This is a genomic window from Gammaproteobacteria bacterium, assembly GCA_028817225.1.
Classification (GTDB): domain Bacteria; phylum Pseudomonadota; class Gammaproteobacteria; order Poriferisulfidales; family Oxydemutatoraceae; genus Oxydemutator.
In genome coordinates this window covers 1-57671 of sequence record JAPPQC010000026.1, presented here as the reverse complement: position 1 = coordinate 57671, position 57671 = coordinate 1, and the positions used below count along the sequence as shown (strand labels likewise).

The window sequence follows — 57671 nt, the reverse complement described above, 5'->3', positions numbered from 1 at the left end:
AACGCCTGTCAGAACGCAGAGAAGCGCGGCAGCGGCGGCGGCGGTTTTGCAACCGTGCCCGCCGTGGTGCAATGCTTGCATGTCGGGACTCCTTGAGGTTTTCGGGGTGTAAAAATGTGCCGAATGCCACCCCCGTCAAAGTCAATATTCGGGAAAGAGCGGCGTGGAAATGCGCTATATTACCCTCTCCTATACCAAAATCAATACTGGGAGAAAACATGAAAAACACACTTTGCACAAAATCGCCCTTTTCCGGAATCGCAACCGGCATCGCACTGGCCGCGGCCTTGTGCCTTGCGGCGCCGTCCGCGCAGGCCGGCGGAAAACTCAGCGTCGAGAAACAGACGACGGTCAATGCATCGCCGGAAACGGCCTGGAAGATGATCGGCCACTTCAACCATCTTGATGTCTGGCACCCCGTCGTCGTCATGAGCACCCTCAAGAAGGGGCAACACAACAAGGAAGGCGCGGTGCGCGTGCTGACGCTGGCCGACGGCGCCGAAGTGACTGAGGTGCTGGTCAAACACAGCGACTACGACAAGAGTTACACCTACCGGATTACCGGCGGGCCGCTGCCGGTGAAAAACTACGAGTCGGTCGTTGCCGTCAAAGGCGCGCCGGGCGGCAAGGCCACGGTGACCTGGTCGGGCACTTTCGACGCCAAGGACGCGCCGGACGAAAAAGCCGTCGAGACGATGGCCGGCGTCTATGAGGCGGGCCTCGGCAGCCTCGCGCGCCACTTCAACTGAGCGGGGCGCCGGCGCCGGCGACAAAAAAAGGCGCCGCCCGTGCGGGGCGGCGCCTTTGACATGTACAAAACCGGCAGGCATTGCCGGGGTGCGGCGCCGGTGTCAGGCGGCGCGCTGAATCACAACGAATCGCCGCTCCCCGGCCAGCCAGGGCGGTTCTTCAGTTCCCTGCAAAAGCCGTGGAAATATAGGCCGCCAGTTCGTCAATCTCGGCGTCGGTCAGGTTGACCGCGTGCGGCATCATCAGGGGGGTATTGGGGCCGACCATTTCTCCGGCGCGGTATCGCCTGAGCCGGTCGGCGAGATACGCCTTCTCCTTGTCCGAAAGCCGCGGGAAACTCGCCATTCCCCGCGCGGTCGGGCCGTGACACTTGGAGCACACCTCCGCATAAACCTTCGCCACGGTGTCGGCGCCCGTCTCCTGCGCTGACGCCGCAACGGGCATCAGCACAAGAACGGCGGCGGAAAATGCCAACGCTTTCATTGATGATTGAACAGGCGCAAGACCCTGCCGCACCGCCGGGCGGCGCGGCAGAGCCGGGTTGATTAACTCCTGGGCGTCAGTTTGAAGATTGCGCCTTCATCCACGGCTGCGTAGAGGCTGCCGTCCGGCCCCTGCACCACCGACCGGAAGCGGCCCGATGCCATCGGCAGCGACATCGGGATGACTTCGCCCGCGGACATGCCGTCTTTGGAGAGTTCAATCACATCAATGCGGTGGCCGACCGGCGTCCCGCCGAAACCGATTCCGAGGATTCCGACGGCGAGACGGCCATTCCAGTCGCCCCACTGCTTGCCGGTCAGAAACGCGGCGCTGGAGGTGCCCTGCGACAGCCCTTTGTTGACCCAGGCCGGGCGCATGGCGTCCGGGTAGGTCTTGAGATCCGTCATCGGCATGTATTTTGCCCGTTCCATCGGATTCACGCCTTCCATCTGGTTCGGCATGTAGCCGCAGTAGCCGTTCGGGCAGTCGCCGCGACCGGCCACATTGGGGCGCGGATCCCAGCCGGCGTTGCCGCCGTTCTTCAGCACGGTGATTTCATCGGAGTGCCAGGGGCCGTGCTCGGCCACCACCGGCGTGCCGTCACCCGGGCGGAAGGCGATGCCCTGCACATTGCGGTGCCCGTAGGTGTAGATGCGCTTGTCGTAGCCTTTCGGCGGCTTGTTGCCGGACGCCGCCTTGCCGTCGCGGTCAACGCGCAGCACTTTGCCGCCGAGCAGCGTCGGGCTTTGCGGAACCTTGCCGTTGTGCGTGTCGCCGGTGGTCAGGTAGATATACCCGTCCGGCCCGAAACGAACACGGCCTCCGTTGTGCGCGCCAGGCCCGCCGAACGGGTGATTGGTCGCCTTCGGCTTGTACGGGACATCGTCAATGATGTCGGTCCTGCCGGACACGCCGCTGAAACCGCTGTTGACCTTCATCCGCATCAGGCGGTTGCTGCCGGATGCGCTCTTGTCGGATGTGGAATAGACATAAATCTGCCGGTTTTTGGAAAAATCGGGGTCAACGGCCACGCCCTGCATGCCGGCCTGGCCCTCGCAGAAGAGATCACGCGCGGTCGAGGCGTAACCCTTGCTGTCTTTCATGCCGAGCAATTTGTTGACTTTGCCCGAAGGCAGCCGCACCGAAAGGCCGTGACATTTCTCGGTGAAGAACATTGTTCCGTCCGGCAGAAACGCCATGTCCCATGGATTGTCGAGATTGGACAACACCGTCTCGTGAGCGACCTTCGGAGCGGCGACAACGGATGAGAAACAAGCCATGACGGCGGAAAAACAAACCATTGCGTAACCAAGCCCCGAAGATGCCCGTTTGAATCCACGAGCGAAATTTTTGGTTAATATCATCATTCTCCTCCAGATGAGTTATGGGTGGAATGCGCCATGCTACCCCCCTCTATGCCAAAGTCAATAGCGGAGAACACACACAGGCCGCGCTTTTCGCAAAACCGCCCTTCCCCGGCGCCGCGCCGCCGCCGGCAAAACACGCAAAAACGCACAAAAAAAGGCGCCGCCCGCGCGGGCGGCGCCTTTGACATGAACAAAGCCGGGAATCACATTGAATCACATTGCAACAGGCACGAAAGTGCTTGAGTGTTATATGGTCAAGCCTCACGGGCAATTAGTACCGGTCAGCTTCACGCGTTACCGCGCTTCCACATCCGGCCTATCAACCTCGTCGTCTTCGAGGGCCCTACAGGGGGATCAAGTCCCCGGTGAGACCTTATCTTGGGAAAAGCTTCCCGCTTAGATGCTTTCAGCGGTTATCTCGTCCGCACATAGCTACCCGGCGGTGCCACTGGCGTGACAACCGGAACACCAGAGGTGCGTCCACTCCGGTCCTCTCGTACTAGGAGTAGCATCCCTCAAGTCTCAAACGCCCACGGTAGATAGGGACCGAACTGTCTCACGACGTTCTAAACCCAGCTCGCGTACCACTTTAAATGGCGAACAGCCATACCCTTGGGACCTGCTTCAGCCCCAGGATGTGATGAGCCGACATCGAGGTGCCAAACACTGCCGTCGATATGAACTCTTGGGCAGTATTAGCCTGTTATCCCCGGAGTACCTTTTATTCGTTGAGCGATGGCCCTTCCATACAGAACCACCGGATCACTAAGACCTGGTTTCCCACCTGCTCGACTTGTCTGTCTCGCAGTCAAGCGCCCTTGTGCCTTTGCACAAACCGCACGATTTCCGACCGTGCTTAGAGCACCTTCGCGCTCCTCCGTTACTCTTTGGGAGGAGACCGCCCCAGTCAAACTACCCACCACACACTGTTCCGGATCCGGATGACGGACCACAGTTAGGGCCCCGAAGATATCAGGGTGGTATTTCAAGATTGGCTCCACCGGAACTGGCGTTCCGGGTTCACAGCCTCCCACCTATCCTACACAGACATATTCAAAGTCCAGTGTGAAGTTGTAGTAAAGGTTCACGGGGTCTTTCCGTCTTGGTGCGGGTACACTGCATCTTCACAGCAATTTCAATTTCGCTGAGTCCCGGGTGGAGACAGTGTGGCCATCGTTACGCCATTCGTGCAGGTCGGAACTTACCCGACAAGGAATTTCGCTACCTTAGGACCGTTATAGTTACGGCCGCCGTTCACCGGGGCTTCGATCAAGAGCTTCGCCCGAGGGCTGACCCCATCACTTAACCTTCCGGCACCGGGCAGGCGTCACACCCTATACGTCCTCTTGCGAGTTTGCAGAGTGCTGTGTTTTTAATAAACAGTCGCAGCCACCTGGTTGTTGCAACCGGCCCAGGCTCCGGGGGCAAGCCCCTTCACCCGAACCGGCACACCTTCTCCCGAAGTTACGGTGCTATTTTGCCTAGTTCCTTCACCCGGGTTCTCTCAAGCGCCTTGGGATTCTCTCCCCGCCCACCTGTGTCGGTTTGGGGTACGGTTTCGTGTTGTCTGAAGCTTAGAGGCTTTTCCTGGAAGCATGGCATCAATCACTTCGCTCCAAAAGGAGCTCGGCATCGTGTCTCGGAATTGCGCCCCCGGATTTTCCAGAGGGCGCTCCCTACGCACTTGCACCGGGACAACCAACGCCCGGATGATTCAGCCTTCTCCGTCCCCCCATCGCAACAACACGAAGTACAGGAATTTTAACCTGTTTTCCATCGACTACGCCTTTCGGCCTCGCCTTAGGAGCCGACTCACCCTGCGCCGATTAACGTTGCGCAGGAAACCTTGGGCTTACGGCGTGCGGGTTTTTCACCCGCATTATCGTTACTCATGTCAGCATTCTCACTTCTGATGCCTCCAGCACACCTCCCGGTCCGCCTTCAACGGCCTACAGAACGCTCCTCTACCATGCCTTTCGGCATCCGCAGCTTCGGTACATGACTTAGCCCCGTTAAATCTTCCGCGCGGGCCGACTCGACTAGTGAGCTATTACGCTTTCTTTAAAGGGTGGCTGCTTCTAAGCCAACCTCCTAGCTGTCTGTGCCTTCCCACATCGTTTCCCACTGAGCCATGATTTGGGGACCTTAGCTGACGGTCTGGGCTGTTTCCCTTTCCACGACGGACCTTAGCACCCGCCGTGTGTCTCCCGTGATTACACTTCCAGGTATTCGGAGTTTGCAATGGTTTGGTAAGTCGGGATGACCCCCTAGCCATAACAGTGCTCTACCCCCTGGAGTAAGACACGAGGCTCTACCTAAATAGATTTCGAGGAGAACCAGCTATCTCCGGGCTTGGTTAGCCTTTCACTCCTAGCCACAGCTCATCCCCCCATTTTTCAACATAGGTGGGTTCGGACCTCCGGCGAGTGTTACCTCGCTTTCATCCTGGCCATGGCTAGATCGCCCGGTTTCGGGTCTACTTCCAGCGACTGTGCGCCCATTTAAGACTCGGTTTCCCTGCGCCTCCCCTAATACGGTTAAGCTTGCCACTGAAAGTAAGTCGCTGACCCATTATACAAAAGGTACGCGGTCACCCCCGAAGGGGCTCCCACTGCTTGTATGCGAACGGTTTCAGGTACTATTTCACTCCCCTCCCGGGGTTCTTTTCACCTTTCCCTCACGGTACTGGTTCACTATCGGTCGGCAAAGAGTATTTAGCCTTCGAGGATGGTCCCCCGATGTTCAGACAGAATTTCACGTGTTCCGTCCTACTCGATTTCACCCGAACGAGGCTTTTGTGTACAAGACTGTCACTTTCTATGGTGTGCCTTTCCAGACACTTCCACTGGCCTCGCCCGGGCTTAAGGGCTGGTCCCCGTTCGCTCGCCGCTACTGGGGGAATCTCGGTTGATTTCTTTTCCTCCGGGTACTTAGATGTTTCAGTTCTCCGGGTTTGCTTCGGGCGCCCTATGTATTCAGACGCCGATGCCCGCCGTAGCGGGCGGGTTTCCCCATTCGGAAATCCCCGGGTCAAATGCTTGTTTGTCAGCTGACCGGGGCTTATCGCAGACTACCACGTCCTTCATCGCCTTTTGCCGCCAAGGCATCCACCGTACGCACTTTTTCACTTGACCATATAACCTCAAGCAGTCTCCGCCGAGGTTACTGGTGTTGGATACAATGTTATTCACGGAAACGGGATGTTTCCGCGAATCCTGGCTTTGCTAATTGTCAAAAAACCCTTCGCTTGCAGCGAAGCCCAATGCGGCTTGCAAATAAAACGGCATTGGGTTTCGCCGCCCCGCTGGTGGAGCCGAGGAGGATCGAACTCCTGACCTCCTGCTTGCAAAGCAGGCGCTCTCCCGGCTGAGCTACGGCCCCGCGCATCGCGGTGCATCGTGGTGGGTCTGGGTGGACTTGAACCACCGACCTCACCCTTATCAGGGGTGTGCTCTAACCAGCTGAGCTACAGACCCGGTTGTCTTCACGGCAACGGGCGTCAACACCCGGATTGCATGCCCCCGGTCCACACGGACTGCGTCAAAAAAACGGCCATGCCGCAACGGCATGACCGGGGCATTATAATACGCGCCTGCGCGCGTTGCAAGCGCCCCGAACCCCCACCGACAAATGCTGACCGGAATGACACCGCTGTGGCTCGGCCTCGCCGCCGGCATCGGGCTGCTGATGTGGTCCGCCGACCGCATGATGCGCGGCGCGGTCGTCGTCGCCCGCCTGCTGGGCATTTCGGCGGTCGGCATCGGCATCGTCATCGGCTTCGGCACCTCGGCGCCGGAACTGCTGGTGTCGGCGCTGGCGGCGCTCGGCGGCACGCCGCAAATCGCCGTCGGCAACGCCATCGGCTCCAACATCGCCAACATCGGCCTGGTGCTGGGCGCCGTCTCCATCACCCACGCCATCACCGTCAAGGCGCCGGTGATGACGGTCAAGTTCACGATACTGGCCGCCGCCACCGTCACGCTGGGACTGGTGCTGGCCGATTCCGAACTCGGCGTGGACGACGGCGTCATCCTGGTGTCGGCGCTGTTCCTGATTCTCTACCTGCTGGTCAGGACGCTGCCCGCCGCAGCCGAGGAAGCGGTGGAGGAGGATGTGCGGCATCCGGGCGCGGCGCGCGCGTGGGCGTGGTTTGCCGGCGGGCTTGCGGTGCTGCTGCTGGCGTCGCACCTGATCGTCCGCTCCGCCACCGGCATCGCGCACCATTTCGGCGTCAGCGAACTGCTGATTGGCCTGACCATCGTCGCCGTCGGAACCAGCCTGCCGGAACTGGCCGCGACCGTCGCCAGCACCTGGAGAAAACACCACGACATCACCGTCGGCAACATTCTCGGCTCCAACCTTTTCAACAGCCTCGGCGTCGTCGGCATCGCCGCGCTGCTAAGCCCGACGACGCTGCCCGGCAAGGTCTTGCAGCGCGATTTCTTCGCCAGTGTTACACTGACGGTCGCGCTGTTGCTGCTGCTGACGCTGGTTCCGCGGCGCCTGCAACTGGACAGGCTGAAGGGGGCGCTGCTGCTCGGCGGTTTCTGCCTGTATCAGTGGCTGCTCTACCGGCAGGAGGTCGCCGCGCTGCCATGAAATTTGAATTCGAGGAAGTCCGAAAACTCGCCATCGCGGTGCTCGACACCGAGGCCGAGGCCATCCGCGCGCTGCGCGGGCGGATTGACGAGAACTTCCACCGCGCGTGCCGCCTGCTGAACGAATGCGCCGGGCGCATCGTGCTGATGGGCATCGGCAAATCCGGCCACATCGCCAACAAGATCACCTCGACGCTGGCGAGCACCGGCAGCACCGCCTTCTACATTCACCCGGCGGAGGCCGGCCACGGCGACCTCGGCATGATCAGCGGCGACGATGTGATTGTCGTGCTGTCGCACTCCGGCGAGACCGCCGAAATCAACTCGCTGCTGCCGTCGCTGAAAAGGCTGCGCACGCCGCTGATTGTGCTGACCGGCAACTGCGACTCGACCCTCGGCAGGGCCGCCGATGTGTGCCTCGACACCGCCGTCGAGCAGGAGGCCTGCCCGCTGGGGCTGGCGCCGACGGCGAGCACCGCGGCGGCGCTGGCGATGGGCGACGCCCTCGCCATCGCGCTGCTCAGCAACCGCGACTTCACCGCCGAGGACTTCGCGCGCTCGCACCCCGGCGGCCATCTCGGCAAGCGCCTGATTCTGAAAGTCGCCGACCTGATGCGCACCGGCGACGCCATCCCGAGGGTGCCGCCGGGCGCGCAACTGACCGACGCGCTCTACGAAATGTCGCGCAAGGGGCTGGGCATGACGCTGGTCGTGGACGACGCCGGCACCGTGCACGGCCTGTTCACCGACGGCGACCTGCGGCGCGCGCTCGACAACGACACCGACATCATGGGGGCGACGATTGACACGATGATGACGCGCGCCTTCCACTCCGTCGGGCGCGACGACCTCGCCGTCGAGGCGCTGAACCTGATGGAGGCGAAAAAAATCAGTTCAATGCCGGTCTTTGACGACCGCAAGACGCTGGTCGGCGCGCTCAACATGCACGACCTGCTGGGCGCCGGCCTGTGACGGCGCGGCGTCGAAACCGTCAAAGCGGACACCGGTGCCGCCCAGCCCGCAATAGCCGCGCGGATTCTTCGCCAGATACTGCTGGTGGACATCCTCGGCGTAGAAGAACGCCGGCGCCGGCGCGATTTCCGTCGTGATGGCGCCGCGGCCTGCGGCGCTCAGCGCCGCCTGGTAGTGTTCGCGCGAACGCCGCGCCGACTCCAGTTGCTCGCCGCTGCCGCAGAAAATCGCCGAACGGTACTGGCTGCCGATGTCGTTGCCCTGGCGCATCCCCTGCGTCGGGTCGTGCGCCTCCCAGAACACCTTCAGCAATTCCGGCCACGCCGCGCGCGTGCCGCGATAGACGACAAGCACCGCCTCGGCGTGGCCGGTGGCGCCGCCGCAAACCTGCTCGTAGGTCGGATGGTCGGTGTGCCCGCCGGCGTAGCCGACCGCCGTCACATAGACGCCGGGCAAGGTCCAGAAACAGCGCTCGGCGCCCCAGAAACAGCCGAGCGCGAACAGCGCCTGTTCGGCGCCTTCGGGAAACGGCGGCGCCAGCGGCCTGCCGCTGACCCGGTGCAAGGAAGCCGTGTTCATCTTCGTCATGCAGTCTATCACACGGACTTCGCCGTGCGCGGTGCATTGCGCCGCCGCCTGGACTATAATCAGCGGTTATGCAAAAACCCGACCTGACACCGGCGAAAACCGTGCCGGCGGTTTTGGCGCTGCTGCTGTTCCCGGCGGCCTTCGGCAGTTTATTCTACGCCACCGGCGCCGCGGTCATCTACGGCATCGCCGCCGGCGTCGCCGCCGGGGCGCTGCCGCTGGCGGCGCTGGCGCTGCAAAACCGCCTGGCCATCTACAAGACGCTGGAATGGACGACGCTGCTGTCGCTGATACTGATCAGCGCCGTCGTCGCCTACCAGATTTTCATTCCGCTGATCGGCAAGCACAGCGCGCTGCTGGAACGCTCGCTGCCGCTGCTGGCGGTGACGATGGCGCTCTATGTGTTCTATATCCTGATGAGCCGCCTGTCCGCCGACGAGCACACGCAAAGCGTCACCGGCAAACTGGAGGCGGCGCTGTCCGGGCCGCCGCTGCTGCTGACGCTGTCCGCCGCGGTGGTGCTGTCCACCGGCATTCTGGTCGCGGTGCACAACCTCGCGGCGGCGCGCCCCGACCTGGCGTTTTTCACCGGCAAGTTTCTCGACCGCGGCCCGATTCCGCCGCTGACCATCCTGCTGTTCAGCTGGGGCCTGGTGATGCTGCTCGGCAAGGGCTATGTGCTGTGGCGCGAACAGCGCCTGCTGTCGAAGCCGGCGCGCTCGCTGCTGATACGCGCCTACCGCCAGACCATGTACGAAAACGCCAACACGACGCCGGAGATCTACCTCGACCTGATTTGGAAGAAATCGGGCGACTTCTACATCCTGCCGCGCTACCTCAACTGGGCCATCCCGATACTCGGCTTCATCGGCACCGTGTTCGGCATCTCGCTCGCCTCCGACGGCATCCAGCAGATCATCAGCAACCAGCACGGCCTCGCGCAGTTGTCGAACGAACTCGGCAAGGCCATCTCGCCGCTCGGCATCGCCTTTGACACGACGCTGATCGCGCTGTCGCTCAGCATCGTCCTGACGCTGCTCCAGACCATGCTGCAACGCTGGGAAAACAACCTGCTGACGATTTACGAGAACCGCATCCTCAACCTGAACGACTGACGCCGATGCGACAACGAGGCCACCGCGACAGCCTGCGCGACCAGGAAAAGAACAACGCGCCCTCGGTCGAGATTTTCGGCGGCGTGTTCGCGCTGCTGCTGGTGCTGTTCCTGCTGATCAACACCTTCTCGCAGGCGTCGCTGCAGGAGCGCCTGTCGGACATCAACGAAGGCGGCGCCTACAAGGTGGACTGGGGCACGCGCGGCTCCGGCCATGTCGTCATCGCCTTTCCCGGCGAACTGCGAATCGCCGAGACCTCCGAGACCGTGCGCAAGGGCGCCATCTGCGCCGGGAACAGCCCGTTCACGCGCTACGCGCGCCGCATCTACCAGGCGCGCGACCGCCAAATCGTCTTCACCATCCTTGAAAACAGCGTCGCGACGATGGCCGAGGCGCGCAACTGCATGATGCAGATCATGCCCGGCAAAAACCTGACCATCGGCTGGATCATCGCCGACAGGGAACTGCTGAAATCGGTCTCGCTCGACGACATCCCCCCCTACATTGACGAGGTCGTCCGCGAGCGGGCGCAATGAGCAGCCGCGCACAGCCGCGTCTTTTCCCGGGTTTCGCCGGCATCGCGCTGGCCGACATCCTCGCCAACAGCGTCGCCATCATCATCATCCTGATTGTGATCACGATTGCGACCAAGCACGCGCAGGAGCAGGAGCGCCTGGCCGAGGTCGAGGACATCTCGGTGCTGCTCAGCCGCGACCTGGCGACATCGGTGGTCATGAACGGCCTGCCGACCTCGGCGCCGGCGCGGCTGCACGACTACCACAACTCGCCGCTTGACCGCGTGCTCGACTTCCGGGTCATGCCGATCATTGAACTCCACACCGACTTCGTGCGCGACTATTACAGCAAGCGCGTGTTCCGGCGCGACGAACTGCTGAAACAGAACAACGCCTTCGACCATTTCCTCGCGGCGATGACGCCGCAGCAGAAGGCGCGGATTCGCGTGGACATCTACGATGTGCGGATGTTCTACATCACGATGTCCATCCTGCGCCAGCACCACGGGCGGCTGCCCGGGCACTGGCACTTCATCGGCTACGAAGACGGCGCGCCGGTGCCCGGCGCCGATTGGGCCGCGGCGGGCGGCGAACCGGCGGACGGGGCCGATGAGGAGAAGCCGCCCGCCGAACCCGGCGAGGGCCGGGCCGACGACGGCCCGCGCCACGGCGGCAAGGCGTGGCAGGCGTTTCCGCAGGACACCGACCTGTCCGGCGACGCCGCGAGCGAGCCGTACCCGTTCGACGACCTCGCGTGGGATGCCGAAACGCCGCCGTCCGACCTGCCCGGCGACGGGCGCGCCGAGCAAAGCGAACTGTCGCGCCGCAGCGACGCGATGTTCAACGCGCTGTCGCAACTGATGGGACAGGCCATGAACCCGGGCGCGCAGCAGGGGCAGGCGCCGTCGGTCATCCGCTTCCGCACGGCGGTGCCGTCGGCGAGCAAGTCGGCGGACAGGAAAAACAGCGAAATCGTCGAGACCTCGCGCGGCGGCGGCGAAAACCGGATTGACTACACCCGGCTGCTGGCCGCGCTGTTCGGTTTCATGGAAAAGGCGCAAAACGACGCCGACAGCGGCCGCTACCTGACGCTGGAACGGTTTGACTTCCGCCGCGATGTGCTGACCCCGGCGGCGGCGACGCAACTGCCGCGCGACCCGGCGCAACTGGCGCTGCTGAAACAACTCGGCGAGCAGGTGCAAACCGTCTCCGCGGGCCGGCCTTTGCGCGTGTCGCAGCAAACGGCGCCCGGCCTCGCCGACAACCAACTGGCGCTGGAACGCAACCGCCCGCTGAAAAAGGCGGAACTCGCCGGCAACGAACGCCAGGAAGCCCTCGCCTTCCTGCCCGGCGAGGCCGAGGTCACCAGCCGCCTCGGACTGTACCCGGCGATTTACCGCGGCCTGCAAACGCCGCTGAAACAGGGAACCCTGGTGCTGATGCCGCCGGCGCAGCGCGAGCCGCGCGCCTGGCGCTGGCGCGTCGCGACCTTCGTCAGCCCGGAAAGGGACGACTACCTGATCGCGTTCGTCTATGCGGCGCTTGACGGCGACGGGCGCCTGCGGCTGGCGACCGACGAAAACGGCATTCGCGTCAACGAAGTGTCGTGGATGACCTACCGCCCGCCGGTGCGCCACCGCAAGGAGCGCGAGATGTTCCTCGCCAGCGGCATCGCCGCGCTGCTGCTGGTGCTGGGGCTTTTACGCAGATTCGGACGGCTGCCGTTCACGCAATGAAGCGCGTTTTTTCGGCGTTGCTGAACACCGCGCTGGCGCTTTTCGTGCTCGCGATCGCCGTCGCCAGTTACTACAAACTGCGCGTCACCTTCCACGACTTCGACACCGTCGCCGTGCGCGGCGGCGACGGCAATGCCGGCGGCGGCGACACGCAGGGCCGGCGACTCGACCGCATTCTGCTGTCCAACCTCCGCGCCTTCGAGTACATCCGCTCGTTCGACCACCTGCTGGCCGGGAAGCCGTTCACGCACAACCAGAGCACCCTCTGGGCCGACCGCTGCGAGGTGCGCCAGGAGAATTTCTACAAGTTCTCAAAATGGCAGGCGCTGCACCGCCCGCCGGGCATCGCCGCGCCCGGCCAGCCCGGCGGCTGGAGCTACGACAGCGCCAGCCGCGACCACAAGATCAGCGGGCGTCTCGCGGCGCCGGCCAACGGCGTCAGTTATTACGACGCCCACGCCTACTGCCGCGCCGCCGGAGGCCGCCTGCCGACGCGCCGCGAATGGATGGCGCTCGCCGGCGGCGTCGAGGCGCGGCTCTACCCGTGGGGCGGCGCCTTCAACGCCTCCGGCTGGCCGCACCTCGACGCGCGCCTCAACGCGGCGCAGCGGTGCGGCGTGCACCCCGGCCTCGACACGCCGCAGGGGCTGCACGACCTCGGCGGCAATGTGTCCGAATGGGCGCAGGGAACGCGCGACGACCCGCGCCCGAGCCTGCACGGCGGCAATGCCTTCAACCGCCCGTATGAAATCTACAGCCTGAACGCGCTCTACCGCCACGCGCCGCCGGCCTACCGCTCGCCCTATGTCGGTTTTCGCTGCGTCTATGAGCGGGCGCCGCAAAGACCGCCGTGGTCGCAGCAAGACACGCCAATCGCGCGGATTGCGCCGGGCGCCTACCCGCTCGGCCTGCCGCAGGACGCGAGAATTCCGGGGCTGCTGGCGGCGCTGTCGCGCCGGCATCTTGAAGTCATCGAGAAACTGTTCGACCGCGACCGCCGGCAACAGACCTTCCGCATTCTGCGCCACGAGGTGACGCGCGCCCAGTACCGCCGTTTTCTGCAAGACCCGATCGCGCAACTCGGCTTCTACGCCAACGAGAACGAACCGAAAGACCACGACTACCGCCCGCCGCCGTGGCCGGAGACGGACGACGACCGCCTGCCCGCGACCGGCATTGACTGGTGGTCGGCCTATGCGTTCGCAAGATGGGCCGGCGGGCGCCTGCCGAGCGCCGCCGAATGGACCGCGGCGGCGTCGTCCAACGGGCGCTACGCCTATCCGTGGGGCGCCTTTTACGAGAAAGGCCGCGCCGCCACCGCCGAGAACCCGGCGACCGCGCCGCTGCCGGCGCTGGAAAACCGCGGCGATGTCACGCCGCACGGCGCCATCCTGAACATGGGCGGCAATGTCTCCGAGTGGACCCGCAGCATCGGCGTCTCCGGCAACGGCTACGCGGTCGTCGTCAAGGGCGGCAACTTCTCGCTGCCGGGCAAAGAAACCGCGCGCATCGACTTCGAGAACCGCGTGCCGGCATCGTTCCACTCGCCGCGCATCGGCTTTCGCATCGTCCTCGACGGCGAATCGTAGGCGCCGGTCAGCGGTTCGCCTGGCCGAGATACTCCAGCCAGCGCGTCGCGTCGGTGCGCGTTGTTTTAAAGCCCAGGCAGTACGAGAATTCGGCCTCGGCCTCGGCGGTGCGGTCAAGTTTCGCCAGCACGATGCCGTTCAGCAGGCGCGCGCCGGGTTCGTCGGCGAGACCGCCGCGCCGGAGAGCGGCGGCCAGCGAGCGGTGCGCGCGCGGCCAGTCCTCGTCTTCCACGCGCAGCCGCGCCAGCCGCAAAAACAATTCGCCGGTGTCGGACAATTGCGCCGCCTTTTGCAGCGGCGCCACCGCGCGCGCGTGTTCGCGGGCGTTGCTCCACGCCGACGCGAGCAATGCCCAATGCGCCGCCTTGCCGGCGACGACGCCGTCGTCAAGGCCGCGCTGCAACAGGTGCGCGGCCTTGTGCGGGAAGTCGTGGTAGAGATACAGCCGCGCCAGTTGCAGCACATCGCGGCCTTGCGCCAGCACGCCGCGGCTGTGGCCGAGTTCGCCGACGACCAGCGCCTGCTTGTCGTCGCCCAGTTCCATCCACACCGCCGTCAGTTGGCGCCAGTACACCGCCTTGTCCGGGAAACGCCGGATCATTTCCTGCAGCAGTTCGCGCGCGCGGCGCCAGCGTTCCAGCCGCAGGTTCAGCCCGGAAACCAGCGCATAATGCCCCTCCGCAGGCGACGGATGGCCGCGCAGGCCCTGCTCGGCCCATTCCAGCGCCTCGGCGTCGCGTTCAAGATAGTGCAGCGCCGAGGCCATCGAGAAGTAACTTTCCGGCGGCGGCTCGGCGTCGCCGTCAAACAGCGGTTTCAGCAACGCAAGCGCGTCGCCGGCGCGGTCCAGCGCAAGGTAAATCTGCGCGGTGTTGTAGCGCAACTGGCCGGCGAACGCTTCCGGCAGGCCGTCGGCGGCGAGCGCCGTCTCGAAATGCGACGCCGCTTTGGGGTAATCACCGCGCGCCGACGCGAAGGCGCCGAGTTGCTGCTCGACCGCCGCGCGTTCGTAGGGGTTCAGCGAACCGCGCGCCGCCAGCCGCTCCAGTGCCGCGCGGGCGGCGTCGTGCTGGCCGTCTTCGGCCTGCGCGGCGGCGGCGGCGACGGCGTCGTACACCTTCTGCGACAGCAGCCAGGCGGCCTGCGCCGGCGCCGCGCACAAGGCGGCGGCGAGCAGCGCGGCGGGACAGCGGCGCGCAAACGGCCTCATCGTTCCAGTTGAAACTCGATGACGACGCGAACCCCGTCGCGGCGCACCGGGCGCCCGTCCTGCACCGGCGGGCGGTAGCGCCACCGCGAAACCGCGCGCAGCGCGGCGCGGTCGAACACCGCCGGCGGCTCCGACTCGACGACGCGCGGCGCGACGACGCCTCCGTCGGCGGCGATCGTGAATTCAATCTCGACCCAGCCCTCGATGCCGCGGCTCGACGCCCGCAGCGGATACACCGGGCTGACCCGCACCAGCGGCGTGCCGCCGTCGCCGACGGCGAAACCCGACAGGTCGGTGCGGATGTCGAGCGCACGCGCGAGGCTCGCGTCCAGGCCGGGCAGCGCGGCGGCGGGCTTGTTGACGGTGAACTTGCGTATCGTCGGCGGCAGCGGCTCGGTCTTGTCAGGCTCCGGCGGCGGCGGGCGGCGGTCGGGCACCGTCTGTTCGTCGCGCTCGACGCGGATGAAGTCCACCAGCAGCGGCGGCGGCGTCTCCAGTTCGCTCAGCGCGTCGGTGCCAACCAGCCGCGACATCAGCAGAAACAACCCGTAGGTGACCGCCGCCGCCGCCAGCAGACTGCCCAGCAGGCGCGCGGCGGCGGCGTCATTCATCGTTGCGCGCGGCGATGGCGATTTTCTCGACGCCGGCCAGCCGCACCTGGTCGAGCACCTCGACCAGCACGCCGTTGTTCGACATGCGGTCGGCGAGGATGACGACCGAACCCTGCGGGTTTTGCAGGTGCAGTCTCTCAATGTTGGCGCGCACCGCGCGGATATCCACAGTGCGCTTGTCTATCCAGACGCCGCCGCCGGCGTCTATCGCGACCAGGATCGAGGCGTGTTCCTGGCGCACGGCGGACTCCGCGGTCGGGCGCGACACCTCGACGCCGGCCTCCTTGACGAACGACGCGGTCACGATGAAGAAAATCAGCAGGATGAAAACGACATCCAGCATCGGCGTCAGGTTGATGTCCGCCTCCTCCTCGCCGGGCCGCCGCGACAGGGATCGCTGTCTCATGCGCGGCCCCTCATGCGGCGGCGCCCCGGTGAAAGTGTTCCTCGAGCCGCCCGAGCATGCGCTTTTCGCGGTGGCGCAGATGCACCGAAAAATAAAAGCCGGACAGCGCCGCGACCATGCCGGCCATCGTCGGAATCGTCGCCCTGGAAACGCCCGACGCGATGGTGCGGGCGTCGCTTGAGCCGGTCGAGGCGAGCGCGTCGAAGACCTCGATCATGCCGACCACCGTGCCCAGCAGGCCGAGCAGCAAACTCAGCCGCACCAGCGCGCGAATCAGCGCCAGGCGCCTTTCGTTCTCGACGCGGTACTCGGACAGCCAGCAGCGGCGAACGGCGCGCCGCCGCCACGCCGGCGCATCCACAAGTTGGCGCCACATCGCCGCGTAGCGCCGCATCGCGCGCGGCGACCAGGTCGCGAAATACCAGTAGCGCTCGGCAATCAGAAACCACATCACGAAAGTGACGAGCATGACGGCGAACAGCACGGGGCCGCCCAGCGCCAGAAAATCCTGCACCGGCCAGACCAGCGTGTGCAGCGCCGGCATCACGCCCCCCCGGCGGCGCCGCGGCGCGCGTGCAGCGCGACGATGCCGGCGCTTTGCTCCTCGAGAATCTGACGGATTTCACGGCTGCGCGCGGCGGCGAAGGTGTGCAGCAGCAGCAGCGGCACCGCGACCATCAGCCCCAGCGCCGTCGTCACCAGCGCCTGGCTGATGCCGCCGGCCATCGTGCGCGGGTCGCCGGTGCCGAACAGCGTGATTGCCTGGAAAGTCTCGATCATGCCGACGACGGTGCCGAGCAGCCCCAGCAGCGGCGCAATCGCGGCCAGCACCTTGAGGGCGCCGAGGCCGCGTTCAAGCGGCGGCATTTCGCGGATGACGGCGTCGTGCAGGCTCAGTTCAAGGCTTTCCACATCGGCGCCGTCGTGCTCGCGCGAAACCCCGAGCACGCGGCCCAGCGGATTGGCCGGCGACGGTTCGGGCGCGTCCTTCTGCCGGCGCACGCCGCCGACCGCGCGCGTCAGCGACACGATGCGCTCCGCCGCCAGCAGCAGGCCGGCGAGGCCGAGCGCCAGAATCAGGTAGGCGATCCAGCCGCCCTGGCCGATGCGCTCAACCAGCGTCGGCGCCTGGACCAGCGTCGCCAGAATGGCGCCGCGCGACGGGTCCACCGGCGCCGCGACAAAGCCCGAATCGGCGCCGGCTTGCGAGACGGTCTCGGCGGCGGCCAGATAACGCGACGCCGGCTGGCGGGCGAGGTCGGCGAGGCCGCGGCTGTCGGGCAGGTATTTCAGGAAGCGCCCCTGCGAGATCGCGGTGAACGGGCCGATGCCCGTCACCTCGCGGCGCTCGCGGCGCCCGTCGGACAGGATGACATCGGCCTCAAAGCGGTGGCTGCCGCCCTGCAGCGTCATGATTTCGGTCATCAGATACCACAGGTCTTCAAGGCCGGCGAGGTCGGGCAGGCCGTCCTGGCGCATCAGGCGCGCGAGTTGGTCGTCGGCGCCGGGCAGCAGCAGCGTCATGAACGATTCCGCCAAAGTCGCGCGGATGTCGGCGACGCTGCGCACGACCACCGCCGACAGTTCCTCCAGATCGCCGGCGCGCTGGCGGTGCAACTGCCGCAGTTCAAGCAGTTTCTCCTCGTTGTCGTTGAAGCGCGCCTCCAGCGCCGCGCTTTCCTTCATCAATTGGTCAAGACGCCGCTGCGCCGCGGCCAGCGCCTGCGCCTGCTGGTCCCTGTCGCCGGCGAAGCGGCTCTCGCGTTGGCGGCGCTGTGCAAGGTCTTCGCGGTAATCGCCGCGGATTTTCTCCAGCAGTTGCTTGAACGACGACGCCGGCGGCGGTGTTTGCTGCGCGGGTTGCTGCGCGGGTTGCTGTGCAGAAACCGGCGCGCACAACATCCACGCCAGCATCAGCGCCGCGAGGTATTGCTTCATTGCGCCGCCTCTCCGTCGCGCACGGCCTCATCGCGTGCGCCCTCATCGCGCGCGTCTGCGGCCCGCACCGGCAGCACCAGCAGGCCGGGCGACACCGTCTCGCGCGCCATGCGCAGGCCGCGGCGGACCGCCGGGCGGTATTCGTCGCCGAGCGGACGCCACGACTTTGCGGCGGAATCCCAGACACCGAGCCGCCCGCCGTCCAGCGTCTGATAGACAAGGATATTCCTGCCGACGCGAAGGAAATCCACGACTTGGCCGCCGCCGCCTTCCGGCGCGCCCAGTTCGCCGCGCCGCGCCTCGATGGTGCGCCCGTAATCGGCCTCAATGCCGTAGGCTTCCAGAATGCGGCGGAATTTCTCCGACGCCGACAGGCCGGACTTCGGCAGCATCGCCTTCAGCCGCTCCACGCGCGCGCCGCGCTCGCCGGGCAGAAACGGCACATCCAACCGGACAAACTCGTCCAGCGCGCCGACCATTCTTTCGGCCAGCGGCAGAATCTCGCGCTCCATGTCGCGCGCGCGCGCGATGCCGTCGCGGTAGCGCTCGATGGCGCCCTGCTGGTCGTCAATCAGCGCGCGCAGTTGGCGCAGGTAGGTTTCAAGGGACTCGACCCTGGCGAGCAGCGCCCGCCGCTCCTCGCGCAGGCGGCGCGTCTCGTCGTCAATCCGGTTGATGGCGCGCTGCGAGGCGGCGCCCTTCTCGACCCCGTCGCGGACGAGGTCCGATGCTTCATCAAGGGGGTCGGCGGAAACCGCAACGGCTCCGAGAACCGCGGCGCACAACCACACCGGCCACAACAAAAATGCCGAATACCGCATGGTCACAAACCGCCATGATACCGCATCTCAAAAAAACAATGGGAATTGGCGCGCCCGGAAGGATTCGAACCTCCGACCACCTGGTTCGTAGCCAGGTACTCTATCCAACTGAGCTACGGGCGCTCACAGGCCGGCCAAGCACTTTGCCGGGAGGAAATCGGCAGACGCCGGCGCCGCTATGTAATGCCGCGGGCCGCGACGCCTCTCAGTGTCTTCGGCGTCTTGTCGTAGTCCGGACTGATGGCGTTCGCGGGGCAGGCATCCACGCAGGCATAGCAGCGTATGCACTTTTCCTCGTCTATGTAGAGCGTATTGTAATACAACCCGGAGGTCTCGGACGGATTGACCACCTCGTAGCGGTCGGAGCCTGGCCCGCTGTTGCGGATGAGTTTCGACACTTCAATGATGCAGTTGTCCGTCGGCTTGACCAGCAGGCACTCGTCGCACAGCACGCACTTCGTGTTGTCTATCACCGGCGCCGGCGAGGCGGCGTCCTCGAACTTGTCGTAAAAAATGCCGGACCCGGACATGCCCGCGTCCATCAGCACCTTGATGCCGGAATCTATCATCGGCGGCGGCCCGCAGAAATAAGCCTTGCATTGCGCGAGATCAATCCTGCCATTGTCCAGGCAGGTCTTCTTCATGTAGTCGGTGACAAAGCCGCGGGCGCCGTCCCAGCCGCTGTCTTCCGGCTCCTCCGACAAAACCGGGATGAACTCAAAACTGTGGCCCGAATGCCAGCGTTTGCCGATCTCGGCGAGTTCGTCCAGGCAATACAGGTCTTTGTGGGTGCGGGCGCCGTAAAAGAACAGCGCATCGCGCGCCACCTGCTCGTTGCACGCATGCTCCAGTATCGAGAAAATCGCGCTCATGCCGCTGCCGCCGGCGACGCACAGCATCCGGTCGGACGACGGATCAAGGCCGAAGGCGCCGAGCGGGCCGCTCAGCACAATCTCCTCGCCGGTGCGGTCTTTCTCGAACAGCCAGCCGGAAAACTTGCCGTTCGGAACCAGGCGGATGAAGAAGGTGCTCTGGCCGGCGGCCTCGCACTCGGGCGCGCGCGCAAAGGAATAGGAGCGCGGCTTGTCGAGGCCGGCCACCTTCAGCGCCGCATACTGCCCGGCTTTGGCGTTGAGCGCCGCCTGGGCGTCGGCGCCGCACTCGACCACCAGTTCATAGGTGTCGTCGGTCAGACTCCTGACGCTCTTGACGCTGCCGCGATGGGTGTCAACGCGGCACCCGTACACGGTCTTGTCGGGCGACGGCAACCGCCGCCCGGCGAGATGCCTGGCCGGATCGTGAAACCCCTCAAAATCACTCATTGCCGAACCTCCGCACCTCGGCGAACACACTCGGGTGCCGGCTCCTGGCAAACTCGATGATCTCCTCGTCGCTCGCCTCGACGCCGGCGTTGGCGGGGTCGTTGCGCCAGGCGCGGATATAGCCCTCAATGCCGCCCATCTGCAGCAACTTCTGCCGGGTGAACTGGTCGGCGTTCTCGGCCTTCTCAATCTCGACCAGCACCGAGTAAAAACACGGGCTCATGCCGAAATCGGTCAGCCGCTGCGAATTGAGCGCGTTGGCGTTGACGCCGCCCGCCGTGTGGCTGCCCTTGAACTGCTTCTGCGTTCCGCAGACGCCGGGCAGCAGGCCGTCAATAATCACCGCGTGGCAATAGGTCTCGCCGCGGTCGTTGTAGAGGCGCACCAGGTCGCCGTCCTTGATGCCGCGCTCGGCGGCGTCCTGCGTGCTCAATTCAACGGTCGGGCGCGACATCATCGCCCGCAGGCGCGGCACCGACTGGAACGAGTCGCCGATGAAGTAATGCGTCGCGCTGCTCAGCACCTGGATCGGATATTGCCGGCGGCGCTCGTGGTCCTCCTGGCCTTCCTCCTCCGGGGTGTAGGTCGGCAGCGGATCCTGCCCCAACTCCTTGATGGCCTCGCTGTAAATCTCGATCTTGCCGCTGGGGCTTGGCCAGCCGTTTTTCAGATAGTCACGCCGCTCCGACTCAACCTTTCCCCTGGCCCAGCCGTTTTCCTCGAGTTGCTCGTAGGTGATGCCCTCCATCAGCGGATTGTCCTTGTCGTCTATGATCTCGCGCACCATCTCCTCGTCGGTCTGCGTGAAGGCGTTGTCGCCCTCCTCCACATAACCCATGCGTTGCGCCAGTTTCCTGAACAAGTCGGTGTTGCAGACGCTTTCGCCGAGCGGCTCGATGACCGGCTTGTTCATGTTGAAATAGTAGTGGCCGTAGGCCGCGTGCAAATCCATGCGCTCCAGTTGCGTGTCGGCGGGCAGCACGATGTCGGCGTAGTCGCAGGTGTCGGTCCAGAAGGTCTCGTGGACGGTGACAAACAGGTCGTCGCGCATCAGGCCCTTGCGAACGCTGTTGGTGTTCGGCGCGCAGTTGGCCGGGTCGGAGTTGTACACAAACAGATGCTTGATCGGCGGGTCGAGTTTTTCATCGTCGGCGCCGATGTCCTCCGACAGCGCCCGCCCCACCTGCACCATGTTGACAACGCGCGACTCGGCGCGGTTGCCGAGGTCGGGGCGCTGCAATTTGGCGAGCGGAAACTTCATCCACATCTCCTCCAGCGTGCCGAAGGCGGTGCCGCCGCACTTCTCGCGCCACGCGCCGGTGATGCACGGCAGCGTCAGAATCGCGCGGCACATCTGGCCGGCGTTCTGATGCCGGTTCAGCCCGTAGTTGGCCCGGATGAAGGTTTTCTTCGTGCCGGCGTACTCCAGCGCGAACTTGCGGATGACATCGGCGCCAAGCCCGGTGATTTCGGCGACGCGCTCGACCGGGTAATCCGGCAGTTTCTTCTCCAGAAACTCCTCCCACCCCTTGGTCTGCTCTTTCAGGAAGTCCAGGTCGTGCAGCCCCTCGTCCACGATGATCTTCATCATGCCGAGCGCCAGCGCGCCGTCGGTGCCCGGGCGCGGCTGAAGGTGCCAGTCGGCCATCATCGTCGTGCGCGTGATGCGCGGGTCAATGACGACCAGTTTTGCGCCGCGCGCGCGCGCCTTCTGAATGAACGGAATCGCATGCACGCCGGTGCTGACCAGGTTGGCGCCCCACAGGATGATCAGGTCGGCCTCCCCGCAGGCCTCGTGAATTGAAGGCCCGTTGGCGATGCCGTAGGTGTAGATGCCGGCCCACATCGCCGCATAAATGCAGATGGACTGCTCAAGGCGGGCGGCGTTCATCTTGTTCCAGAAGCGCTGGTCCATGCCCCAGTAGCCGAGCATCCCGAGCGTGCCGGAATACGAATACGGCTGCACCGCCTGCGGGCCGTGGCGGGCGATGGTTTCCTTCAGGTCGCCGGTCACCGTGTCCAGCGCCTCGTCCCAACCGATGCGCTCGAATTTCGCGCCAGGCCCCTTGGGGCCGACCCGTTTGTGCGGATAGAGAACGCGGTTTTCGTTGTAAACCAGTTCAAGATAATGGTTGACCTTGTTGCAAAGGTAACCCTTGGTGATGGGGTGGCTCGGGTCGCCCTGCACCCTCACCGCCTTGCCGGTCTTGTCGTTGCGCGTCACAAGCATGGAGCAGGTGTCCGGGCAATCGTGCGGGCACGGCACATGGTGTACCGAATGCCCCTCCGGCGCCTGTATTTTGGTGCTCAATGTCATTTTTTGGTCCCTCTTAAAGTCCAGTCCCGCCGCAGGGCGGGCAATGAAATTTGGTGCAAATTGCCACCAACATTATTATACACAGCGCGGGCCGCCGGGGCCGCCCGCGCCGCGCGAACGAAGCGCACACTAAGGCCGCATTATAGCCCCCGGGTGCGGCTTTTGATGAGTTCCATGAACTCGGTGCGGGTGCGGGAATCGTCGCGGAAAGAGCCGAGCATGGCGCTGGTCACGGTCTTGCTGTTCTGCTTCTGCACGCCGCGCATGACCATGCAGTAATGCACCGCCTCGACGACGACGCCGACGCCGCGCGCATCCAGCAGTTCCATCAGACTTTCGGCGATCTGGTTGGTCATGCGCTCCTGCACTTGCAGGCGCCGCGCATACACATCCACCACGCGCGCGATCTTGCTGAGGCCGATGACCTTGCCGGCGGGCAGGTAGCCGATGTGCACATTGCCGGTGATCGGCAGGATGTGATGCTCGCAAAGCGAATAGAACTCAATGTCCTTGACGATGACCATTTCATCGCAATTGACATCAAACATCGCGTCGCGCGCGACTTCGGCGGCCTTGACGGCGGAGCCGCCGGTCAGAAAACGCAGCGCGTCGGCGACCCGCTGCGGCGTCTTGACCAGGCCCTCGCGCGTCGGGTCCTCGCCCAGTTCCAGCAGCAGCTGGTTGACGAGGTCGGCGAGTCTGTCGTTGCCGTTCACCGTGTCCATTGTTTTGTCCGCGCGCCCGCGCATTGGCGCGCGGCGCCCGCGTCCGGGCGCCGCCGCCGCGCGCCGTCAGTTGTCGTCATAATCCTCGTAAATAATGTCGTCGTCAACATCTTCGCTGTTGCTGATCATCCGCCGCCGGTTCTCCAGGTAAAAAGACCGCACCGCGCTGTACAGATCCGGCGAAATCTCGCGCACCAGCGCTTCCCTGGCGATGAAACGCTGGCGCGCATCCAGCGTCTCGACCACGCTCAGCGTGGCGTGCGACACGCCGAAGTCCAGATAGTTCAGCGGCGACATCAGGAAATCCACAACGCCGGCGGCGAAGTCGCGCAGCGTGGCCGGGCCGAGCACCGGAATCACAAAATAAGGCCCCGACCCGATGCCCCAGACCGCCAGCGTCTGCCCGAAGTCCTCCTCGTGTTTCTCGAGTTTCATGAACGACGCGACATCGAAAAAACCGACCAGCCCGAAAGTGGTGTTGATGACGACGCGCATCACATCGCTGCCGGCGCGCTCAATCTCCCCTTGCAGCAGGTTGTTGGCCGCGTTCGGCAAGTCGCCGAGGTTGCCGAAGAAACTGCCGATCCGGGTGCGAATAAAAGCCGGCAAAAACCCGTAACCCTGCGCGGCGGGCTTGACGACCACCTTGTCCAGCGCGTCGTTGACGGCGAACACGCCGCGGTTGTAACCCTCCCACGGGTCGGCGGGGTCGTGGCTCGCCTGCTTGACGGCGCAGCCGCCGAGCGCGACAAGGGCAATGAGGATGAATGCTGTTTTCTGCATGACTTCTCGCCTCCTCCGGGCAGCGCCCGATGTCATGAAATGGCTCACAACCAAGTATAACACTTTCACGCCGCTCCGATGCCGCCGCGCCGCCGCCCGGCCCTCGTCATGACCGCCCGCGCCCGGCGGCGCCGACGCGAAAACGCAGCGCGTTGAGTTTGATGAAACCCTCGGCGTCGCGCTGGTCAAAGCGCCCGCCGTCTTCCTCGAAACTCGCGATCTCGCGGTCGAAAAGGCTGTCCGGCGAGCGCCGCCCGACGACGGCGACGCCGCCCTTGTACAACTTCAGGCGCACGACGCCGCCGACGCGGCGCTGGCTCTCGTCCACCAGTTTCTGCAGCAGCGCGCGCTCGTCGCTCCACCAGTAGCCGTTGTAGATCAGTTCGGCGTAACGCGGCATCAACTCGTCCTTCAGGTGCGCCGCCTCGCGGTCGAGCGTCAGCGACTCAATGGCGCGGTGCGCCTTCAGCAGCACCGTGCCGCCGGGCGTCTCGTAGCAGCCGCGCGACTTGATGCCGAGGTAGCGGTTCTCGACGATGTCGGCGCGGCCAATGCCGTGCGCGCCGGCCACCTCGTTCAACTTCTGCAGCAGCGCGGCGGGCGGCAGCGCCTCGCCGTCGAGCGCCACCGGGTCGCCGCCGCGGAATTCAATCTCAATGGTCGCCGGCGCGGCGGGCGCCGCCTCGGGCGCGACCGTGCGCCGCCACATGGCCTCGTCGGGCGGCGCCCACGGGTCCTCCAGCACGCCGCCCTCGTACGAGACATGCAGCAGGTTGGCGTCCATTGAATACGGCGCCGCGCCGCCGGCGTCGCGCTCGACGCCGATGCCGTGGCGTTCGGCGTAGGCCAGCAGCGCCGAGCGCGAGTCCATGTCCCACTCGCGCCACGGCGAGACGATGCGGATGTCGGGCTTCAGCGCGTAGGCGCCGAGTTCAAAGCGAACCTGGTCGTTGCCCTTGCCGGTGGCGCCGTGCGCCACCGTGCCGGCGCCGACGCGCGCGGCGGTCTCGACCAGGCGCTTCGCAATCAGCGGGCGCGCGATGGAGGTGCCCAGCAGGTATTCGCCCTCGTAGATCGCGTTGGCGCGAAACATCGGAAACACGAAGTCGCGCACGAATTCCTCGCGCAGGTCCTCGACAAAGACATCGGCGGCGCCGAGCGCGCGCGCCTTGTCGCGCGCCGCCTCGACCTCGCCGCCCTGGCCGATGTCGGCGGTGTACGCGTACACCTCGCAGCCGTAGGTCTCCTGCAGCCACTTCAGAATGATCGAGGTGTCAAGCCCGCCCGAGTAGGCGAGCACTATCCTGGAAATGTCGGACATCGGTTTGAATCGGCCTTGAACCGGCAACGGGTGCTATGATAATCAAAATCAGCGCAATCGCCAAACCCATGCCTTCCACACCACAGGACGAACTGACCATCGCCGCCCCGGACGACTGGCACCTGCACCTCCGCGACGGGGAGACCCTGCGCGCGGTGCTGCCTTTCACCGCGCGCGTGTTCCGCCGCGCCATCATCATGCCCAACCTCGACCCCCCGGTCACCGATGTCGCCCTGTGCGCGGCCTACCGCGAGCGCATCCTGCGCGCCGCGCCGCCCGGCTTCGAGCCGCTGATGACGCTCTACCTGACCGAACAGACAACGCCGCAAACCATCGCCGACGCCGCCGCGTGCGGCTTTGTCCACGGCGTCAAACTCTACCCGAAAGACACGACGACGCATTCCGGCGCCGGCGTCGGCGACACCGGCAAAATCGGCGGCGTGCTCGAGGCGATGCAGCGCCACGACCTGCCGCTGCTGATTCACGGCGAGGCCGCCGGCGCCGGCATTGACCCCTTCGACCGCGAAAAAATATTCCTCGACAAAACGCTGATTCCGCTGCGCGCGGATTTCCCGGCGCTGCGCGTCGTCCTTGAGCACATCACGACAAGCGACGCGGCGGACTACATCGCCGGCGCCGGCGAGCGCAGCGCCGCGACCATCACGCCGCACCACCTGCTCTATTCAAGGAGCGCGCTGTTCGACGGTGGCCTGCGCCCGCACCGCTACTGCCTGCCGCTGCCGCAGCGCGAGGCGCACCGCCGCGCGCTGGTGGCGGCGGCGTGCGGCGGTTCGGCGTCGTTCTTTCTCGGCACCGACAGCGCGCCGCACGCGCGCCATGACAAGGAAAGCGCCTGCGGCTGCGCCGGCGTGTTCAACGCGCCCGCCGCCCTCGGCCTCTACGCCGCCATCTTCGAGCAAGCCGGCGCGCTCGACCGCCTGGAGGCCTTCGCCAGCCTCAACGGCCCGCGCTTCTACCGCCTGCCGGTCAACCGCGACCGCATCACGCTGGTGCGCGAGGCCGAAACCGTGCCGCGCCGCGTCGCCGCCGGCGGCGCCGAAATCGTGCCGCTGCTCGGCGGGCGCGAAGTCGCGTGGCGCGTGCGCCGGTGAACGCCGCGGCGGACACCGGCAAGGCCGCCGCCGGCGACGGCGACTGGATGCGGACGCGCTTTCGCGGCTTTCTGCCGGTGGTCGTGGATGTCGAGACCGGCGGCTTCAACGAGAAAACCGACGCGCTGCTGGAACTCGCGGCGGTGCTGATCGCCCCCGACGAGAACAACCGCCTGCTGCCGGAGAAGACGCTGCACTTTCATGTCGAGCCGTTCAAGAACGCCAACCTGGACGAGGCCGCGCTGAAGGTCAACCGCATTGACCCGTTCCACCCGCTGCGGCTGGCGCAGCCGGAAGAGACGGTGCTGCGGCAGTTGTTTGATGAAGTGCGGCGCGCGCTCGCGCGCCACCGCTGCTCGCGCGCGATCCTGACCGGCCACAACGCCTCGTTCGACCTGAAGTTCCTGCACGCGGCGACCCGGCGCACCCGCATCACGAACAACCCGTTCCACCGCTTCAGCAGCCTTGACACGGTGACATTGGGCGCCCTCGCCTACCAGCAGACGGTGCTGTCGAGAATCGCCGAGACCGCCGGCTTCGGCTGGGACGAGGCCGAGGCGCACTCGGCGCTCTACGACGCCGAAATGACGGCGCGCATCTTCTGCCGCGTCTGCAACGACGGCTGGGCGCCGCCGGCGCCGCGCTGAACGCTGATGGCGGGCCATGCCAGGCCATGCCAGGCCGATGGCGGCGCAAAACAGCGCCGGTGGCGAGATGGCAGGCCGTGGCGGGCGTCGGCGGGCCATGGCGGAGCACTGCCAGGCCATGGTGTAAAATACGCCGCCTGAACAAGGGACACCGACGCACCACCCGATGACTTTGCACACGATACGCAGCCACGCGCTGTTCGCGCTCTACCTCGGCGCGCTGGCCGCGCTCGGCGCGGCGCTGGCGGCGATGCCGTCGGTGGCCGCGCAGCGGGCGGCGGCGGGCGAGACCGAAAACCGCTTCCACGAGGCCGTCATCAACGCCTACGGCGGCGGCGGCGAACTGCTCTACCGGCTCAGCAGCCCGCACCTGCGCCACGCGCCGCACGCGCCGGACTTCCACCTTGAGCGCCCGCGCCTTGAGTACCATTCGCAGCCCGGCCCCGGCCTGCGGCTGTCCGCCGACACCGGGCGCATCGGCAAAAACGGCGTCATCCACCTGACCGGCGCCGTCGTCGTCGAACGCCCGCGCCACGGCGCGCGCGCGGCGGAAACGCTCGACACCCGCGATGTCACCGTTGAAACCGAACGCAAGGTCGCGCACACCGGCGAACGCGCGGTGCTGCGCCGCGGCGCCACGCTGACGCAGGGCGACGGCATGTCCGCCGACCTCGGCACCGGCGAGATTCGCCTGCTGGCCAATGTCCGCGTCACCCATGCGCCCTGAAATCACGCGCCTTGCGGCGCTGCTGCTGGCCGCAACGCTCGCCGCCGCCGCCGCCGCGCAGCAAAGCGGCGAGCCGCTTGAACTGGAGGCCGACAGCGTCGTCTATAACGAGGAAACCGGCATCAGCGTCTATCGCGGCAATGTCAAGATTGTCCAGGGTGAAATCACGCTGAAAGGCGACACCGTTGAGGTCTTCACAAAGGACGGCGCCATCTCCAAACTCGTCGCCACCGCCGGCCCGAGCCGCCTGGTGCGCCGCCGCGACGGCCAGACGCTGCGCGCCGAGGCGCTGCGGATTGAATACCGCGCCGACGAGGGCATCATGGACCTGCGCGGCAAGGCGCGCATCGCCGACGGCTGGAAGGCGCTGTCGGGCGACCACATCGTCTATGACGCGCGCAAAAAAATCGTCAAGGCCACCAAGGACAAAAACCGCGTCCGGCTGACGCTGCGCCCCGACAAAAAGGAACCGCGCTGACGCCGGCGGCGCCCCCGCCCTTGCCGCCCTTGCCGCCCTTGCCGCCCTTGCCGCCCTTGCCGCCCTTGCCGAAAAAAGGCCATTTCCTCGAGGCGACCGGCCTCAGCAAACGCTATGGCGCGCACCAGGCGGTGGAGTCGGTGTCGCTGCGGCTTGCGGGCAGCGAGATCGTCGGCCTGCTCGGCCCCAACGGCGCCGGCAAGACCACGACCTTCCACATGATCGTCGGCCTGATACGCGCCGACAGCGGCCGCACCGAACTCAACGGCGCCGACATCTCGTCGCTGCCGATGCACGAGCGCGCCGCGCGCGGCATCGGCTACCTGCCGCAGGAATCGTCGGTGTTCCGCAGGATGAGCGTCGAGGACAACATCCGCGCGGCGCTGGAAACCTGCCCGGCGATGACGCCGGATGTGATGCAGCACCGCCTCGAACAACTGCTCGACGAACTGCAACTGCACGGCGTGCGCCGCCAGCCCGGCATCTCGCTGTCCGGCGGCGAATGCCACCGCGTGGAAATCGCGCGGCTGCTGGCGACCGGGCCGGCGTTCATGCTGCTCGACGAGCCGTTCGCCGGCATTGACCCGATCTCGGTCGCCGAAGTGCAGAAACTGATGCTGCAACTGAAACGGCGCGGCATCGGCCTGCTCGTCACCGACCACAATGTCCGGGAGACGCTGAAAATCTGCGACCGCGGCTACATCTTCAACCGCGGGCGCATCATCGCCCGCGGCACGCCGGAGGAGATTCTCGCCGACGAGACGGTGCGCGAGGTGTACCTCGGCTCCGACTTCAGGATTTGACGCCGGCGGCGCCGAACACCTTCAGCAGAAAGGCGTACTTCTCCGCCACTTCCTTCAGGTAATCAAAGCGCCCGGAAGAGCCGCCGTGCCCGGCGGACAGGTTGGTCTTCAGCAGCAGCAGGCCGCCGCCGGTGTCGCAGGCGCGCAGTTTCGCGACCCATTTGGCCGGCTCCCACCAGGTCACGCGCATGTCGCTCAAACCGGCGCTGACAAACAGGTGCGGGTAGTCGCGGCGCGCGACATTGTCGTACGGCGACCACGACGCGATGCGCTCGAAGGCTTCGGCGTCCTCAACGGGGTTGCCCCACTCCGGCCATTCAATCGGCGTCAGCGGCAGCGTGGCGTCGCACATCGTGTTCAGCGCGTCCACAAACGGCACCTCGGCGATGGCCGCGCCGAACAAATCGGGGCGCATGTTGACGACGGCGCCGACCAGCAGGCCGCCGGCGGAGGCGCCGTGCGCCGCCATCCGCTGCGGGCGCGTGCAACCCTCGCGCACCAGGTGTTCGGCGCAGGCGATGAAGTCAAGAAAGGTGTTGCGCTTGTTCTCCATCCTGCCGTCCCGGTACCAGCGGTAGCCCTTCTCCATGCCGCCGCGCACATGCGCGATGGCGTAGAGAAAGCCGCGATCCACCAGCGACAAGCGGTTGCCCGAAAAGTACGCCGGCATTGATGAACCGTAGGAGCCGTAGCCGTAGAGCAGCAGCGGCGCGCCGCCGTCGAGCGGCGTCGTCTTGCGGCGCAGCAGGCTGATGGGCACGCGCTCGCCGTCGGCGGCGCGCGCGAACAGCCGCCGCGTCTCGTAGTCCGCCGGGTCGTGGCCGCTCGGCACCGGCTGCTGCTTGCGAAGGCGGCGCGTGCGCCGGCGCATGTCGTAGTCAAACACGCGGTACGGCGTCGTCATCGAGGCGTAGGTGAAGCGCAGGATGTCGCTGTCGTAGGCGAAGGTCGCGAGCGGCGCCAGTTCGTAGCACGCCTCGTCAAAGGCGATTGTGTTCTCGCCGACGCAGCGCCCGCGTTCGTCCATCTCCATGACGACGAGGCGCGGCAGCGCGTCCTCGCGCTCAAGGCGCACAATCCAGCGCCTGAACGCGACCGCATTCTCCAGCAGCACGCCGTCGCCCGGCAGGTACAAATCGCGCCACGCCTCGCGCGCGGGGCGCGCCGGGTCGGCGACCGCCAGTTTGTAGTCCTCGGCGCCGCCGGCGTTGGTGACAATCAGCAGTTGGCCCTCGCGTTCGTCCACCGCGTATTCCACATCGCGCTCGCGCGCCTGCACCAGGCGCGGCGCGGCGCGCGGCTCGTGCGCCGGAATCAGCCACGCCTCGGTCGTGCGCTGGTCGCCGGTGTGGATTGTGATCAAGCGCCCCGAGCGCGTGCGCGAGACGCCGATAAAAAAGCCGGGGTCGGTCTCCTCGTAAATCACCGCGTCGCGCGCGACCGGGTCGCCGAGGCGGTGGCGGCGAACCTGGTACGGGCGGTGGTGCCCGTCAAGCACCGTGTAGAACAGATGCAGGCCGTCCGCGGCCCACGCGATGTCGCCCTGCACGCGCGGTATCGCCTCGTCCAGCAACGCGCCGCTTGCAATGTCGCGCACGCGCAGCGTGTAGAACTCGGCGCCGTCGTCGTCGGCGCACCAGGCGATGCGGCGGTGGTCGGGGCTGTGCCTGAAACCGCGGACATGGTGATACGCAAGGCCGGCGGCCTCGGCGTCGCCGTCCAGCAACACCTCCTCGGCGGCGGGCGCGCGCGCCGGGTGGCGGCAGCGCAGCGGATACTGCCCGCCCTCGCGGTAGCGAAAGTAATACGCATAGTCGCCGTCAAGATCCGGCACCGAGTCGTCGTCCTCCTTGATGCGCCCTCTCATCTCGGCGAACAGTTGCGCTTGCAGCGCCTCGGTGTCGCGCATGACGGCGTCGGTGTAGTCGTTCTCGGCCTCAAGGTGGGCGCGGATGCCGGCGTCGAGTTTTCCGATGTCGTTCATCGCCTCGCGCCAGTTGTCGTCGCGCAGCCAGGCGTAGTCGTCCGTCATCCGCCGCCCGTGCAGCGTCCAGTGGCGCGGGCGGCGTTTTGCGACCGGCGGTTTCGGCGTTGTCATGGCGCGCTCATGATTCGGCCCGGAAGATGCGTCCGGGCCGCGCGCCGCGGCGTTCCAGCGCCTGCGCCGCGCGCTGCGCCTGCGGCGGCGGCAGGCACAGGTAGTAATCACTTTCGGCGAGATCGGCGTGGTCGGCGGCGATGCGTTCGGCCCACGAATCCGCCGCGTCATCGTCGCCGGCGGCGGACGGCGGCAGCGCCGTGTACTCCAGTTGATCAAGCGCGTCATGCCACGCGCAGCACAGGTTGTCGAGATAATACGGCGGCTCATCGGCGCCCGACCGGTACAAATGAATCGGCAAGTCGCTCTCCTGCGCGACAATGTGTTCCAGCAGACTGCGCGCGAAGGCGAAGTGGGTGTCCCACGCCAGCAGCACAACCGGCCTTTCCATGTTGCCGGTGAACACAAACGAGCCGTGCGGCGCCTCCACATCAAACCATTCGCCGCTCTGGCATTGCTGCGCGACACAGGCGGCGAAGGCGTCGTCCCGCACGCCGCCGCGCGCGCGCAGATGAAACTCCAGTTCGCCGGCGTCGCACGGGCAACTGGCGATGGGCAGGCGCGCATCGCCGCAGCGCGGGTGCGACAAACTCGCCTCCTGCCCGGCCAGAAACCGCAGGCGGTGGCTTCTCGACACGCGCAGGCGCAGCACCGCGATTTGCGGCGACGCCTCGTCCACCCGCCTGACCTTCGCGCGAAAACGCTGCACCGGAATCTGGCCGGCGGCGCCGGCGATGCTCGCCTCCAGGCGCAGGTCGGCGGCGGCGGTGTGCGAACACATCAGGAAATGGCGGCCATCGCGCTGGCCGCGCTCAAAGACATAGTCCCAGTCGCTGACCTGGCGCACCTCGCCGTCCATCAGGCGCGCGATGCACAGGCCGCAGTTGCCGCCGCTGCAACCATAATCCACCGCAAGACCGGCGCGCACCGCCGCCTCAAGCACCGACTCGCCGTGCTCAACGACGGCCTCGGTGTCATGGCCTTCAAAGCGAACCCGGTAACCCATCACGCCCCGTCTCGCACACGCCGCCCGCCGCCACCGGCGGACGGCGCTCAGGCAATCTGTTCAAGAATCCGTTGCCCCACCTGCCGGATGTCGCCGGCGCCGTCCACCGCCAGGTAGCGCAAGCGCCCCTGGTCGGCGATGTCGCGGTAATAACCGACCAGCGGCGCGGTCTGTTCGTGGTAGGTCTCAAGGCGGCGCGCAATAACGCCGGGCCGGTCGTCGTCGCGCTGCACCAGCGGCTCGCCGGTCAGGTCGTCCACGCCATCAACCTTCGGCGGATGGTATTCAATGTGGTAGGCGCGCCCCGATGCCGGGTGCGTGCGCCGCCCGCCGAGGCGGCGGATGATCTCCTCGTCCGACACGACAATCTCGACGACGGCGTCAATCGCCACGCGCTTCCATTCCAGCGCGCGCGCCTGCGCCAGCGTGCGCGGAAAGCCGTCGAACAAAAACCCGCGCCGGCAGTCGCCGGCGGCGATGCGCTCGCTGACCAGGCCGACGATGACCTCGTCCGGCACCAGTTCGCCGCGGTTCATGAAGCCCGCGGCGCGGCGCCCCAATGCGCCATCGGCGCGCACCGCCTCGCGCAGCATGTCGCCGGTGGAGATTTGCGGAATCCGGTGGTGCTCGCAAAGCAGCCGCGCCTGCGTGCCCTTGCCGACGCCCGGCGCGCCCAACAGGATGATTCTCATCAGAAAGTTCTTCCGGCCCGAACCCAATGAATGCGGGCCGTGCGAATTATAGCGGATTGCGGTTGTCCATTATAATTGCGCCGATGAACGCAGCGGGAAAGGAGCCAACCAGGGGGCCGGCGACGGGGCGCAACGCCCTCTACGCCCAGTCGGGCGGTGTTACCGCCGTTATCAACGCCACCGCCGCCGGGCTGATTGCGGCGGCGCGCAGGCGCGGTGATGTCATCGGCGGCGTCTATGCCGCGCACAACGGCATCCTCGGCGCGCTCGACGAAGACCTGATGGACACCGCCGCCCTCGGCGACGACGACATCGCGGCGCTCGCGCACACGCCGGCGAGCGCCTTCGGCACCTGCCGCTACAAGATGAAAAGCCTCGAGGAAAACGAGGCCGAATACCGCCGCCTGCTGGATGTCTTCCGCGCGCACGACATCGGCTGGTTCTTCTACAACGGCGGCGGCGACTCGCAGGACACGACGCTCAAGATTTCGCAACTCGGGCGCGCCTACGACTACCCGCTGACCTGCATCGGCATCCCGAAGACGGTGGACAACGACCTGCCGCTGACCGACTGCTGCCCGGGTTTCGGCACGACCGCGAAGTATGTCGCGGTCTCGACGCGCGAGGCGGCGCTTGATGTCGCCTCAATGGCGAAGACCTCGACGAAGATCTTCGTGCTGGAAGTGATGGGGCGCCACGCCGGATGGATCGCCGCCGCCGCCGGCCTTGCGCGCGAGCGCGACGGCGACGCCCCGCACCTGATTCTGTTCCCGGAGATTCCGTTCGACGAGGAGCGCGTCGTGCGCGAGGCCGGGCGCTGCGTCGCCGAACACGGCCATTGCGTTATCGTCGTCTCCGAGGGCGTGCGCGACGCCGGCGGGCGCTTTCTGTCGGAGGCCGGCACGCGCGACGCATTCGGCCACGCCCAACTCGGCGGCGCCGCGCCGCGCATCGCGCAATTAATGACCGAACGACTCGGCCACAAACACCACTGGGCGGTGGCCGACTACCTGCAACGCTCGGCGCGCCACATCGCCTCGCGCACCGATGTCGAGCAGGCGCGCGCGCTCGGCGAGGCCGCCATTGAGATGGCGCTTGCCGGCCAGGACGCCGTCATGGCGACCATCGTGCGCGAATCCGACAACCCCTACCGCTGGCGCACCGGCAGCGCGCCGCTGGCGGATGTCGCCAACCGCGAAAAGAAACTGCCGCGCGACTACATCAGCGAAGACGGCTTCGGCATCACCGACGCCTGCAAAACCTACCTGCGCCCGCTGATTGAAGGCGAAGACTACCCGCCCTACAAAAACGGCCTGCCGTGCTATGCGCGTCCGGCGCACGCGCCGGTGCCGAAGAAACTGAAAGAGCGCCTTAACCCGCGGCAACAGACCGGCGCGCCTCCGAAGAAATGAAATCCCGCCGCCCTCCCATCGCCGGCTTCCTGCTGTTCCATCTGCGCGGGCTGCTCGCGGGCAAAAAGCCGAACGGCAAAAGAATGCTGAAGCAGGCAATGGATTTCACCCGCAATCTGGCGAAAAGAAGAAAAGATGTCCTGGTTTATGTGGGCCTGCACACGGGGCGTTCGTTCAGGCCGCTGTTCCACAGGTACCGGGTGTGCTACGGGTTCGAGGCCAACCCGGAATTGTTCGCGGAACTTCAGGAGGAATACCGGTCATGCCCGAATGTCCGCCTTTTCAATCTCGCCGCCGCCGACCGCGACGGCGAGATTGAATTCAACATCACCAGCAACGATGGCGGCGCCTCCTCTTCAATCGGCCGCCTCGACGAAAATTTCAACGATGAAATCCGCATCGTCAAGACAATCCGGGTGCCGTGCGTGAACCTGTGCCGTTTCCTTGAACAACAAGGCGTTGACTACATTGACGATTACATCAGCGACATACAGGGAATGGATCTTGAGGTGCTGAAAACCCTGGAACCGCTCATCCGGCGCGGCAGAATCGGCAGCATCTCGTGCGAGGTGACAAAAGACAAATACCGGAATTGCTACAGCGACCTGCCGGACAACCATGAAGCCGCGTTCAACCGGCTGCTGTCCGCGAACTACACGCTGGCGGCGAAGGGCTGGGGCATACTCAAGGACGGCCAGTTCAACGAGGTGCCGGAGCACTGGTGGGAAATGGACTGCAAGTGGAACCTGAAGAGAAGACCACCCGCCACCCGCCGGTAGCGGCGGGCGGCTGCCGCGTTTCTTCCTTGACGTCCCGGCATCCTGGCGTCCCGCTGCCGGCAGCGACAGATGGCCGGTTTTTGGCAGCGCCACAGCAACCGTTTGCCGCCACAGTAGCCGCTCGCCGCTACCGGCGGGCGGCGGCCCTCATTGGTAGATTAACTCGGCGCGGCGGTTGCGGCTGTAGGCGTCTTCGGTGTAGCCGTCAACGGCGGGGCGTTCCTCGCCGTAACTGATGACCGAGATGCGCACCGCCTCGACGCCGCCCGCCTGCAAAATGCTGCGCACCGACTTCGCGCGCTGTTCGCCGAGGGCCAGGTTGTAGCCCGCGCTGCCGCGTTCGTCGGCGTGGCCCTCAAGGCGCAGCGTGACGCCGGGGTTGTCCTGCATGAAGGCGGCGTGGTGCGACAGCGCATCGCGCCCGTCGTCGTTGACGACCGACGAGTTGTATTCAAAATAAATGATGTTGTAACGCAGCGCCTCGTTGCGCTCCATCGCTTGCCGGTACGCCTCGCTGGTCGTGCCCGGCTCGGCGCCGTACAACTGTTCGGCGGTGGCCGCGGCGCTCTCCGGATAGCGCGCGGTCTGCGTCCCGCCCGCGCCGTCACCGGCGCCCGGCGTCCCGGTTTGCGGTTCCTCCATGCCGACCTCCTGCGTCGCGGAGCAGCCGAACAGCATCACCGCGGCCAGGCCGAAGGCAACGAAGTGTTGATAGATGGGTTGGTGAAGGGTCTGATGACGGGATTGTGGTCTCATAATAAATAATCCTTCCAGGTGGGTTGCGGGTTGGCGTATCGCCGATTATATCTGCTTTGCGGGCGCGGCGGGCAACAGAGAGGGAGGGGGTTATAATAACCCCCACCAGCGTCAGGCCAACCTACATAAAGGAGACCCACCATGACTTCCACACCCCACCCCCAACCCGGCCCCCGGAGCAGCCTCCGATGAGCCTTCAAAGCACAATCTGCTCGCTGAACCGCGGCCTGTCCTCCATCGGCGCCTGGCTGTCGCTGCTGGGGCTGCGCCTGCTGCTGGCGTGGGAATTCTACGAGGCCGGCCTCGCCAAGTTGCAGGGCGAGAACTGGTTCGCCAACATCGCCGACGACTTTCCGTTTCCGTTCAATGTGCTGCCGGTCGCCGTCAGCTGGTTTCTTGCGACCTGGGTCGAGATCATCGGCGCGCTCGGACTGGCGCTCGGTCTCGGCACGCGCTTCTGGGCCGCCGCCCTGATCATACTCGACGCGGTGGCGTGGGCCAGCGTGCACGCCGGCAGCGGCTACAATGTCTGCGACAACGGCTACAAACTGCCGCTGATTTTCATGGTGATGCTGGTTCCGCTGCTGCTCAGCGGCGCCGGAAAATTCAGCATTGACCACATCATCGCCGGGCGCGACCGGCGGTGACGCACGCCGCCGGCAGTTACCCGGTCGCCGGCGCCGGCCTCGGCCTGCGGCGCGGCCTGATGGACGAACTCGAGGCCGCGCGGCCTTCGCAGGTGTCGTTCATGGAGACCGCGCCGGAGAACTGGATCGGCGTCGGCGGCGCGTCGGGACGGCGTTTTCGCCGCTTCACCGAGCGCTGGCCGTTCGTCTGTCACGGCCTGTCGCTGTCGCTCGGCGGCCCGGCGCCGCTCGACATGAAACTGCTGGCCGACATCCGCGGCTTCCTGCGCGAGCACCGCATCCGCCGTTACAGCGAGCACCTGAGCTACTGCGCCGACGAGGCGCACCTCTACGACCTGATGCCGGTTCCGTTCACCGAAGAGGCCGCGCGCCATGTCGCCGCGCGCATCCGCGATGTGCAGGACTTTCTCGGCCAGCGCATCGCCGTCGAGAATGTGTCGGCCTACCTCGCGCCGGGCCGCGAGATGGACGAAACCGACTTCCTCCGCCTCGTGCTCGAGGAAGCCGACTGCGACCTGCTGCTGGATGTCAACAATGTCTATGTCAATTCGGTCAACTTCCACTTCAACGCCGAAGACTACCTTGAAAAACTGCCGGCGCAGCGCATCGCCTGGTGCCACATCGCCGGCCATTACAACGAAGCCGACGACCTGATTGTGGACACGCACGGCGCCGATGTCATCGCCCCGGTCTGGCGCCTGCTTGAAAAAGCCTACTCGCTGTTCGGCGCGGTGCCGACGCTGCTGGAGCGCGACTTCAATTTCCCGCCGCTGCCGCGCCTGCTGGACGAGGTGAACCGCATCCGCGCACTGCAAGACCAGCACCCGGTGCCGGATGCCGCCTGAAACATGCCTGAAACAACGCGGCTGAAACACGCCTGAAACGCCGTCTGAAACACGCCTGCAAGGGCCGCCCGAAACACCGCCTGAAACATTGCCTGAAAAAACGCCACCCGAAACACCGCCGGGCAACTTCCGCGCCATTCAGCGCCAGTTTGCCGCGCATCTGCGCGACCCGTCCAAACCGCCGCCGCCGGGGCTTGAAGAGCGGCGTCTTGAAGTCTATCGCGGCCTGTTCATCCGCAATATGGAGGGCTTTCTGACCGACGCCTTCCCGGTGCTGAAAACGCTCTACCGCAAGGACGACTGGCGCGAACTGGCGCGGCGTTTCTACGCGCGCCACCGCTGCCACTCGCCGTACTTCGCCGAAATCTCGCGCGAATTCATTGATTACCTGGAAAACGAACACGAGGCGCGCCCCTGCGACCCGCCGTTCCTGCTGGAACTGGCGCATTATGAATGGCTGGAACTGGCGCTGGCGCGCGCCGACGACGCCGCCGACCACAGCGCCATTGACCGCGACGGCGACCTGCTGGCCGGCGTGCCGGTGGCGTCGCCGCTGGCGTGGCAGCACGCCTACGAATGGCCGGTGCACCGCATCGGCCCGCACTTCACGCCGCGCGAACCGGGCAAGACGCCGACCTGGCTGGTGGTGTGGCGCGCTGACGACGACCGCGTCCGCTTCATGGAACTGAACCTGCCGAGCGCGCTGCTGCTGGAGAAAATCACCGACGGCGGCGATGTCAGCGGCGCCGAACAAATCCGCCGCGTCGTCGCCGACCTGAAGGTCGCCGACACCGAAAAGGCGCTGCAAGGCGGCCAGCAAACACTGGAGATGCTGGCCGCCAAGGGCATCGTGCTGGGCGTGCGCCGCTGACCGGCGGCAACGCCCGCACCGGGGGCACCCCATCAGGGGGGGCTTGGCATCACCCCGTTGTTGGGGCATAATTGCGCCCCCGCAGCGGCCTTTGGCGGGCGCGACAGCCGGGCTTCAATTCCACAACCAACGACGACAAGTCACAACAACAGAGGACCAAACCACCATGCCAGGACGCAATTTCCTGTTCGTGCCGGGCCCGACCAACATTCCGGTCTCGATTCAGAACGCGATGAACATTCCGCAGGAAGACCACCGCCGGCCCGATTTCGCCAAACTGACGAAACCGATGCTGAAGGATGTCAACCGCGTTTTCAAGACCGGCAGCGGGCGCACTTTCCTGTTTCCGGCCACCGGCACCGCGGGCTGGGAAGTCGCGCTCAGCAACACGCTGTCGCCGGGCGACAAGGTGCTGACATCGCGCTTCGGCCAGTTCAGCCATCTGTGGTGGGATCTCGCGGTTCGCATCGGCCTTGATGTCGAGACGATTGATGTGCCGTGGGGCGAAGGCGTGCCGGTCGAGCGTTTCAAACGCCGCCTTGAACGCGACCACAAGCACGAGATCAAGGCCGTCATGGTGTGCCACAACGAGACCGCCACCGGCGTCACCAGCGACATCGCCGGCCTGCGCCGCGCGATGAACGCCGCCGGCCACCCGGCGATGCTCTATGTGGACGGCGTCAGTTCCATCGCCAGCATTGATTTCCGCATGGACGAATGGGAAGTGGATGTCGCCGTCAGCGGCTCGCAAAAGGGCTTCATGCTGCCGGCGGGCATGGCCATCGTCTGTTTCAGCCGCCGCGCGCTGCGCGCCCGAAACACCGCCAAATGCGCGCGGTGTTTTCTCGACATCCAGGACCACATCAACGCCAACAAGGACGGCTTCTTTCCGTACACGCCGTCCATCCCGCTGCTGCACGGCCTGAAACGGTCGCTGCAAATCCTGCTTGAGGAGGAAGGGCTGGAGAACATCTTCAAGCGCCACCACCGCCTCGCCGAGGGCGTGCGCCGCGCGGTGGACGCCTGGGGCCTGAAACTGGTGGCGAAGGCCCCGAAATGGCATTCCGACACCGTCACCGCCATCCGCGTGCCGCCGCGCTTTGACGCGCGCGATGTCATTGAAATCGCCTACCACCGCTACAACCTGTCGCTCGGCGCCGGGCTGTCGGTGCTGGCCGGCAAGGCGTTTCGCATCGGCCACCTGGGCGACCACAACGAGACTTCGGTGCTGGCGGCGCTGGCCACCGCCGAGATGGCGATGCGCGACGCCGGGCTTCGCATCGAGCCGGGCGCGGGCGTCGGCGCCGCGCTGGAATACTACCGCCGCACGGCGCCGCCGCTGAAAGCCAAACTGTCCAGCGCGAAAGCGGCGCCGGCGCCGAAGAAAGGCCGCCGCAAGGCGTCCAAATCCGCCATCGTGCGGCGCTGACGCAGGGGACGCAAAGATGAACCACACAAGATTGCCGGCGCGCAAGGCCCGCAAGTCCGCCGTCCGCGCCGTGCCGGAGAACACGCGATGAGCCACACAAGATTTGAACCGGCGCGCGAGCGCTTGCAGCGCAGCGAACTGGCGGTGCCCGGTTCCAACCCGCGCATGATTGAAAAGGCGCTTGCCTGCGACGCCGACTATGTGTTCCTCGACCTGGAAGACGCCGTCGCCCCCGACGACAAGTTGCAGGCGCGCAAGAACATCATCGAGGCGCTCAACTCGCTTGACTGGAAGAACGCCGGCAAGACCGTGTCGGTGCGAATCAACGGCCTTGACACGCATTACATGTACCGCGATGTCGTGGATGTCGTCGAACAGGCCGGACAGCATCTGGACACCATCCTGGTGCCGAAAGTCGGCGTGCCCGACGACCTCTACACCGTGGATGTGATGGTGTCGCAAATCGAGGAGGCCAAGGGCATCGGCCACCGCATCGGCCTCGAGGCGCTGATTGAGACGGCGCTCGGCATGGCCAATGTCGAGCGCATCGCGGCGTCGCCGTGCACGCGGCTTGAGGCGCTGCATTTCGGCGTCGCCGACTACGCCGCCAGCAACCGCGCGCGCACCGTCAACATCGGCGGCCTCAACCCCGACTACCCCGGCGACCAGTGGCACGCCGCCATCACGCGGATGACGGTGGCGTGCCGCGCCTTCGGCCTGCGCCCGATAGACGGCCCGTTCGGCGACTTCAACGACGCCGAAGGCTACACGCTGGCGGCGCGCCGCGCCGCGGCGCTCGGCATTGAAGGCAAGTGGGCAATCCACCCGTCGCAAATCGCGCTCGCCAACGAGGTGTTCTCGCCGCCCGAAGCCGAGGTCAACAAGGCGCGCCGCATCCTCGAGGAACTGGAAAAAGCCGCCGCCGAAGGCCGCGGCGCGGCGTCGCTCGACGGCAAGATGATTGACGCGGCGTCGGCGCGCATGGCCGAGAATGTCGTCAAGATGGCCCGGGTCATCGAGGCCAGGCAAGGCTGAACCGGCGACGCTGAACCAACCACGCCCGGCGCGCCCGCGCGCCGCCGCGACAGGAGACAAAACCAGTGGACATACACGAATACCAGGCGAAGGAAATCTTGCAGCAATACGGCGTCCCCATCGCCGCCGGCAAACTGGCGTACAGCCCGGCGCAGGCGACCACCTGCTACCACCAGTTGGGCACGCCGGCGTGCGTCGTCAAGGCGCAGATTCATTCCGGCGCGCGCGGCAAGGCCGGCGGCGTCAAGTTGTGCAAAAGCGAGGAAGAGGTGCAGAAAGCCACCAACCAGATGATCGGCACGCGGCTGGCGACGGTGCAGACCGGGCCGCAGGGCAAGATTGTCGAGAAGGTCTATATCGAGGCCGGCACCGACATTGACCGCGAACTCTACCTCGCCTTCGTCCTCGACCGCGCCAGCGAGCGCATCGTCGCCGTCGCCTCGGCCAGCGGCGGCATGGCCATCGAGGAACTCGCCGCCGAGCGCCCCGACTCGATTGTCCGCATCCCGATTGACCCGGCGGTGGACCTGCGCCGCTTTCAGGCCGCCGAACTCGCGTTCGCGCTGAACATCCCGAAAACCCTGCTGAAAGACGCGATACGCGCCATCACCGGCTGCTACCGCGCGCTGATCAAGTCCGACGCCAGCCTCGTCGAGGTCAACCCGCTGGTCATCACCAAGGGCGGCGAACTGATCGCGCTCGACGCCAAGATGATCGTGGACGACAACGCGCTGTTCCGCCACCCGGAAATCGCCGAGATGCGCGACAAGTCGCAGGAAGACCCGCGCGAGACCAGCGCCTCCGACCACGACCTCAGCTATGTCGGCCTGGAAGGCAACATCGGCTGCATGATCAACGGCGCCGGCCTGGCGATGGCGACGATGGACATGATCAAGCACGCCGGCGGCGAACCCGCCAACTTCCTCGACATCGGCGGCGGCGCGTCGCCGGAGCGCGTCGCCAAGGCGTTTGAACTGGTGCTGCAAGACAAGAGCGTCAAGGCGATGCTGGTCAACATCTACGCCGGCATCAACCGCTGCGACTGGATCGCCGAGGGCCTGATCAAGGCCATCCAGTCCATCAACCTGAAGGTGCCGCTGGTCGTGCGGCTGTCCGGCACCAATGTAGAAGTCGGGCGCAAGATGCTGAAAGACAGCGGCCTGCCGCTGGTCTCGACGGAAACGCTCGGCGAAGCCGCCCACAAGGCCGTCGAGGCCGCCAGCCGGCGCTGAGCGCCGCGGAGAAACGACCATGTCCATACTGTTAGACGACAAAACCCGCGTCATCGTGCAGGGCTTCACCGGCAAGATCGGCACCTTCCACGCCAAGGAGATGATGGAATACGGCACCCGCATCGTCGGCGGCGTGACGCCCGGCAAGGGCGGCGCCGACCACCTCGGCAAGCCCGTCTTCAACACCGTCAAGGACGCGGTGCGCGAGACCGGCGCCGAGGCCAGCGTGCTGTTCGTGCCCGCCGCCGCCGCCGCCGACTCCATCATGGAGGCCGCCGACGGCGGCATTCGCTACTGCGTCGCCATCACCGACGGCATCCCGGCGCTCGACATGATGCGCGTCAAGCGCTTCATGCGCCGCTACCGCCGCGAGAAGAAAATGGTGCTGACCGGCCCCAACTGCGCCGGCACCATCAGCCCCGGCAAGGCGATGCTCGGCATCATGCCCGGCCACATCTACAAGGCCGGCAACATCGGCGTCGTCGCCCGCTCCGGCACGCTCGGCTACGAGGCCGCGTCGCAGATGCAGGCCGCTGGCATCGGCATCTCCACCAGCGTCGGCATCGGCGGCGACCCCATCAACGGCAGTTCGCACCGCGACATCCTCGAGATGTTCGAGACCGACCTTGAAACCCGCGCGGTGATGATGATCGGCGAAATCGGCGGCCCGCAGGAAGCCGAGGCCGCCGAATACATCCGCAGTTACATGACCAAGCCGGTGGTCGCCTATGTGGCCGGGCTGACGGCGCCGAAGGGGCGGCGCATGGGCCACGCCGGCGCCATCGTCTCCGGCAAGGGCGAGAGCGCCGCCGAGAAGACCGAAATACTGAAAAACGCCGGCGTCGTCATCGCGCCGAACCCGTCGGAACTGGGCGCGACGATGGCCAAAGTGCTGAAAGACCGCAAATAAAAGCAAGAGGAAACCGCCATGAGCAAAACACCGACCGTCATTGTCACGCGGCGCTGGCCGTCCGTCGTAGAGGACGAACTGCGCGAGATGTGCAACGATGTGCGCCTCAACGAGGAAGACCGCCCGATGTCGCGCGGCGAATTGCAGGACGCGCTGCGCAGCGCCGACTGCGTGCTGCCGACGGTGACCGACCCGATGGACGCCGAGACGCTCGGCGCCGACGGCATCCGCTGCCAATTTCTCGGCAACTTCGGCGTCGGCTTCAACCACATTGACCTTGACGCCGCCAAGAAGGCCGGCATTCGCGTAACCAACACGCCCGAAGTGCTGACCGACTGCACCGCCGACATCGCCATGATACTGATGCTGACGGCGGCGCGGCGCATCGGCGAGGGCGAGCGCCATGTCCGCGCCAATGCGTGGAGCGGCTGGCGCCCGACGCACATGCTCGGCACGAAGGTCACCGGCAAGACGCTGGGGCTGGTCGGCTTCGGGCGCATCGCCTGCGCCGTCGCGCGCCGCGCGCACTTCGGCTTCGGCATGAAGATACTGTTCCACGACCCGTTCGAGCCGCCGGAAAAGGCCGTGCGCGAAGTCGGCGCCACTTCGTACCCGACGCTTGAAGAGATGATACCGGACGCCGACTTCCTGTCGCTGCACTGCCCCGGCGGCGACAAGACCCGCCACCTGATGAACCGCGAGCGCATCGCGCTGATGAAGCCCGGCTCGTTCCTGATCAACACCGCGCGCGGCGATGTCATTGACAACCAGGCGCTGATTGAGGCGCTGAAAAAAGGCGTCATCGCCGGCGCCGGCCTGGATGTCTTTGAAGGCGAGCCGAACCTTGACCCGGGCTTTCTGGAACTGGAAAACGCCGTGCTGCTGCCGCACCTCGGCAGCGCGTCGCGCGAGACGCGGATTGCGATGGGGCGGCGCGTGCTGAAAAACCTGCGCGCGTGGCTGGACGGCGGCGACCTGCCCGACCGCGTCGCCTGACTCAGTCAAACAGACGCGAGCGGATGATGTTGTCGTCGCGTCCCGGGCCGACTGACAGCAGCGAGACCGGCACGCCGACGCGCTCCTCTATCCATTCCACATAGCCGCGCACGGCGCGCGGCAAATCCTCGTAGCGGCGCACGCCGCCGATGCGTTCGTTCCAGCCCTCCAGTTCGGCGTATTCCGGCTCGCAGTCGCCGGGGACGCCGCCGCCCGCGCCGTCGCGCATGCCCCCGCGCCTGTTCTTGTAGCCGGTGCAAACGCGCAGCGTGCCGATGCCCTCCAGCACATCCAGTTTGGTCAGGCACAGCGTGTCCACGCCGTTCAAGTCGGCGGCGTAGCGCAGCGCGACGCTGTCGAGCCAGCCGCAGCGCCGCGGCCTGCCGGTGGTGGCGCCGACCTCGCCGCCGCGCTCGGCCAGGCGCCGCCCGGTGTCGTCGTCCAGTTCGGTCGGAAACGGCCCGTTGCCGACGCGCGTCGTGTAGGCCTTGACGACGCCGGCGACGCGCCCCAGATGGCGCGCGGCGAAACCCGCGCCGCAGGCGATGTTGCCGGCGGCGGTGTTGGACGAGGTCACAAACGGCCAGGTGCCGTGGTCAATATCCAGCAGCGCGCCCTGCGCGCCCTCAAACAGGATGTTGGCGCCGGCGCGGCGCAGTTCGGCGAGGCGTTCGTGCACCGGGCGCATCATCTGCATCAGCGCGTCGCGGTGCGACAGGATGAAGTCAAGGTCGGCGCGCCAGTCCCAGGCTTCGGCGCGGTAATAGCGTTGCAGCAGAAAGTTGTGGTACTCCGCCAGCGCTTGCAGTTTGCCGGCGAAGCCGTCGGCGTCGGCGACATCGGACAGCCGCAGCGCGCGCCGCGCCGCCTTGTCTTCGTAGGCCGGGCCGATGCCCTTGCCGGTCGTGCCGATGGCGCCGCCGCCGCGCGCGGCCTCGCGCGCGATGTCAAGCAGCCGGTGGCCTTCAAGCAGCAGCGGGCACGCGCCCGACAACCGCAGCCGCGCGGCGACTTCGCCGCCGCCGCCGCCGAACGACCCAATCTCGTCAAACAGCGCGCGCGGCGACAGCACGACGCCGTTGCCTATCAGACACTCCACACCGGGCCTGACCGCGCCCGACGGCAGCAGGTGCAGTATCTTCGTCTCGCCGTTGACGACGATGGTGTGACCGGCGTTGTGCCCGCCCTGAAAACGAACGACGGCGTCGGCGTCGGCGGTCAGGCAATCCACTATCTTGCCCTTGCCCTCGTCGCCCCACTGCAAGCCGATGACGGCGGCGGCTGTCATCTAAACGCCGCCGTCATGATGGTTCCGTGACCACCCATTTGCCGCCGTCGCGCACCAGCGCGCGCGCGCCGGCGGCGGGCGCGGCGGCGTCAAATTGCACCGCGACGCGCTCGCCGGCGGCGCGCAGCGACGCGATCTTTTCATGCAGCGCCGGGTCGTCGTCGGGCGGCGCGCAGATGGGCGCCGCCGGCGTCTGCGCCGACGCCGACGCCGACGCCGCGTCGTCGCCGAGCGCGGCCAGCAGTTTCAGGTCGCTGCTGAAACCCACGGCGGGCCGCGCCTTGCCGAACGATTCGCCGACATTGTTGTAGCGCCCGCCGCGCGCGATTTCCTGGCCGATGGACGGCACATATCCGGCAAACACCAAACCCGTCTCATAGTGGTAGCCCGGCAGTTCGGCGAGATTGCAATGCAGTTGAATGCCGGGGCAACTGCGCGCCAGCGCGTCGGCGACGCTTTGCAGTTCGTCCAGCGCATCGCCCACCTGCGGCACCGCGCCGGCGAAGCGCCTGCGCGCCTCTTCCAGCACATCGGCGCCGCCGTAGAGGTCGGCGAGCGAGACAAACCAGTCTATCTGGCCGCGCGCCACGCCCTGCTCGCGCAGGTAGGCCTCGATCTCATGGGCGGCCTTCGTGTTCAGCAGGTCCAGCAGGCGCTCGCTGGGCGCAGGCGCCAGCCCGGCGGCCTGCGCGAAACCGCGGCAGATGCCGACATGCCCAAGCCCCAGGTGCACGCCGCCGACGCCGGCGGCTTCCAGCGCCGCCAGCATCAGGCGAATCACCTCAATGCTGCTGCCGACGCCCTCGTGGCCGTAAATCTCGGCGCCGAATTGCAGCGGCGAGCGCGACCCGGAAACGCCCTCGCAGCGCGCCTTCAGCACCTGGCCGGCGTAGCAAAGGCGGTTGATGCCGTGCGGGTGCAGCATGTGGGCGTCCATGCGCGCCACCTGCGGCGTCATGTCGGCGCGGATGCCGAGCATGCGCCCGCTCGACTGGTCGGTCAGTTTGAAGACCTGAAGGTTCAGTTCGTCGTCGGCGTCGGCCAGCAGCGATTCCAGGTACTCAATCAGCGGCGTGATGACCAGTTCATAGCCCCACGCATCAAACAAATCAAGAACGCGCCGCCGCAGGGCCTCGATGCGCCGCGCCTCGCCCGGCAGCGCCTGCTCGACGCCGTCCGGCAAAAGCCATCGGTTTGCACTGGAATCCCGGCCTGCCATCGCCCGCCTGCGGTTTCGTCAACGAGCGGAGTTCAGTATCCGGCGATATAGATCAGCAGCGCGCCGCCCGCCAGCGCGATGAAGCCGAACAGCCGCAGCCGGAAGTTGCTGAGACTCTCGGTCACCCTCGCGGCGACGCGCGATTTTTCGGGGCTGACAAACGGCAGGATGCCTTCAATGATCATCACCAGGCCGAGGGCGACGAACAGGTCCGACCATCTCATCCGGCTGTCACCCGCTGCAAGCGACGGCGGCTTCAGTTGCCGCCCTGCTGGCCGAAATAATTGAAGAATTCTGAATCCGGCTCAAGCACCAGCGTGTCGGTGCCGCCGAAGGCGCCCTCGTAGGCGTTGATGCTGCGCAGGAATGCGTAAAACTCCGGGTCCTGGCTGTAGGCTTCGGCGTAGGTCGCCGCCGATTCGGCGTCGCCGTCGCCGCGTATCTTCTCGGCGTCGCGGTACGCCTTGGCGACAATCTCGGTGCGCTCGCGGTCGGCCTTGGCGCGGATGCGCTCGGCCTCCTCCATGCCGCGCGCGCGGAAGTCGCGCGCCACGCGGTTGCGCTCGGCGCGCATCCGCGAATACACCGCGCCGCTGACATCGTCGGGCAGGTCAATGCGGCTGACGCGCACATCCACGACCTCGATGCCCAGTTCCTCGGCCAGCGCGTTGGCCTTGCCGCGCAGGATGTTCATGATCTCGCTGCGCTCGCCGGAAACCGCCTGCTGTATCGTGCGCTTGCCGAACTCGTTTCGCAGGCCGTCCTTCATGATCTGCGACAGCCTGCTCTGCGCGTTGCGCTCGTCGCCGCGCGTGGCGCGGTAATACTGCGAGACATCGCGGATTCTCCATTTGGCGAAGAAGTCCACCGTGACATTCTTCTTCTCGACCGTCAGAAAACTCTCCGGCCTCGCGTTCAGCGTCAGGATGCGCGCGTCAAAGACCTCGGCGTTGTTGATCAGCGGGTACTTGAAGTGCAGCCCCGGCTTGATGTCGGACTCGACAATCTCGCCGAGACGGAACAGCAGCGCCTTCTCGCGCTCGTCCACGATGTAGGTCGAGAAATAGACGACGACCGCGAGCAGGCCGGCGACGGTCAGCGCGATTCTACCGGGCATTGCGCCCCTCCCGCGCGCCGCGTATGGCCTGGCGCACCTGCGACGAAAGATTGTCGCGCGCCGACGACGACGCGCCGTCGGACGGCGACGCGCCGCCCTGCGCGCCCGGCGCCGCCGGCGCCGCATCGCCGCCCTTCATCAGGCGGTCGAGCGGCAGATAGAAGATGTTGTTGCCGCCCTCGACATCCACCATCACCTTGTTGCTGCGCGACAGCACCGACTGCATCGCCTGCAAATAGAGGCGCTTGCGCGTCACCTGCGGCGCCTTGCGGTATTCCCCGTGCAGTTTCAGAAAGCGCTGCGCCTCGCCCTCGGAATTGGCGATGACCTTCTCGCGGTAGGCGGTCGCCTCCTGCATCATGCGCGCCGCCTCGCCGCGCGCCTGCGGGATGATGCCGTTGGAATAGGTCTCGGCCTCGTTGATAAAGCGTATCTCGTCTTCGCGCGCCTTGATGGCGTCGGCGAACGCGCCCTGCACCGCCTCCGGCGGCTGCGACTGCTGCAAATTGACCGTCACCACCTCCAGGCCGGATTCGTAGTCGTCCAGCACCTGCTGCATCAACTGCTTGATCATCGCGGCGATTTCGGCGCGCCCCTCGCCGAGGATGAAGTCCATGCGGCTCTTGCCGACGACCTCGCGCAGCGCGCTTTCCATCACCTGAAACAGCGTGCCGACGGACTGGTCGCGGAAGTCCTCGGCGACATCGGGCAGGCGCACATGAAACAGGTAATCGGAGGCGCTCTTGATGCGGTACTGCACCGCCAGTTCAACCTCGACGATGTTCTCGTCCTGCGTCAGCATGTGCGACTGGTTCTGCGCCGAGCGGATGCGGTCCACATCCACCTCCTCGACCGTCTCGATCGGGTACGGAATGTGCCAGTGCGGGCCGGGCAGCGTTGTCGTGCTGTAGGCGCCGAAGCGCAGTTCAACGCCGCGCTGCCCCTCGCTGACGATGTAGATGCCGGAGAAAAGCCACACCGCGACAATCAGCCCGATGACCAGCCCGATATTCATCGAGCCGAAGCGCCCGCCGCCGCCGCCGCCGCGCCCGCCGAAGCCGCCGAACAGTTTTCGGAAGAGGTCGAACAAATCGGGCGGGCCGCGGTCGTCCGCTTTCCACGGGTCGCGCTCGCCGTTTGACTGGTTCCAAGGCATTGTATTCTCGGTCGTCAGGCCCGGAAAAACCGGGCTTGAGGGGGGATTATACCAGTTACCGGGGCCGCTGTCTCAACCGCGCCCGGCGGGGGTTCCGCCCGGTCAGCCGCCCTGCTGCCTTGCCAGTTGTTTCAACACCTCGTCCGCCGCCGCCGCCGACGACGCCGGGTTCTGCCCGGTTACCAGATTGCCTTCAACGGCGACGCACACCTGCCAATCGGCGGCCTTCGTGTAGCGCCCGCCGAGCCGCCTCAATTCGTCCTCCACCAGAAACGGCACCGCGTCGGTCAGCCCCGCCGCATCCTCTTCGGTGTTGGAAAAGCCGGTAACGGCGCAGCCGCGCACCAGCGGCGAACCGTCGGGCGTGGTGGCGCGCAGCAGCACGCACGGCCCGTGGCAGACGGCGGCCACCGGCTTGCCGTCGCGGTGCATCGCCTCAATCAGCGCAACCGAGTCGGCGTCGCCGGCCAGATCCCACAGCGGCCCGTGGCCGCCCGGATAAAACACGGCGTCGTAGTCGCCGGCGTTGATGTCCGCCAGTTTCAGCGTCGCCGCCAGCGCCGCGCACGCGGCGTTGTCGGCCTTGAAGCGGACAATGGCGTCGGTCTGCATGTCGGGCGCGTCGCTTTTCGGGTCCTGCGGCGGCGCACCGCCCGCAGGCGAGGCCAGCGCGACTTCGGCGCCGGCATCGGTAAACACATAATAAGGCGCCGCCAGTTCCTCAAGCCAGAACCCGGTCTTGTCGCCGGTGTCTCCCAGCCGGTCGTGCGATGTCAGCACCATCAGTATCTTCATGTCGGCATTCCGGCGGCGGCGTGGCGTTCAGGTGCGGCGGCGGCGGAGCAGGGTCAGCGCGGCGAGGGCCAGCAGGGCCAGCAGGCCCGCCGGGTCAAAGGCGCCGCCGTGGCTGCGGGTGCCGCCGGCGGCGGCGGCGCCGCCGCGGATGAGGCGGACGGGGTCCTGAATAACGCCGTTGCGGACGCCGTCGTCGTCGTTGGCGCCGCCGTCCACGATGTACAGCAGCAGGCAAGTCCCTCTGCCGGGGCCGAAGGTGTAGGCGCCGCCGCCGGCGTCGGGGCAGCGTCCGTCTTCGGCGTTGATGTCGCCGATGTATTGTGCGAAGCCGTAGTCGCCATCCGCCGCGTCGCGGCTGAATTCGCGGGTTCCGGCGGGCGCCGTGCCGCCGGTGCCGTCAGCGGTGCCGCCCTCCTTGACCGGGCGCAGGTTTGAACCTGCGGTGGCGTCAAGGAAGTCGCGGGACAGCGGGATGATAACGCCCGCGCGACCGCCGGTGATGCCGCCGCCTTCCGCCGGTTCCGGCTCAACGCCGCGAATCTCAAAGTCGTACGACACTTCCTGCTGGCCGTCGGCGTTGCTGAGGAAGCGCGACGCGGCAAAGTCGGCGTAGCGCAGTTCGTCTTCTTCATTGGCTGCCACCGCCGCCGCCACTTCTGCGGCGCGGCGTTGCAAGCGCTCGCGCGTCGCCGGGCCGATGTGCAGTTCATGCTGCGGCGACACCGCGCGGATGTGATGGCCGCGCAGCATGCCCTCGGTGCGCGTCGCCGTGCTGACGCCGGCGTCGGCCACCGCCACCGGCAGCAGCGCCGCGCCGCCGTAACTGCGGCGCGCCTCGTCGTCGGTCGTTACCGCGTCAAACCAGTCGTAAAGGTCGGCGATGCCGTCGTTGTCGGCATCGTTGGCCAGCGCCAGCGGGCTGGCCGCCGCCACCACCGGATACACCCAGGTCGCCGTCGTCGCGCCGCCGCCGGCGTTGCGCGCTTCCATCGCAATCGCCACCGTCGCCGTTGAAGCCGAAGCCGCGCCCGACGGCACATTGAACGACACGCTCGCGACATTGTCCGCAACACTCACCGACGGCGCGTTCGCACCCGTCAGCACGCCCGCGGCGTCGCGCGCCGTTACCGTCGCGCCGTCGCCGAGGTTGGCGACGCGCACATCCAGCCGGTAATTGGAAACGCCCGCCACCAGCACCGCGACCACATCGCCGCCGCGCACCAGCGCCGCGCGCCCGAACACCGGCGCCACCTGCGCCGCGCCCACATTGTCCACCCGCGTCCGCGTTACCACGCCAAGCGAATAACTGGCCGCCGACAAACCGCCAAAGCCATCGCCCGCGCGCCACAGCAAATCGGTGTTGGCCACCGCCGCCGAAGTCGTCATGCCGGCAATCTCCCAGGTCGCCGACACGCTCGTCATCGTCGCAAAACGCGCACCGCCGGACGCCGCCGCAACCCGCAGCACATCCGCGCCGGCTGAACTCCTGAACTCAATCACCAGACTGTCATCACCGGCGCCGTCATGCGACGCCGCCACTGTCGCCGCCTGCGTGGTGTTGGCATACACCCGCGCCGCATCCATCCGCACTTCCGGCACGCGCCGCACCACCTGCTCCGGCAGGTTGCTGACCGTGCCGGTGTCCACCGCCCACAGCCCGGCGGCGTTCAGCGCAAGCCAGCCCACGCGGTGATCAACACCGGCGCGCACATTCTCCCAATCCACCGGCTCGCAGCCGCCCTGCGCCGGCGGCAGCCGGAACTGCGCCGGGAACCGGCGTTCGCAGCCGTAGCGCCGCGCGTTCATGTCAAACTGCGGATACATGCCCTCAAACCCGAAGGTGTCGGACAGATACCACGCCGACAGCCGCGCTCCCGGCGGCGTCGCGCGCACGCCTAAGTGCGCCGCCGCGCCATTGGCGCGCACGCCCGAATAGGCGAAGTGCGCCGGACTGTCGCGCCCGACGGTTACCGTCGGCAAACCGGCCACGCCGCCCGCTGTCAGCGGGTTCTCGCCGGCGGCGATTTCCGCCGCATCCGGCAGGCCGTCGCCGTCAAAGTCCTCATCGCCGTTGATGCTGCGTGTAACCACCACCGTCTGCGCCGTCAACTGGTTGCGCCCGGTAATCAACGGCGCGGTGTCAAAAATGCCGGCTGCGGGCGCGCCCGGATAGTCATAGAACACAAACACATTGCCGCCGTCTTCGGTCAGCGGCGCGGCCAGCGTCAGCGCAATGCCGCGCGGCGGTTGGTAAGCGGCGCCCACGCCCGCCGCCGCCGCCGATGCCTGCGCCATGTCGGCGCCGCGCCCGACGCTGAAGCCTTGCAGCGCGGTGCCGCGCGGCAGCGACGCCGCCGTGTCGGTAACCGCGACCATGATGTCTTCATCCGCCGCCAGCCAGATGGCGCGCTGTCCGGGCAGCCACGGCAGCGCCTCCAGCGTCGGCGGCAGGCGGTCCACGCCGCTGATCAAGCCGTCAGCCGCCTCCGGCCCCAGGTGGTAGCGCGGCGGGCCGGGGTCGGAGGAATCCAGTTGCAGCATAAACTGCTCGTCCTCCTCGCTTTCGTCGGTGTCGCCGAACAGCGCCACCCGTATCACCGGCGCAAGATTGTCCGGCTCAATCACAACCGACGACGACGGCAGACTCATGGAAGTACCGTCGCCGAAGTCGTCCGCCATCGCCGCGTTCGTCAGCACATTGGTCGCGGTAACGCTCCACGCCACGCGCACCGCCCCGGTCAGGCGCCCGCCCGTCAGCCTCAGCGGGAACACCGCCTCGGTTCCCTCCGGCGCGGGCCGCGCCGCCACCGCGGTGATGGTCGTCGGGTCGCTCGCCGGTATCGTCAGCGTGCGCGTCGTCATATCTTCCAGCACCTCGTTTTCATCGCCGTCGCGCGACGCCCGCACCGACACCTCCAGCGTCTCGTCGCCCTCGTTCAGGTCGTCGTCGCGTATCGTCAAAGTCACGGTCTGCGTGCCGAGGCCGGTCAGCACCTGCGTGCGCACGCCGCCCTCAACATCGGCGGCGTCATCCGGAACGATGCGCGCCGACAGCGCCGCGCCGGCCACTGGCCGCCCCGTCAGCACCATCGTCAGCGTAACCGCCGTGCCCTCGGCGGCGCGCTGCGTGTCCATGCTCCAGGCCAGGAAGTTGGCGGCGGCCTCGCTGCCGGCGATGACAAAGCGCGCCTCGGCGGCGCCGTCGCGCGCCGGGTCGGGCGCCAGCGTCGCGCTGCCGGCGGCCAGCGTTACCAGCACCATTTCATCGTCTTCCTCGCGCCCGTCGCGCGCGACGGCAATCTCCACCTCGGCCCGCGTGCTGTCGGCGGCCAGCGTCACCACGCCGCTGTCGGCGGCCAGGTCGGGGTGCTGCAAAGTGTTCAGACGGCGCGGGCCGCGCACCGATGTGTTGGTCTGGTCGGCGATGACGGCGCGCCAGGTCAGCGTCGTCGCCGCCGCCAGCGTGCCGCCGCCGAGCGTAACCGCCAGCCGCGCGGTCTCGCCTTCGGCGACGCTGCCGTCGGCGTCTTCCACGGCAAAGAAGGTGCGGTCGCTGGCGGCGATGATGAACTGCGCGGCGTCGGTCGCCGTCGTCGCGCGGAACGCGCCGGCGGCGGCCAGCGTCGCGCCGCGTTCAACGCGCACCGTCTCGTCGCCCTCGCTCAAATCGTCTTCGCTGACGGTCAGCACAATCGTGGCGGTGGTCTCGCCGGGCGCGAACACCAGCGTGGCGCTCGTCGCCGCCGCCGACAGGCCGGTCGGCGTTGTGATGTTGAAGTCGCGCGCATCCACGCCGCCGCCGGTTACAACGAACGCCGCCGTTACAACGCCGCTCGGCTCGGCGTCGGTCAGCATCGCGGTAATGCTCACCTGCGCGGCGCCGCTTTCGGGCACCGTCAGCGCCGGCGCGATGCCGATGATGTGGGTGGCGGTGGTGGCGCGGAACGCGATGCCGAGATGGTCGTCGTCAACCAGCGTCACCGTCTGCGGCGGCGCAATCAGGGTGCCGCCGTCGGCAGCCGGGTCGTCCACCGACAGGCGCACGCGGAAGGTCTCCGCGCCCTCGTTCAGGTTGTCGCCGGCGATGCTGAAAGCAGCCGACTGCGTTGAATTGCCCGCCGTCACCGTAACCGCGCCGGTAACCGCGCCGAAGTCGCTGTCGCTCGTCGTGATGTGCTCAAACCGCCAGTGCACCGCGGTGTCGGTCGTGAACGCATCGGCGCTGTCGCCAAGGTCCACCAGGAAAGACCGCGCCGCCGACGCATCCGTCTCGGTCGTCGCGCGAATGCCGGCCACGCCCAAAGTCCGCCGCGCCGCCGTGTTCTGCGCGATCCGCACCGTCGCCATGCCGGTCGTCACGATGGCGCCGACGCTGTCGGGCGTTGCCGCCGCGCCCAATGCCGCCACCGCCGTTTCGGTCGTCTCCGTTTCGGCGTCCACAATCACCGCCAGTTCCACGCTCGCCATCGTCTCGCCCGCCGCCAGTTCAAACACGCCGTCCAGCGCCGCGTCGGCGGCGAAATCGGCGGCGGTCGCGCCCGCCGTCTGCGCCGGCGACACCGTGTACGGCACCGACACCGCCGCCGCCGCGGCGCGGTCGAGCGCCAGCGTCAGCGTCGCCGCGCCGTTCTCTTCCACCGTCTGCACCGGCGGCGTCAGCACGGCGGTGATGTCATCGTCGTCGGCCAGCACCGCGGCGGCCTCGGCTTCGGCGTATTCAAACGCGCCGGCAATCCGCACCTCGCCAAGCGACGCCAGCAGCGTGCGCGGCGCCTCGTTGCGGTCGTTGTCCACGGCGGTAACCACCAGCGTCGCGCTGGTGATGCCGTCCTGCGCCGGCGCCAGTTCCAGCCTGTCCGCCGACGCCTCAAAGTCGCCGCGCAGCGCGCCGCTGACCAGCACCGCAACCGTCGCCGTCGTCGCCAACCGGAAGCCGGGGCCGCCGTCGGCGCGCACGCGGAACAGCGCCGTGCGCGTTCCGGTCGAGACGCCCGCAGGCCCTTCAACAAAGCCGTCGTCGTCGGCGCGCTCAATCGAGATGCGCGCCGGGTCGTTGTCGTGCAGCGTCACCGTCGTCGCCGTCGTCGTGCCGCCGCCGCCGACGATGTAACCGGCGGCGGACGCCGACGCCGGCAGCGGCAGCACCATCTCCAGCGCCTCCGGCGGCTCGTTGACGGCGTCATCCAGCGTCGGCAGCGTCACAATCAATGTTCCGGTGCCGACGCTGTCGGCCTCGGCGAACACGGCGGTGCCGGTCAGTATCGTCGCCGCGGCGCCGGTCGAGACAAAGCCGCGCACATCGCCGAACGCAAACCCGTCGCCGTCCTGCGCCCCGGCCAGCGACGCGCCGGCGCCGTCGGCAAGGTCGGCCAGTTCAACGCCGGTGCGCCCGCCGTCTGAAACGGCGCGCACTTCCCACGCCACCGACACCTCCGCCGTCGTCGCGCGCGCCAGCGAAATGCTGAACGAAATGTCGCCGCCCTCGCGCACATCGGGGCTGCGCGCCGCGACGCTTGCGCGCGTAGTGGTGATGGCGGATGGCGGCATGGCCGGCTCCGGCGCCGACTGCGCGACGGTGAATTCGCCGGGCACGCCGGCGTAGCCTTCAATCGCGTCGGCAACGCCGGTGTGGTCAACGCCGGTCGGCAGCCGCGTCGTCACCACCTGGCCGCCGACGGTCAGCGTCGCCGGCACATCGCTCCAGATGTCGGGCGGCGCGGCGGTGGCCGGCATCGGCGTCAGCGACACGCTGAATGTGCGCGTCGTCGCGGCGGCCATCGGCGTCAGCGTGAAGGTCCGGTCGGCGTCGTCTTCTCCCCGCGCGAAGGTAACGGTGCCCGCCGCCGGGCTGAAGAGGCCGGCGGCGTCGCCGCCGACCTGCCACCGCACCGCCGTGTCGGTAACCGGCGCCGGGCCGCCCCACAAGGCGGTGAAGGTGCTGGCCTCGCCCGGCGTCAGCGTCGCCGGGCCGTCCAGCAGCACCTGCCGGATCGGGTCGCTGGCGGCGATAACGCCTTCGGCAAACTGCCCCGCGCCCGCCAGCGCCGGGCCGTCGGTAACCGGTTCGCCGAGCACCACGCGGAAAGACTGCTCGCCTTCGGTAACGGCGTCGTTGCGCGGCGTGATGTCAATGCCGCGCTGAATCTCAATCGGGCCGCCTTCAATGAAGGCCATCCGGCGGCCTCCCTCGGCCCTGAAGTTATACCGAAACTGCCTGTTCGGGAATGTCAGCGTGCCGCCGCTGATCTCGGGCCTGACATTGTTGTTAAACTGGCCGACAGCGCCGCCCGCAAGGCCCTCAGGGAAAGTAACAAAGCCCGCGGCGCGCTCAAACTGCTCGTCGGCGTCGGCGATGCCTTCAATGTGCCACGGCACCGTAACCGGCGACGACAGCGTCGTCCCGTAATACGACACGGTGAACCGCCGCGACGCGCCCTCCACCAGTCGCCCGCCGCTGTAATGGCTGTGCAGCAGTTCCAGATACTGGCCGGTAACGGCGTTGGCGTCGCCTTTGGCCGCGCCGGTAACGCGGTTCGGGTTCGGGTGAGTATCGCCGCCGAGGCGCGCAATCAGGAAACCGGCCTGCGGCGCCGACGGCGTCGTCCTGGAAAACGCGACCAGCCGCGACACCGGCGAGTGGAACGACGACGGCTCGGCGCCGACGCAGCCGGTGCCGCCTTCTTCGACGCCGATGTCGCCTTCGCCGCAGTTGATCAAGCGGGTCGGCTCGATGTTGATGGCGACTTCATTGTTAAAGAATTCACCTCTCGGCCCCTGCCCGGCCTCAAATGCCTCCCTCGCCGGATCCTGCACGACGCGGAAGTATTTTGTCGCGCACAGGCCGCTGTCGGCGAGCACGATGTCCGCCGCCCTGACAGTCACCTGTATGCCGCCATCGGTGACTGTGTTCTCGGAGGTTTGCGGGGGATCCCCGGGCACAACCTCTGTCTGGAAAGTCGGGAAAGCGCCGCCGAAGTCCGCAGGCGTGGCAATCTGGCATTCGCGCGTTACCGGCCCGCCCAACGCCGCCGCTTCCACGCGGTAGAAGAATCCGAAATTGACAATTCTATAGGCGTTGTCGTCGGACCGCCGTATCTCCGGATTTTGATCCCGGTTCCAGTTGTAGCCGGTTCGTCTGTCCAGGAGGATGCGCGACGGCCCGTCAATGTAGCCGATGTTGGATATCCCGATAATCGTAACGGCGGCGTTGGAGCGCCGGCTGCCGCCGGCGTCCTCCAGGTGCAGCGCGAACGCCTCGTCGGTTTCCCCGCCCTGCTCTATTTCAACGCCGTCGGAATCCAACGCCTCGCCGTCAGCACCTCGAAAAAAGGTGCTGCTATCATACCGCGCCTTGACCCTGAAAGACACGCGGTCGCCGTAGCGAACCGGCGCGTTGAAGACGATGCTGCGCATCGTCGAGGACAGCGGCTGCTGGAAGATCACATCGGCATCCTCGCGTGCGGCCTCGGACTCCATCAGCGTGCAGCCGATGAACTCGGCGCTTGAGCCTCTGTTCATGCACAGGCGCCGCCTCATGCCTGCGGCGCCGTTGAAGACGACCGTCATCGTTACCGCCTCGGCGGACGGCGCGCCGGTCCACACCGCCGTCCACTCGCCGGTTTCGCTTTCAATCAGTTCGCGCGGCCCGGTCAGCGCGATGCTGCCGTCGCCCGCCTCAAACACCGGCAGCGGCGGCAGCATCTCGCCGGCGGCGCCGGCAAAAATCGTCGCCACGGCGGCCTCTCCCCGCGCCGGCCCGGGCAGGCCGGCGGCGACGGTGTCCACGCGCAATTCAAACGACTCGCGCCCCTCGGCCTCGCCGTCCACGCGCAGATGAACCGCCACGCCTTTGGCAATCTCGCCCGGCGCGAACTCCAGCCAGCCCGAGAGCGCGCCGCCCGGCTCGGTGATGCCCGATGTCGTGCCATCGCCGGCGGCGAAATCATCCGCCGATGCCGGCGCCGTCATGCCGGCCTGCGTCAGCGCCGCAACCCCGGCGATGCGCCACGGCACCCGCACGGTGTCGTAGCCGCCCGGAATCCGGACGCTGAACAGCATCGTCTCGCCCTCGCGGTAGCCGTCGCTTGAATGCGGCTGCATGGACGGCAGCGCGGACACATGCACGCTGCCGGGCGCATCGGCGGCGATGACGGCGGTGATGGGGCCGGCGGCGCCCGCCGGGCTGTCGGCGCGGACGCTGAAGGTTTCCATCGGCTCGTTGATGTTGTCGTCCAGCACGGTTACGACAAAGGTGAGCTGCGGCGCGGCGGCGGTCAGCGACACATCGTCGGGGATGGCTGTCACGATGTAGTCGCCGCCTTCGGCGATGGCGAAGGCGGCGTCGACGACACTGCTAAATATGGCGGCGTCGGTGTCATCACCGACTGTGCGGGTAACCCGCATCGCGCCGCCGGCGGCAAGGCCGCTTGCCGTCAGCGTGAAGGTCGCCGTCGC

General features: G+C 66.8%; 47 protein-coding genes, 3 tRNA genes, 1 rRNA gene and 1 pseudogene (1 of these 52 running past the window's edge). 22 read left to right on the top strand and 30 right to left on the bottom strand.

Annotation, left to right across the window (positions count from 1 at the left end):
- On the bottom strand, window positions 1-81 hold the 5' end (the start) of the coding sequence (locus OXU50_03520) for a TonB-dependent receptor (GenBank protein MDD9868949.1). It extends 2316 nt beyond the left edge of the window; the window shows 81 of its 2397 coding nt (coding positions 1-81); it begins with the start codon at window positions 79-81; the stop codon falls past the left edge of the window.
- Window positions 82-218: 137 nt separating this feature from the next.
- Between OXU50_03520 and OXU50_03515 the strand changes: the two genes are divergently transcribed.
- Complete coding sequence (locus OXU50_03515) at window positions 219-749, top strand: SRPBCC family protein (protein ID MDD9868948.1); 531 nt, start codon at window positions 219-221, stop codon at window positions 747-749.
- A gap of 160 nt (window positions 750-909) precedes the next feature.
- Here OXU50_03515 and OXU50_03510 read toward each other — a convergent pair whose 3' ends face one another.
- The 5 genes from OXU50_03510 to OXU50_03490 form a co-directional block, all read right to left on the bottom strand.
- Window positions 910-1224, bottom strand: a complete 315-nt coding sequence (locus OXU50_03510) for a c-type cytochrome (GenBank protein ID MDD9868947.1) — start codon at window positions 1222-1224, stop codon at window positions 910-912.
- A gap of 71 nt (window positions 1225-1295) precedes the next feature.
- Window positions 1296-2513: a PQQ-dependent sugar dehydrogenase gene (locus tag OXU50_03505; GenBank protein MDD9868946.1), complete on the bottom strand. Its 1218-nt coding sequence runs from the start codon at window positions 2511-2513 to the stop codon at window positions 1296-1298.
- Between the two features lie 337 nt (window positions 2514-2850).
- Window positions 2851-5734, bottom strand: a 23S ribosomal RNA gene (locus tag OXU50_03500).
- A gap of 171 nt (window positions 5735-5905) precedes the next feature.
- Window positions 5906-5981: transfer RNA gene (locus OXU50_03495), tRNA-Ala, on the bottom strand.
- 18 nt (window positions 5982-5999) lie between these two features.
- Window positions 6000-6076 (bottom strand) — tRNA-Ile (locus OXU50_03490).
- A gap of 154 nt (window positions 6077-6230) precedes the next feature.
- On the opposite strand from OXU50_03490, the gene OXU50_03485 reads away from it, so the two are divergent.
- Entirely contained in the window at window positions 6231-7199 is a 969-nt protein-coding gene (locus OXU50_03485) for a calcium/sodium antiporter (protein ID MDD9868945.1), read from the top strand.
- A complete protein-coding gene (locus OXU50_03480) occupies window positions 7196-8170 on the top strand; it encodes a KpsF/GutQ family sugar-phosphate isomerase (GenBank protein MDD9868944.1) in 975 nt (324 codons plus the stop codon). Before OXU50_03485 ends, OXU50_03480 begins: the two co-directional genes overlap by 4 nt.
- Here the strand turns inward: OXU50_03480 and msrA are convergent.
- A pseudogene (gene msrA / locus OXU50_03475) lies at window positions 8093-8737 on the bottom strand (peptide-methionine (S)-S-oxide reductase MsrA). The gene OXU50_03480 and the pseudogene msrA sit on opposite strands and share 78 nt — an antisense overlap.
- Before the next feature lie 122 nt (window positions 8738-8859).
- Between msrA and OXU50_03470 the strand changes: the two are divergent.
- Genes OXU50_03470 through OXU50_03455 form a run of 4 tightly spaced genes read left to right on the top strand, consistent with a single transcriptional unit; the run spans window position 8860 to window position 13713 of the window.
- The gene (locus tag OXU50_03470; GenBank protein MDD9868943.1) at window positions 8860-9873 is read left to right on the top strand and encodes a MotA/TolQ/ExbB proton channel family protein; all 1014 of its coding nucleotides are present in this window, start codon (window positions 8860-8862) and stop codon (window positions 9871-9873) included.
- 5 nt (window positions 9874-9878) lie between these two features.
- Window positions 9879-10409, top strand: coding sequence for a hypothetical protein (locus tag OXU50_03465; protein MDD9868942.1), 531 nt, complete (start codon window positions 9879-9881; stop codon window positions 10407-10409).
- Entirely contained in the window at window positions 10406-12124 is a 1719-nt protein-coding gene (locus tag OXU50_03460; GenBank protein ID MDD9868941.1) for a hypothetical protein, read from the top strand. The genes OXU50_03465 and OXU50_03460 overlap by 4 nt, the downstream gene beginning before the upstream one ends.
- Complete coding sequence (locus tag OXU50_03455; protein ID MDD9868940.1) at window positions 12121-13713, top strand: SUMF1/EgtB/PvdO family nonheme iron enzyme; 1593 nt, start codon at window positions 12121-12123, stop codon at window positions 13711-13713. The genes OXU50_03460 and OXU50_03455 overlap by 4 nt, the downstream gene beginning before the upstream one ends.
- 7 nt (window positions 13714-13720) lie before the next feature.
- Here the strand turns inward: OXU50_03455 and OXU50_03450 are convergent, their stop codons facing one another.
- The 12 genes from OXU50_03450 to OXU50_03395 all read right to left on the bottom strand — a co-directional run bounded on the left by OXU50_03450 (window position 13721) and on the right by OXU50_03395 (window position 25167).
- Complete coding sequence (locus OXU50_03450) at window positions 13721-14923, bottom strand: hypothetical protein (protein ID MDD9868939.1); 1203 nt, start codon at window positions 14921-14923, stop codon at window positions 13721-13723.
- Window positions 14920-15534, bottom strand: a complete 615-nt coding sequence (locus tag OXU50_03445) for a TonB family protein (protein MDD9868938.1) — start codon at window positions 15532-15534, stop codon at window positions 14920-14922. Before OXU50_03445 ends, OXU50_03450 begins: the two co-directional genes overlap by 4 nt.
- A complete protein-coding gene (locus OXU50_03440) occupies window positions 15527-15940 on the bottom strand; it encodes a biopolymer transporter ExbD (protein MDD9868937.1) in 414 nt (137 codons plus the stop codon). The genes OXU50_03445 and OXU50_03440 overlap by 8 nt, the downstream gene beginning before the upstream one ends.
- 10 nt (window positions 15941-15950) lie before the next feature.
- Window positions 15951-16484 (bottom strand): MotA/TolQ/ExbB proton channel family protein, encoded by a 534-nt coding sequence (locus tag OXU50_03435; protein ID MDD9868936.1) that lies wholly within the window; start codon window positions 16482-16484, stop codon window positions 15951-15953.
- Window positions 16484-17878 carry a MotA/TolQ/ExbB proton channel family protein gene (locus OXU50_03430; protein MDD9868935.1) on the bottom strand — a complete coding sequence of 465 codons (1395 nt, stop codon included), beginning with the start codon at window positions 17876-17878 and terminating at the stop codon, window positions 16484-16486. The genes OXU50_03435 and OXU50_03430 overlap by 1 nt, the downstream gene beginning before the upstream one ends.
- A complete protein-coding gene (locus tag OXU50_03425) occupies window positions 17875-18699 on the bottom strand; it encodes a DUF3450 domain-containing protein (GenBank protein MDD9868934.1) in 825 nt (274 codons plus the stop codon). The genes OXU50_03430 and OXU50_03425 overlap by 4 nt, the downstream gene beginning before the upstream one ends.
- Window positions 18700-18745: 46 nt before the next feature.
- Window positions 18746-18822, bottom strand: a tRNA-Arg gene (locus tag OXU50_03420).
- Between the two features lie 53 nt (window positions 18823-18875).
- Window positions 18876-20021, bottom strand: a complete 1146-nt coding sequence (locus OXU50_03415; GenBank protein ID MDD9868933.1) for a 4Fe-4S binding protein — start codon at window positions 20019-20021, stop codon at window positions 18876-18878.
- Complete coding sequence (locus OXU50_03410) at window positions 20014-22332, bottom strand: molybdopterin-dependent oxidoreductase (GenBank protein MDD9868932.1); 2319 nt, start codon at window positions 22330-22332, stop codon at window positions 20014-20016. The genes OXU50_03415 and OXU50_03410 overlap by 8 nt, the downstream gene beginning before the upstream one ends.
- A 146-nt stretch (window positions 22333-22478) precedes the next feature.
- Complete coding sequence (folE, locus tag OXU50_03405) at window positions 22479-23063, bottom strand: GTP cyclohydrolase I FolE (GenBank protein ID MDD9868931.1); 585 nt, start codon at window positions 23061-23063, stop codon at window positions 22479-22481.
- A gap of 66 nt (window positions 23064-23129) precedes the next feature.
- Window positions 23130-23846 (bottom strand): VacJ family lipoprotein, encoded by a 717-nt coding sequence (locus tag OXU50_03400; protein MDD9868930.1) that lies wholly within the window; start codon window positions 23844-23846, stop codon window positions 23130-23132.
- Between the two features lie 106 nt (window positions 23847-23952).
- Window positions 23953-25167 carry an argininosuccinate synthase gene (locus OXU50_03395; GenBank protein ID MDD9868929.1) on the bottom strand — a complete coding sequence of 405 codons (1215 nt, stop codon included), beginning with the start codon at window positions 25165-25167 and terminating at the stop codon, window positions 23953-23955.
- A gap of 68 nt (window positions 25168-25235) precedes the next feature.
- Between OXU50_03395 and pyrC the strand changes: the two genes are divergently transcribed.
- The 5 genes from pyrC to lptB all read left to right on the top strand — a co-directional run bounded on the left by pyrC (window position 25236) and on the right by lptB (window position 28934).
- On the top strand, window positions 25236-26279 hold the full coding sequence (gene pyrC / locus OXU50_03390; protein MDD9868928.1) for a dihydroorotase: 1044 nt from the start codon (window positions 25236-25238) through the stop codon (window positions 26277-26279).
- Between the two features lie 47 nt (window positions 26280-26326).
- The gene (gene rnt / locus OXU50_03385) at window positions 26327-26926 is read left to right on the top strand and encodes a ribonuclease T (GenBank protein MDD9868927.1); all 600 of its coding nucleotides are present in this window, start codon (window positions 26327-26329) and stop codon (window positions 26924-26926) included.
- A 166-nt stretch (window positions 26927-27092) separates the two neighbouring features.
- Window positions 27093-27653, top strand: coding sequence for an LPS export ABC transporter periplasmic protein LptC (gene lptC, locus OXU50_03380; GenBank protein MDD9868926.1), 561 nt, complete (start codon window positions 27093-27095; stop codon window positions 27651-27653).
- A complete protein-coding gene (gene lptA / locus OXU50_03375) occupies window positions 27628-28131 on the top strand; it encodes a lipopolysaccharide transport periplasmic protein LptA (protein ID MDD9868925.1) in 504 nt (167 codons plus the stop codon). The genes lptC and lptA overlap by 26 nt, the downstream gene beginning before the upstream one ends.
- Before the next feature lie 65 nt (window positions 28132-28196).
- Window positions 28197-28934, top strand: coding sequence for an LPS export ABC transporter ATP-binding protein (lptB, locus tag OXU50_03370; protein ID MDD9868924.1), 738 nt, complete (start codon window positions 28197-28199; stop codon window positions 28932-28934).
- On the opposite strand, the gene OXU50_03365 is transcribed toward lptB, so the two are convergent.
- The 3 genes from OXU50_03365 to adk are packed head-to-tail and all read right to left on the bottom strand — an operon-like array spanning window position 28924 to window position 32730.
- Window positions 28924-31032 (bottom strand): S9 family peptidase, encoded by a 2109-nt coding sequence (locus tag OXU50_03365; protein MDD9868923.1) that lies wholly within the window; start codon window positions 31030-31032, stop codon window positions 28924-28926. The two genes, lptB and OXU50_03365, sit on opposite strands and share 11 nt — an antisense overlap.
- A 7-nt stretch (window positions 31033-31039) precedes the next feature.
- The gene (locus tag OXU50_03360; GenBank protein ID MDD9868922.1) at window positions 31040-32038 is read right to left on the bottom strand and encodes a 2Fe-2S iron-sulfur cluster-binding protein; all 999 of its coding nucleotides are present in this window, start codon (window positions 32036-32038) and stop codon (window positions 31040-31042) included.
- A gap of 47 nt (window positions 32039-32085) precedes the next feature.
- Window positions 32086-32730 carry an adenylate kinase gene (gene adk / locus OXU50_03355; GenBank protein MDD9868921.1) on the bottom strand — a complete coding sequence of 215 codons (645 nt, stop codon included), beginning with the start codon at window positions 32728-32730 and terminating at the stop codon, window positions 32086-32088.
- An 83-nt stretch (window positions 32731-32813) separates the two neighbouring features.
- Between adk and OXU50_03350 the strand changes: the two genes are divergently transcribed.
- A complete protein-coding gene (locus OXU50_03350) occupies window positions 32814-34142 on the top strand; it encodes a 6-phosphofructokinase (GenBank protein MDD9868920.1) in 1329 nt (442 codons plus the stop codon).
- Entirely contained in the window at window positions 34139-34921 is a 783-nt protein-coding gene (locus OXU50_03345; GenBank protein ID MDD9868919.1) for an FkbM family methyltransferase, read from the top strand. The genes OXU50_03350 and OXU50_03345 overlap by 4 nt, the downstream gene beginning before the upstream one ends.
- A gap of 147 nt (window positions 34922-35068) precedes the next feature.
- Here OXU50_03345 and OXU50_03340 read toward each other — a convergent pair whose 3' ends face one another.
- On the bottom strand, window positions 35069-35677 hold the full coding sequence (locus OXU50_03340) for an OmpA family protein (protein MDD9868918.1): 609 nt from the start codon (window positions 35675-35677) through the stop codon (window positions 35069-35071).
- Window positions 35678-35865: 188 nt separating this feature from the next.
- Between OXU50_03340 and OXU50_03335 the strand changes: the two genes are divergently transcribed.
- The 8 genes from OXU50_03335 to OXU50_03300 all read left to right on the top strand — a co-directional run bounded on the left by OXU50_03335 (window position 35866) and on the right by OXU50_03300 (window position 43642).
- Window positions 35866-36324 carry a DoxX family protein gene (locus tag OXU50_03335; GenBank protein MDD9868917.1) on the top strand — a complete coding sequence of 153 codons (459 nt, stop codon included), beginning with the start codon at window positions 35866-35868 and terminating at the stop codon, window positions 36322-36324.
- Window positions 36321-37169, top strand: a complete 849-nt coding sequence (locus OXU50_03330; protein ID MDD9868916.1) for a DUF692 domain-containing protein — start codon at window positions 36321-36323, stop codon at window positions 37167-37169. The genes OXU50_03335 and OXU50_03330 overlap by 4 nt, the downstream gene beginning before the upstream one ends.
- 88 nt (window positions 37170-37257) lie before the next feature.
- Window positions 37258-38040: a putative DNA-binding domain-containing protein gene (locus OXU50_03325; protein ID MDD9868915.1), complete on the top strand. Its 783-nt coding sequence runs from the start codon at window positions 37258-37260 to the stop codon at window positions 38038-38040.
- A gap of 166 nt (window positions 38041-38206) precedes the next feature.
- Window positions 38207-39469, top strand: coding sequence for an aminotransferase class V-fold PLP-dependent enzyme (locus OXU50_03320; GenBank protein MDD9868914.1), 1263 nt, complete (start codon window positions 38207-38209; stop codon window positions 39467-39469).
- A gap of 87 nt (window positions 39470-39556) precedes the next feature.
- Window positions 39557-40504 (top strand): CoA ester lyase, encoded by a 948-nt coding sequence (locus tag OXU50_03315; GenBank protein ID MDD9868913.1) that lies wholly within the window; start codon window positions 39557-39559, stop codon window positions 40502-40504.
- A gap of 65 nt (window positions 40505-40569) precedes the next feature.
- Window positions 40570-41736 carry a malate--CoA ligase subunit beta gene (locus tag OXU50_03310; GenBank protein MDD9868912.1) on the top strand — a complete coding sequence of 389 codons (1167 nt, stop codon included), beginning with the start codon at window positions 40570-40572 and terminating at the stop codon, window positions 41734-41736.
- Window positions 41737-41755: 19 nt separating this feature from the next.
- A complete protein-coding gene (gene sucD / locus OXU50_03305; GenBank protein MDD9868911.1) occupies window positions 41756-42646 on the top strand; it encodes a succinate--CoA ligase subunit alpha in 891 nt (296 codons plus the stop codon).
- An 18-nt stretch (window positions 42647-42664) separates the two neighbouring features.
- Window positions 42665-43642 carry a D-glycerate dehydrogenase gene (locus OXU50_03300; protein MDD9868910.1) on the top strand — a complete coding sequence of 326 codons (978 nt, stop codon included), beginning with the start codon at window positions 42665-42667 and terminating at the stop codon, window positions 43640-43642.
- Window position 43643: 1 nt separating this feature from the next.
- On the opposite strand, the gene OXU50_03295 is transcribed toward OXU50_03300, so the two are convergent.
- The 7 genes from OXU50_03295 to OXU50_03265 form a co-directional block, all read right to left on the bottom strand.
- Window positions 43644-44930 carry an adenylosuccinate synthase gene (locus OXU50_03295; GenBank protein ID MDD9868909.1) on the bottom strand — a complete coding sequence of 429 codons (1287 nt, stop codon included), beginning with the start codon at window positions 44928-44930 and terminating at the stop codon, window positions 43644-43646.
- A 13-nt stretch (window positions 44931-44943) separates the two neighbouring features.
- A complete protein-coding gene (locus OXU50_03290) occupies window positions 44944-46149 on the bottom strand; it encodes an ATP phosphoribosyltransferase regulatory subunit (protein MDD9868908.1) in 1206 nt (401 codons plus the stop codon).
- A gap of 32 nt (window positions 46150-46181) precedes the next feature.
- Window positions 46182-46373 carry a DUF2065 domain-containing protein gene (locus OXU50_03285; GenBank protein ID MDD9868907.1) on the bottom strand — a complete coding sequence of 64 codons (192 nt, stop codon included), beginning with the start codon at window positions 46371-46373 and terminating at the stop codon, window positions 46182-46184.
- 32 nt (window positions 46374-46405) lie between these two features.
- Window positions 46406-47266 (bottom strand): protease modulator HflC, encoded by an 861-nt coding sequence (hflC, locus tag OXU50_03280; GenBank protein ID MDD9868906.1) that lies wholly within the window; start codon window positions 47264-47266, stop codon window positions 46406-46408.
- Window positions 47256-48422, bottom strand: coding sequence for an FtsH protease activity modulator HflK (gene hflK, locus OXU50_03275; protein ID MDD9868905.1), 1167 nt, complete (start codon window positions 48420-48422; stop codon window positions 47256-47258). The genes hflC and hflK overlap by 11 nt, the downstream gene beginning before the upstream one ends.
- A gap of 102 nt (window positions 48423-48524) precedes the next feature.
- Entirely contained in the window at window positions 48525-49217 is a 693-nt protein-coding gene (locus OXU50_03270) for a type 1 glutamine amidotransferase domain-containing protein (protein MDD9868904.1), read from the bottom strand.
- A gap of 27 nt (window positions 49218-49244) precedes the next feature.
- Window positions 49245-57620, bottom strand: a complete 8376-nt coding sequence (locus tag OXU50_03265; GenBank protein ID MDD9868903.1) for a hypothetical protein — start codon at window positions 57618-57620, stop codon at window positions 49245-49247.
- Window positions 57621-57671 lie beyond the last annotated feature (51 nt).

Coding starts and splice junctions, on each gene's coding strand:
- hflK (MDD9868905.1), bottom strand. CDS start 48,422: ATGCCTTGGAACCAGTCAAACGGCGAGCGCGACCCGTGGAAAGCGGAC.
- OXU50_03505 (MDD9868946.1), bottom strand. CDS start 2,513: ATGGCTTGTTTCTCATCCGTTGTCGCCGCTCCGAAGGTCGCTCACGAG.
- OXU50_03345 (MDD9868919.1), top strand. CDS start 34,139: ATGAAATCCCGCCGCCCTCCCATCGCCGGCTTCCTGCTGTTCCATCTG.
- OXU50_03445 (MDD9868938.1), bottom strand. CDS start 15,534: ATGAATGACGCCGCCGCCGCGCGCCTGCTGGGCAGTCTGCTGGCGGCG.
- OXU50_03465 (MDD9868942.1), top strand. CDS start 9,879: ATGCGACAACGAGGCCACCGCGACAGCCTGCGCGACCAGGAAAAGAAC.
- OXU50_03265 (MDD9868903.1), bottom strand. CDS start 57,620: ATGCGGGTTACCCGCACAGTCGGTGATGACACCGACGCCGCCATATTT.
- OXU50_03515 (MDD9868948.1), top strand. CDS start 219: ATGAAAAACACACTTTGCACAAAATCGCCCTTTTCCGGAATCGCAACC.
- OXU50_03395 (MDD9868929.1), bottom strand. CDS start 25,167: ATGTCCGACATTTCCAGGATAGTGCTCGCCTACTCGGGCGGGCTTGAC.
- OXU50_03350 (MDD9868920.1), top strand. CDS start 32,814: ATGAACGCAGCGGGAAAGGAGCCAACCAGGGGGCCGGCGACGGGGCGC.
- OXU50_03400 (MDD9868930.1), bottom strand. CDS start 23,846: ATGCAGAAAACAGCATTCATCCTCATTGCCCTTGTCGCGCTCGGCGGC.
- lptC (MDD9868926.1), top strand. CDS start 27,093: ATGACTTTGCACACGATACGCAGCCACGCGCTGTTCGCGCTCTACCTC.
- OXU50_03485 (MDD9868945.1), top strand. CDS start 6,231: ATGCTGACCGGAATGACACCGCTGTGGCTCGGCCTCGCCGCCGGCATC.
- OXU50_03360 (MDD9868922.1), bottom strand. CDS start 32,038: ATGGGTTACCGGGTTCGCTTTGAAGGCCATGACACCGAGGCCGTCGTT.
- OXU50_03290 (MDD9868908.1), bottom strand. CDS start 46,149: ATGGCAGGCCGGGATTCCAGTGCAAACCGATGGCTTTTGCCGGACGGC.
- OXU50_03455 (MDD9868940.1), top strand. CDS start 12,121: ATGAAGCGCGTTTTTTCGGCGTTGCTGAACACCGCGCTGGCGCTTTTC.
- OXU50_03435 (MDD9868936.1), bottom strand. CDS start 16,484: ATGCCGGCGCTGCACACGCTGGTCTGGCCGGTGCAGGATTTTCTGGCG.
- OXU50_03340 (MDD9868918.1), bottom strand. CDS start 35,677: ATGAGACCACAATCCCGTCATCAGACCCTTCACCAACCCATCTATCAA.
- OXU50_03320 (MDD9868914.1), top strand. CDS start 38,207: ATGCCAGGACGCAATTTCCTGTTCGTGCCGGGCCCGACCAACATTCCG.
- pyrC (MDD9868928.1), top strand. CDS start 25,236: ATGCCTTCCACACCACAGGACGAACTGACCATCGCCGCCCCGGACGAC.
- OXU50_03480 (MDD9868944.1), top strand. CDS start 7,196: ATGAAATTTGAATTCGAGGAAGTCCGAAAACTCGCCATCGCGGTGCTC.
- OXU50_03295 (MDD9868909.1), bottom strand. CDS start 44,930: ATGACAGCCGCCGCCGTCATCGGCTTGCAGTGGGGCGACGAGGGCAAG.
- OXU50_03335 (MDD9868917.1), top strand. CDS start 35,866: ATGAGCCTTCAAAGCACAATCTGCTCGCTGAACCGCGGCCTGTCCTCC.
- rnt (MDD9868927.1), top strand. CDS start 26,327: ATGCGGACGCGCTTTCGCGGCTTTCTGCCGGTGGTCGTGGATGTCGAG.
- OXU50_03315 (MDD9868913.1), top strand. CDS start 39,557: ATGAGCCACACAAGATTTGAACCGGCGCGCGAGCGCTTGCAGCGCAGC.
- sucD (MDD9868911.1), top strand. CDS start 41,756: ATGTCCATACTGTTAGACGACAAAACCCGCGTCATCGTGCAGGGCTTC.
- OXU50_03425 (MDD9868934.1), bottom strand. CDS start 18,699: ATGCGGTATTCGGCATTTTTGTTGTGGCCGGTGTGGTTGTGCGCCGCG.
- lptA (MDD9868925.1), top strand. CDS start 27,628: ATGTCCGCGTCACCCATGCGCCCTGAAATCACGCGCCTTGCGGCGCTG.
- OXU50_03460 (MDD9868941.1), top strand. CDS start 10,406: ATGAGCAGCCGCGCACAGCCGCGTCTTTTCCCGGGTTTCGCCGGCATC.
- folE (MDD9868931.1), bottom strand. CDS start 23,063: ATGGACACGGTGAACGGCAACGACAGACTCGCCGACCTCGTCAACCAG.
- OXU50_03365 (MDD9868923.1), bottom strand. CDS start 31,032: ATGACAACGCCGAAACCGCCGGTCGCAAAACGCCGCCCGCGCCACTGG.
- OXU50_03270 (MDD9868904.1), bottom strand. CDS start 49,217: ATGAAGATACTGATGGTGCTGACATCGCACGACCGGCTGGGAGACACC.
- OXU50_03300 (MDD9868910.1), top strand. CDS start 42,665: ATGAGCAAAACACCGACCGTCATTGTCACGCGGCGCTGGCCGTCCGTC.
- OXU50_03430 (MDD9868935.1), bottom strand. CDS start 17,878: ATGAAGCAATACCTCGCGGCGCTGATGCTGGCGTGGATGTTGTGCGCG.
- OXU50_03285 (MDD9868907.1), bottom strand. CDS start 46,373: ATGAGATGGTCGGACCTGTTCGTCGCCCTCGGCCTGGTGATGATCATT.
- OXU50_03450 (MDD9868939.1), bottom strand. CDS start 14,923: ATGAGGCCGTTTGCGCGCCGCTGTCCCGCCGCGCTGCTCGCCGCCGCC.
- OXU50_03415 (MDD9868933.1), bottom strand. CDS start 20,021: ATGAGTGATTTTGAGGGGTTTCACGATCCGGCCAGGCATCTCGCCGGG.
- OXU50_03440 (MDD9868937.1), bottom strand. CDS start 15,940: ATGAGACAGCGATCCCTGTCGCGGCGGCCCGGCGAGGAGGAGGCGGAC.
- adk (MDD9868921.1), bottom strand. CDS start 32,730: ATGAGAATCATCCTGTTGGGCGCGCCGGGCGTCGGCAAGGGCACGCAG.
- hflC (MDD9868906.1), bottom strand. CDS start 47,266: ATGCCCGGTAGAATCGCGCTGACCGTCGCCGGCCTGCTCGCGGTCGTC.